The following is a 55,017-nucleotide window of genomic DNA, read 5'->3' as shown; positions in this document are numbered from 1 at the left end:
GACCTTCGGGTTGTACGGGTCGACGCTGCGCCCGGTGAGGACCACCGCGTCGGCGCCGGCGGCGTCGGCCGCACGGATGATGGTGCCGGCGTTGCCCGGATCACGCACCTCTTCGAGGATCGCGACGATCCCCGGCAGGCCGCCACGCGCCTCCTGGGCGGCACCGGCGTCGGGGAAGACGTCCTTCACCGACGTCGGGAACTGCTGGCACACCGCGACGACGCCCTGCGGCGTCACCGTGTCCGCCATCGCGTCGAGGACCTGTTCGGTCACGAACCACGTGTCGACCGGCGCGTCGTCGAGACCGTAGCGCGCGGCCGCGGTCGGGGTCACGTAGAGCTCGCGGAGGAGCTCCGGGCGGTACTCGATCGCCTCGCGCACCGCCTGCGGCCCTTCGAGCAGGAACAGGCCCGTGTCGGCGCGCACGTCCTTCTTCGACAGCGCTGCGACGGCACGGACACGGCCGGCCTTGGGGTTCTCGAGGAGATCGCTCACGGGACAAGTCTAGGAACGACGAAACCCCCGCCGGACCGGCGGGGGTTTCGCGAGCAGAAGAACTGACTACGCAGCCTTCGGGGCCGAGGTGTCGGCCGGGAGCGCCTTCTTGGCGGTCTCGACGAGCGCCGCGAAGGTCTCGGGGTTGTTCACCGCGAGGTCCGCGAGGATGCGACGGTCGACCTCGACGCCGGCAAGGCCGAGGCCCTGGATGAGGCGGTTGTAGGTCAGGCCGTTCGCACGCGACGCGGCGTTGATGCGCTGGATCCAGAGGCGACGGAACTCGCCCTTCTTCGCGTGACGGTCGCGGTACGCGTAGACGAGGGAGTGGGTGACCTGCTCCTTGGCCTTGCGGTACAGACGCGAACGCTGACCGCGGTAGCCCTCGGCGCGCTCGAGGATGACGCGGCGCTTCTTGGCGGCGTTGACCGCTCTCTTTACTCGTGCCATTGATCTATTCCTTTACGTTCTGCGGGGCTCAGTGGCCGAGGAGCTTCTTGACGTTCTTCGCGTCAGCCTTGGCGAGGACCTGGTCCTCGTTGAGGCGGGCCTTGCGCTTGGCGCTCTTGACCTCGAGGTTGTGACGCATACCGGCCTGCTGCTTCATGATCTTGCCGCTGCCGGTGACCTTGAAGCGCTTCTTCGACCCGGAGTGGGTCTTCTGCTTGGGCATGGTGGTGCCTTTCCGTGGGATGGATGGGGAGCCGCGTCGTTGCGGGATCGGTCGGTGGGACCTATTCAGCGGGAGCTTCGGCCTGCGCGGGCTCGGGAGCCACGTCGGTGGTCTCCTCCTTGCCCTTCGCAGCGTGCTCCGACGCACGACGCTCGGCCTTCTGAGCAGCGCGCTTGGCGTTCTGCTCGCCCTTGACGTCGGACTTGTTCTTGAGCGGGGCGATGATCATCGTCATGTTGCGGCCGTCCTGGGTCGGACGCGACTCGACGACACCGAACTCGGCGATCTCCTCGGCGAACTTCTGGAGGAGACGGACACCCTGCTCCGGACGCGACTGCTCGCGGCCACGGAAGAGGATCATCGCCTTCACCTTGTCGCCACCGAGGAGGAAGCCCTCGGCGCGCTTGCGCTTCGTCTCGTAGTCGTGCACGTCGATCTTCAGGCGGAAACGGACTTCCTTGAGGTCCGTGTTCACCTGGTTGCGACGCGCTTCCTTGGCCTTCTGAGCGGCCTCGTACTTGAACTTGCCGTAGTCCATGATCTTCGCCACGGGCGGCTTCGAGTTCGGCGCGACCTCGACCAGATCCAGCTCGGCTTCCTGCGCGAGGCGCAGTGCGACGGCGATGGGGACAACGCCGACCTGCTCGCCCTGGGGGCCGACGAGTCGGACCTCGGGGACGCGGATTCGGTCGTTGGTACGGGGATCGGGAATGCGGAGCTCCTTCAATCAGGTGGTGGCCGTCCGGGGCGTTTGCCCTGGACGACGGCACGAGAGAGGAGATCTGACGCACGGATCGTGACCCGTTCGGCAGCCGCCCGACGCCGACCCCTGCGGGACGGCCGACCGACGCGGACGCCGGTGGAGCGGTGTGGACCCGGTAGCCTGTGGTGCGCGGCCGCGGGTGGGAGAGACTCCTCTTTCGTGACGCTGCGGGAGTGATCGGCATCGTTCGCACGAGTCCGGGCACACTGACAGCATCTGCCGCGGACGAGTCTAGCAGAGGAGCACCGTGACCGACACCCCTTCCCCCGAGCCCGACGAGGCCGCCCGCGACATCTCGGAGGTGCCGGCCGTCGAACTCATCAACACCGTGGCGGTGCACCTCCTCAGCGCGGCCGCCGTCAAGGTGGGTCTCGCGGACGACCCCGAGCAGCAGACGGACCTCGACGAGGCGCGCAAGCTCATCACGGCGCTCGCGGGGCTCGTCACCGCCGCGGCGACGGAGATCGGGGACCACCACGCCCGCCCGCTGCGCGACGGGCTCCGTTCGGTGCAGCTCGCGTTCCGCGAGGCGTCGAGCATCCAGGACGCGCCGGGTGCCGGACCGGGTGAGAAGTACACCGGACCCGTCAACTGACGGGCGTCACCCGATGACGGACGGGAGGCGCGGTGCCGGCTGGCACCGCGCCTCCCGTCCGTCATCCGGTCCGGTCCAGGGCCACAGCCCTCGGCTCGTCGGTCAGGCCGTGCTGCGCGCGACCAGACGCGTGACCGCGGCGAGCGGGATGCCGACCCAGTCGGGACGGTTCCGGGTCTCGTAGACGACCTCGTAGACGGCCTTGTCGAGTTCGAACGCGTCGAGCAGCTCCCGGTGGGCACGCAGGTCCGATCCCGTCCCCTGCTGGTAGCCGTCGAGGAACGCCGACCGGGCCTCCTGCGCCCACTCCCCCGCGTCGACGGGCTCGGCGTCCTGGGCGAGCGAGCCCTGGACGTAGTCGAACGAGCGCAGCATGCCGGCGACGTCCCGGAGCGTGACGTCCGGCAGGGAGCGCTCGGTGAGCGGCCGGAGCGGCTCGCCCTCGAAGTCGAGGAAGACCCAGCCGCGGGGTTCCGGAGCGGCGAGCACCTGCCCGAGGTGCAGGTCCCCGTGGATGCGCTGGAGGTCGGGCCAGTCGGCGTCGGCGGCCCGGGCGTAGACCGCACGGACGGCGTCGACGTGCGGCCCGATCGCCGGGGCCTCGCGTGCCGCGGCGTCGAGCCGGCCGTGCATCGTCGCGATCGCGGCGGCACGGCGGTCGTCGTCGGCGGGCTCGGTCGGCAGGGCCTCGGCGAGGGTGCGGTGCACCTCGGCGAGCGCGAGCCCGAGCCGCTCGGCGTCGGATGCGAAGGGGATGCCCTCGCGGGCGTCGCCGAGCGCCACGCGCCAGGCGTCCTGCAGCCCCGGCAGGAACTCCTGGGCGAAGGCGAGGTGCCCGCTCGCGGTGCCGTCGGAGCGCCCCGGGTCCGGCCAGCTCCCGCGGAGCGCGCCGTACACGCGCGGCACCCGGGCGCTGCCGGCGGCCGAGAGGGCGAGCTGCGTGGTGACGTCCGGGTTGTCGCCGTGGTGCAGTACGCGGAAGACCTTCACGATGACCTCGGCGCCGGTGTCCGTCTCGCAGATCACCGACGTGTTCGACTGTTCGCCGCTGAGCACCCGGGACCGCCGGACGGTGCCGATCGGGACGAGACTCTCGTCGTCAGCGTCGATGCGCGCGGCGAGGGACCGGATCCAGTCCGGATCGGCGGTCGCGTCGTGCACGGTCCCGGTCGCGTCGGGGCTGACCGGCGCCTGGTAGAGGACGGGGCCGGTCGGGGCGTCGTCGAGGACGAGGCGGGTACCGGCGGGCTGCGCGAGGGTGCGGAGCCGCGGGGTGGTGCCCTTCGCCGTGTACCAGCGCTGGTGGGCGATCCAGCCCTCGAGGGTGCGGTCGGTGGGCTCGCCGGGGGCGGGGACGGGTGCCTCGTCGCTCATGGGGCGAACCGTACGCGCCGGGGGCTGAGGGTGGTGCGCTGGGTCGTGGGGCGTGGGGCGCTGGGCGCTGGGGGCGTGGGGCGCTGGGTTCGGGTCGTCCGCTGTCCTCCACAGGGCGTCGTTCCGGGTGGGGCATCCACAGAACGCGGCAGGCCCGGTGACGAGGGCCCCGCGGCGGACGACACTGACGGCATGCAGACCCCGCACCCGGAGCCGCTCGGCCGCACCGACCCCCGTCGCACGTGGCGCATCGCCGACGACCGGCGGCTGCCCGCCCTCGAACCCTTCGCCGACCGCGTCCACCGGCACGGTCCCGTGGTGCTGCGCGAGCACCTGTGGGACACCGACGACCGGGTCCTCGCGGCCGAGGGCGTCGAGCTCCTCCGGTCGGACGCCGGGTGGAGCGTCGACCGCGGTGACGGACCGGTCGAGGTGCCCCCGGACCTCGACGGCGGCGACGACCAGGATGCGGACCACGTTCCGCGCGCCGTGGTCGAGGTCTTCCTGCGCGGCCGCCCGGTCCGGGTCGTCCGGGTGCGGGACACGGCGACGACCCTCGTCGAGCTGCGCGGGCGGGACGGGCGGCTCCGCGCCGAGGTGGCCGACGTCCGTGTGGACGAGGGCGAGCCCGACGCCGCGGTGCTCCGGTCGGCTCGGTGGTGGGCGCTGAGCGACGACGGGCGGGGCGGGACGGCGTCCCGGGCTGCGGAGCGGGCGCTGGCGGACGCGGCGGAACCCGGGGCGGGTGGTGGCGCCCGGGGTGGGGCCGGGCGCGCTGGTGGCGGAGCCGGGCGCCCTGCGCTCCGTGCCGCACCCGAGCGTCGGAAGGGGTCGGCGGCACGCCCACGACGGGGCTCCGCGGCCGCTGCCCTGCGAGCGGTCCTCCGGTCGTTGCGCGCGGACCTCGTCGCGGTCGACCCGAGGGTGCGTGCCGACGAGCACGGGTCGGTGCACGACCTCCGGAAGGTCCTGCGTCGGCTGCGGAGCGTGCTGGCCGCGTACCGCGGTGCCCTCGACCGCGACGCCACCGAACCCCTGCGCGCCGAACTGGCCGAGGTCTCGCGGGTGGCCGGTGTCGCCCGCGACGCCGAGGTCCTGCGCGACCGGTTGCTCCGCACGGCCGGCCGCGCTCCCGAGGGCTTCGTCGACGCCGAGACCCTCGACCGGATCGGTGCGCACGTCGCCGAGTCCCGCGCGGCGGCGGCCGCCGACCTCCGGCACACCCTGCGCTCGGCGACGTGGTTCCGGGCACTGGACCGCCTCGACGACCTCGTCGCCCGGGTGCCGCGGGGACCGCACGCCGACGACGACGCCCAGGCGTTCACCGTCCGCCGGATCGCGCGCGAGTGGAAGCGGGTCGCGAAGGCGATCGACGGCGGCACCGAGACGCTCGACGACCTGCACGAGGTCCGGAAGGCGGCGCGGCGGCTGCGCTACGCCCTGCAGGCCGCCGACGGGGCGACGGACCTCGGGAAGCGGCGCCTCGGGTTGCTGCGGCGGGTCCAGGACGGCCTCGGCGAGGTACTCGACGCGGCGCACGCCACCGCGGCCCACCGGGAGCTGGCGACCCTCGCGGCGAGGAGCGGGGCGGACACGTTCGGCGCCGGGGTCCTCGCCACGACCGAGCACGCCGTCGTCGAGCGCGAGCGGGACCGGGCCGAGCACCTCGTCGCCCACCTGCGGTCGCGCGTGGCGACCGGTCTGCGAGGATGACCGGGTGCCGCACTACCTCGAAGACCTCGCCGCCGGACAGACCTTCACGACCCCGGGCCGGACCATCACCGAGGCGGACGTCGTGTCGTTCGCCTCGTGGACGAACGACAACAACCAGGTCCACACCGACGTCGAGTTCGCCGCCAGGACCCGCTACGGCCAGCGGGTCGTGCACGGGCTGCTCGGCACCTCGCTCTGCCTCGGGCTGATCGCCCGCACCGGGGTGTTCGAGGGCTCGGCCGTCGCGCTGCTCGGCATCGACCAGTGGCGCTTCACGGCGCCGGTGTTCATCGGGGACACCCTGACGTGCGAGGTCGAGATCCTGTCGACGCGGCTGACGAGCTCCGGGACAACGGGCATCGTCGAGCGGACGGTGTCGCTCCGGAACCAGCGGGGCGAGACCGTGCAGCAGGGGCGCATGGACGTCATGGTCCTGACGCGGGACGCCGCGATCGCCTGACAGGCCGGGCAGGCACTCGCCCGGAATCGTTGCCGCGCTCTTTACAACGATGTACCAGCCGCGCCAGCATGGAGGCATGAGCACGCTCGACGGCATCGTCGCCGCACCTGACACCGCTTCCCCGCAGGCCCTCCCGCTCGCCTCCCGGCAGGACGGCACGTACCCCCGGCCGCAGATGCTCCGCCCGCAGTGGGCCGACCTCGACGGCACGTGGTCCTTCCGCAACGACGGCGACGACCCCGCCTGGCGGACCGGCTTCCCCGACGCACGGGACATCGTCGTCCCGTTCCCGCCCGAGTCCGTCGCGTCGGGCATCGACGAGCCGGGCTTCCACCCCGTCGTCTGGTACTCCCGCACCATCGGCCGCGCCGAGCTCGAGGCCGCCGGACACGGCGACGCAGCACCCCGGCTCCTGCTGCACTTCGGCGCGGTGGACCACCGCGCCCGGGTCTGGATCGACGGGCAGTTCATCGGCGAGCACGAGGGCGGCCACACGCCGTTCTCGTTCGACGTGACCGACGTCCTGACCGCCTCCGACGCCGTGCACACCCTCGTCGTCCGCGCCGAGGACGACCCGCACGACCTCACCCAGCCCCGCGGCAAGCAGGACTGGCACGAGGACCCGCACGCCATCTGGTACCGCCGCACCACCGGCATCTGGCAGACCGTCTGGCTCGAGGCAGTGCCGACCACGTCGATCGAGTACCTCCGCTGGACCAACCTCGACCACCAGACGCTCCGCCTGACCGTCCGGCTCGCCGGGGTCCGGACCGGCGGCGAGCGCCTCCGCGTCGACGCCCGCTGGGACGAGCGCGACGAACACCTCGCGACGATCGAGACCATGCTCGGTGCGACGGCGAACGAGTTCGACGTGCTCGTCCCGATCGCCCGGCAGGCGAACGGGCAGGCCGAGGACGAACTGCACTGGTCGCCGGAGGCACCGCGGCTCGTCGACGCCACGGTCACCCTGCTGGGATCAGGTAGCGACCCGACCCCGATCGACGCCGTCGCGTCCTACTTCGGCGTGCGCACCGTCGGCGTCGACGGTGGCGCGTTCCTCCTCAACGGCCGGAGCTACGACGTCCGCAGCGTCCTCAACCAGGGGTACTGGCCGGACTCGCACATCGCAGCCCCCTCCCGCGAGGCGCTCCGCCGCGAGGTCGAGCTCATCAAGGAGCTCGGCTTCAACGCCGCACGCAACCACCAGAAGATCGAGGACCCGCGCTTCCTCTACTGGGCGGACCGGCTCGGCATCCTCGTGTGGGGTGAGGCGCCGGGTGCGTACGCGTTCTCGCCGCGGGCCGTGCAGCGGCTGATGCGCGAGTGGATGGACGCCGTCGAGCGCGACGCCTCGCACCCGTCGATCGTCACGTGGGTCCCGGCGAACGAGAGCTGGGGCGTGCAGCACATCGCGACCGACCCCGCGCAGCAGGCCTACGCGCGGTCGTTGGCCGACGTCACGCGGGCGATCGACCCGACGCGCCCGGTGATCTCGAACGACGGGTGGGAGCACCCGGAATCGGACATCATCACGATCCACGACTACGAGGGCGACGGGCCCCGGCTCGCGGCGACCTACGCAGACGACGCAGCGCGCACGGCACTGTTCCACGGCATGGGCCCGTCCGACCGCTGGGTGCTGGTCGGTGGAGCGGTCGACCGCGGGCAGCCGGTCATGCTCACCGAGTTCGGCGGTGTGAACTACCAGCCCGGCGCCCAGCGCGAGGACGGCTGGGGCTACACGACCGCGGCCGACGGCGACGACTGGATCGCCCGGATCACGGCGCTGTACGACGCGATCCGCGCGAGTTCGTTCCTCGCCGGGTCCTGCTACACGCAGCTCACGGACACGATGCAGGAGACGAACGGCCTGCTGAACGCGGACCGCACCCCGAAGGTGCCGATCGAGCAGATCCGGCGCGCGGTCACCGGTCGCTGACGCGACGCAGGAGCCGGGAGGCACGTCCTCGGTGAGCAGGAATGGTCGGGTCCGACGAACGGACCCGACCATTGCTGCTCACGAGACGCGGAGATCGGTGCGCGACCGACGCGGCGTCTCGGCGCGGATCAGGAGGCGCCGATCAGGAGGCGAGGAACCGCAGGACCGCCTCGTTCCACTCGTCCTTGTGCGATGCCAGCACCCCGTGCGGCCCGCCCTCGATCACGTGGGTCTGCGCGTTCGGGATCGCCGCAGCGGTCCGCTTGCCGGACACCTCGAACGGCACGATGCCGTCGGAGTCGCCGTGGATCACGAGCGTCGGCACGTCGACCTTGGTGAGGTCGTCGCGGAAGTCCGTCGTGGCGAACGCGACGGTGCAGTCGAGCGTGCCCTTCGGCGATGCGAGCTCGGCGATCGCGAGGTCGTACGCGCGCTGGTCGTCCGACACCAGGGGCTTGTTCACGAGCGAGGGCTTGCCCGCTGTGTAGAACAAGTCGACGAACTCGTGCAGGAACGCGGGGCGGTCCCCGGTGATCCCGTTCGAGAACCAGTCGGCGAGGTCCTGGTCGACCCCGCCGTCGGGGTTGTCGTCCGACTTCCAGAGGTACGGCGGCACCGCGCTCGCGAACACGAGCTTCTTCACCCGGCCCGTGCCGTAGGTGGACACGTAGCGCGCGAGCTCACCGCCACCCATCGAGAACCCGATCAGCGTGACCTCGGTCAGCCCGAGCTGGTCGAGCAGGGTGTCGAGGTCGGCGGCGAACGTGTCGTAGTCGTACCCGCCCCACGGCTGCGACGACTGCCCGAAGCCACGACGGTCGTACGCGACGACACGGTGCCCGGCCTCGACGAGGGCCGGGATCTGGCCCTCCCACGAGCGGCCGGACAGGGGCCAGCCGTGGATGAGGACGACCGGGTCGCCCGATCCGAAGTCGTCGTAGTGCAGGTCGATGTCGTGCCCGTTCTCGGCTCCGACGGTGATGAACGGCATGGTGCCTCCGGTGGTTGCGTCTTCCAGGGAACGCCGACCATGCAACGCCGTGGGCCCTCACCGAGGCTGGAACCGTACGCCTTGCGGACACCGGTGACGTGCCGTGGACGTGCGAGGATCGGGCGGTGACGAGCGCCGGGGAGACGAGCCGCGCCTCCAGGCCGGCCCTGGAGGCGCGCCACAGCGGCTGGACCACTCCCCTGCTCCTGTGGCTGGCCTCGCGCGTGGTCAGCACGGTCCTGCTCGCGACGGTCTACCTCGTGGCGACGGCGAACGGCTGGCCGTTCGCGTCGTCCCGACGCGATCCGTCCTTCTTCACGTTCTCGGGGTCGTGGGACGCGTCCTTCTACCGGATCATCGCGGAGCACGGGTACCCGACGACGCTGCCGCTCGATGACTCGGGGCACGTCCTCCCGAACGCCTGGGCGTTCCTGCCGGTGTTCCCGACGCTCGTGCGCGCGGTCATGCCGCTGACGGGCGGGTCGTTCTGGGTCGCGGGCGTGCTCGTCGCCACGCTCGCCGGGGCCGGGGCGTGCGTGCTGCTCTACCGGCTGGTGCTCGCCGTGGGCTGCTCGCACCGTGCGCGGTGGGCGACGGCGCTGTTCGCGTTCGGTCCCACCGCGTTCCTGCTGCAGGTGGCCTACGCCGAGAGCACGTTCCTGCTGCTGCTGTTCGGGGCGCTGCTGGCGCTCGTCCGTCGGCGCTACTGGCTGGTCGCGCCGCTCGGGCTCGTGGCCGCGTTCACGAAGCCGGGCGTGCTGGCGTTGGCCGTGGCGCTCGCGGTGCACCTCGTCGTACGGTGGGTGCAGGAGCGTCGGGCGCTCCCGGTGCGGGACGCCGTGGCGATCGTCGTGTCGGGGCTGGTGGTGGCTGCGGCGGGGCTGGCGTGGCCGGTGATCGCCTCGGCCGTGACGGGTCGTCCGAACGCCTACCTCGACACCGAACTGTCGTGGTGGGTGGGGTTCGTGGGGCGGCAGCACTTCGCGCCGCTCACGCCGTGGTTCACGATGGCGGGGACGTGGCTCGGGCCGCTCGGGATCGTGCTCGTGGTCGCCGTGCTCGCGGGGGCGGTGTGGTTCTGGACGCGGAGGTCGGTCCGGGCCCTCGGGGTGGACGTGTGGGCGTTCACGGCGGCGTACGCGCTGTACCTCGTGGCGGTGTTCCTGCCCCAGCAGTCCCTGCCCCGGTTGCTCATGCCGACGGCGCCGCTGCTCGGGTCGGACGTGTTCGTGCGGACGCGGCGGCGGGCGGTCGTGTGGCTCGTCGTGGGCGTGTGCCTGCAGCCGGTCGCCGTCGTGCTGCTCTGGTTCCTCGGGTACCCCTGACGAGCGGCGCGGCCCGGCGCGGAGCGGCGCGGCCCGGCGCGGCGGGCCGACGTCGAACCACGGAACCGACACCGAACCAGCGCGGGTCGGTGGTTCGGTGTCGCCTTCGTGGTTCGACGCGAACGCGAACGCGGCCCCGCGGCGCGCCGCCGGCGCGCGCCGGCGCTACGCGTCGAACGTGTGGAACCAGGCGGTCCCGCCCGGGTGCTGCACGGTGATCATCTCGTCGAGGTCGCGGTACGGCCCGTCCTGGTTGTGGCTCGCCGACTTGATGCGGACCGTGCCGTCCGGCTCGGTGAACACCTCGGACACGATCGTGGTGTGGTCCGGCGAGTCGTTGTCGTTCCAGTCGTAGAACACGATGTCGCCGACCTTGACCTTGTCGCGTTCGTCGAGGGAGCGGCGGGTGAGCCCGAACTCCGCGGCGTTCGCGGTCAGCCACGGGTCCATCGTCGGGCAGTAGGTCCACGTCGCCGAGTGCTCCGCCCCGGCCGAGCGGTTGTACCAGTCGGAGCGCTGCTGCCAGCCTCGGGCGATCAAGGTCTGCGACACGTAGTTCGCGCAGTCGCCGCCGATGGGGTTCATGGTGCCGTACTCGGCGAGGTTGTAGTCCTTCCAGTGCGCCATCGCGTACTCGAGCTGCCGGTCGACGTCGGTCAGTGCCGCGTAGGCCAGGGTCGAGGTCGCGACCGCCGTCGAGGCGTCCGGGACGGGCGCGGTGGTCGGTGTCGGCGTGGCCGTCGCGGAGTCCTGCGTCGCCCCGGTCTGCCCGTCGTTCGCGGCGCTGCCGTTGCCGTCCGAGGACTGGTTGGCGGACGGTGACGGCTCGATCGCGGTCGTGAACAGCGCGACGTCCGCCGAACCCGCCGTGTACATCGCCTGGTGCGGTGCCGTGAAGGTCACCTTCGTGGCGGTCGCCCGGACGTCCCGCGCGGCGATGCCCCCGACCGTGACGCCCGCGACCGCTGCCAGCCCGGAGCCGCCGACGGTGATCGTCACACCGCCGGCGAGCGGGACCTGCGCAGGGCTGAGCGACTTCGCGACCGGCTTCGCGGTGGGCGTGGACGAACCGCCACCGTTGCTCGTGTCCCCACCGGACCCCTTGCCCGTTCCGCCGTCCCCCGACGAGCACGCGGCGACGGCGAGCCCGATGCCGGTCACGCCGGCGAGGGACAGCAGGGAGCGGCGCGTCAGGGAAGCAGTCATGGTGCTTCCCAGGGTAGGCGACGACACGGCATGATCTCTGGCAGGAACCACCGTCGAGAGGATCAGACCACCCATGCCCGAGAGCCACGACTTCTTCGTCGCAGCCGCCCCCGACCACGTCCGCGCACTCGTCCGCGGCGCACTCGTCCGCGAGGGCTACACCGTCGACGACGGCGACCAGGGAGCCCTCCGCGCCACCCGCGGCAGCATGGGCCTCACGCTGCTCATCGGCGGCATGGCGAACGACCGGACCTTCCACACCCGCCTCGACGTGCAGATCATGGTCACGCCGGACGGTCGGACGGTCGCGCGGCTCCTGCGCGGTGCCGGCAAGTCGGCGCTCAAGGGCGGCGCGCTCGGCATCTCGCGCGGCAACCGCGCCTTCGAGCAGGCCGCCAACGCGATCCACGGCGAGCTCGCCCAGGCCGGGATCCTGACGGAGAGCGTCCCCGGCTGACGCGGGCCCGCCCCGGGAACGACGAAGGCCACCCGATCGGGTGGCCTTCTGTCTCGGAGTGGAGCTAAGGGGATTCGAACCCCTGACCTTCTCATTGCGAACGAGACGCGCTACCAACTGCGCCATAGCCCCGAGAACGCGTCCACACTAGCACCCGCGTCGGCCCGATCCGAAATCGAGCGATCAGACGGCGCGGCGGCGACGCATGATGGCGTCGAGGTCCGCCTGCTCGTACGCGTCCTCGCCGAGGACACCCATGCCGGCCCACTTGCTCGGCGGCGCCGAGGGCGCGGCGGGAGCGGCGGGAGCAGCGGGTTCCGGAGCGGGAGCGGCCTGCGCAACCGGGGCTCCCGGCCCGGCCGGCGCGCGCAGACCCAGCCGTTCGGCGAGCCGCCCCTGGTCGTGGGCGGAGAGCGACGCGACGGCCTCCTCGACGTCCGGGCGCATGGGCGACACCCGCGCGAGCGACGGGTCGGTCTCGGCGGCACGGATCGCGGCCGCCTCGGCCTCGGCTTCCGCCTTGGCCGCGGCGACCCGCTCCTTCAGGCGGGCGGCGAGCTCCGCCGAGGACTCCGGCGTGGCCGCCGGGACCTTCGGGCGTTCGACGTACAGCGGCTTCGGGACGCGGTTCGGCGTCCAGCTGCGGTCACGAGCGGGCTGGGCGGGCTGCTCGGTCGACAGCGGCGGCGCCGGGTCCGTCCACTCGCTCGCGGGCCTGGAGGCGCGGCTCGACTCCGGCACGACCGTCGCGGTCCGGGCCTTCCGCGCCTTCGCCACCTGGTGCAGCTGGGCGAGGACCGCTGCGGACCCACCGGCGGCGACGAGGCCGGCGACACCGACGAGCCAGGCGGCGGGGGCCGCGACGAACACGACGACCGCGACGACGAGGCCGAGCGTGCCGAGCAGGGTCGCCCCCAGTCGGGACCGACGCATGCGCATCGCGGTGAGTGCCGGGACCGCCGAGGCCCGCTCGAGCACGGGTGCCTGCTCGGCCAGTCGACGGGTGATCTCCCGCTGCCGGGCGGCCTCGTGGGCGCGGACGATCGCGGTGCGCTTCGCCTCCTCCGACTTCGCGACCCGCTGGGCCTCGGCGAGGGACTTCGCGTTCATCTCGATGCGGACCTCGTCCGGCAGCTCGGCGGTCTGCGCGAGGATGCGGAGGGTCTGCTGCAGCCGGATCGCGTTCCGCTCGGTGGCGAGGTACTGCCGACGGGCCGCCCAGGACGGCATGAGGTAGACGAGCCAGAGCACGGCCGCGATGAGCAGGACGATGCCGCCGCCCCAGGAGCCGATACCTGCCATGGGGACACGGTAGGGGTGGGCGTTCCCCCGGCCGGTGATTGCCGGACGCGTGTTGCGCGTGTCGCGACGAAATCGCCGGGGTCGAGCCGCGCCTCCCGGGCCGCTCGGACGGACCGGACCCGCGGGTCAGACGCGGGGCGTCGTGTGCAGCGGCATCGCGGCCTCGTCGCGTGCCGCGAGGGGGACCGAACCGACGCCGGGCGGGACCTGGCCGCGGACCCAGCGTTCGAGGACGCCCTCGCGGACCTCTTCCGCGACGAGGGCGAAGCAGAAGTGGTCGCGCCAGTCGCCGTTGATGTGGATGTAGCGGCGGCGGAGCCCCTCGTACCGGAAGCCGAGCTTCTCGACCACCCGCAGCGACGGGGCGTTCTCGGGACGGATGCAGATCTCGATGCGGTGGATGCCGACGACGCGGAAGCAGTGGTCCACCGCCATCGCGACGGCGATCGGCGTGACGTTGTGGCCGGCGGCGTCCTCGACGACCCAGTAGCCGATCGAAGCACTGGCGAGGGAGCCGTACGTGATGCCGGAGACGTTGAGCTGCCCGACGAAGCGGCCGTCGAGCTCCATCGCGAACGGGAGTCCGAGCCCCGCGCGGGCGTTGGCCTGGAGCGCGCGGATGCTGCCACGGATGTCGGTGGAGACGTGACCGGAGGGGTTCGTGGCCTCCCACGTGCGGAGCCACGAGCGGTTGCTCGCGAGGGCGACGTCGAGGTCGCGGGTGTCGCGGAGTCGGAGGGGCCGGATGGTGACCCGCCCGTGGGACAGGGTCGGGATCGTCGTCATCGCGCTGGTTCCTCCGGGAGCGTCGAACGGGCCCGGGGGTGTTCCCCGGACCCGTTCGGCGACGGGTCGTCTATTCGCCCGCGTTGAACTCCTTGAGCCACGACTTGAGGTCGGGGCCGAGGTCTTCGCGGTCCGAGGCGAGCTGGACGATCGCCTTGATGTAGTCGAGTTTGTCACCGGTGTCGTACCGGCGTCCACGGAACACGACGCCGTACACGCCGCCGGTCCACTCCTCGGCGTTCGCCATCTTCATGAGCGCGTCGGTCAGCTGGATCTCGCCGCCCTTGCCCGGCTCCTGCTTCTCGAGGACGTCGAAGACCTCGGGACGGATGACGTAGCGGCCGATGATGGCCAGGTTCGAGGGCGCCTCGCCCTGCGGGGGCTTCTCGACGAGGCCGGTGATCTTCACGACGTCGTCGGTGTCGGTCTCCTCGACCGTGGCGATGCCGTAGAGGTGGGTCTGCGACTCCGGGACCTCGAGCAGGGCGACGACGGTGGCGTTCTTCTCGCCCTGGACCTCGATCATGCGCTTGAGCAGCGGGTCGCGGGCGTCGATGATGTCGTCACCGAGGAGCACGGCGAACGGCTCGCGGCCGACGTGCATCTTGGCGCGGAGCACGGCGTGGCCGAGGCCCAGCGGGTCGCCCTGGCGGACGTAGTGCATGTCGGCGAGGTCCGTGGACTGGTTCACCTTCTGCAGCTTCTCGTGGTCGCCCTTCTTCTTGAGGGTCTCCTCGAGCTCGGACACGTGGTCGAAGTGGTTCTCGAGCGCGTTCTTGTTGCGGCCCGTGATCATCAGCACGTCGGTGAGCCCTGCGCCGACGGCCTCTTCCACCACGTACTGGATGGCCGGCTTGTCGACGACGGGGAGCATCTCCTTCGGCATCGCCTTGGTGGCGGGGAGGAAGCGCGTGCCCAGGCCTGCGGCGGGGATCACGGCCTTCGAAATCTGGAAGCCCATGCCTGGACGGTATCGGATGACCCCTGGAGGGGGCATGTCGTCGCTACGGAGGACACGGCTTCTCGCGCTCGGCGGCGGAAAGCCGCAAGACGTGCCCTCGGTAGACTCCTCGGCATGATCGCCGATCTCGGGAACGAGAAGCGCGCCCTGCGAGCCGAGCTCCGGCAGCGGCGGCGCACCCGGACCACGACCGAACGCGAGACCGACACCGCGGCGCTCACCGCGACCCTGCAGCGCTTCGCCGAGGAGCGCCAGGTCGAGTCGATCGCGCTGTACCTCTCCGCACCCGAGGAACCCGACGTCCGCCCGTTCCTGAACTGGGCGTTCGAGCGCGGCATCCGGGTGCTCCTGCCGATCACCCGCGAGGACGGCCTGCTCGACTGGGCGGTCGGCGACGGCGCCTCCGAGGCCGAGGGGCTGGCCGGCGTGCCTGAGGTCGTCGGCGAGGTGCTCTCCCCCCTCGCGATCAACGACGTCGACGCGATCCTCGCCCCCGCCGCCGCGGTGGGACACGACGGCGTCCGGATGGGCTGGGGACGCGGCTACTACGACAAGACGCTCGGGTCGATGGCGAACCGCCCGCCCGTCTATGCTGTGATCTTCGACGCGGAGTACCTCGACGAGGTCCCGCGCGAGACCCACGACGAACCCGTCGACGGCATCATCACGCCGTCGCGCATCATCACCTTCCGGAGCTAGGGTGCCCACCTACTCGTACCGCTGCACGGAGTGCGGCAACGCCTTCGACATCAAGCAGTCGTTCTCCGACGCCACGCTCACCGAGTGCCCGGCGTGCGGCGGGGTGCTGCGCAAGGTCTTCTCGCCGGTCGGGGTGACGTTCAACGGGGGCGGCTTCTACCGGACCGATTCCCGGGCGGCGCCGAAGGGCTCGTCGGAGTCGTCGGGCTCGTCCGGCTCGTCGGAGTCGTCGTCCTCGACGCCGGCGAAGACCGAGTCGAAGCCCGCAGCCGCGAAGCCCGCTGCCTCGACCACGCCGAAGCCCGCCGGGTCCTGACCGGGGTCCGGACTCCTCGGTAGGTTGATGGGGTCGCCGTCCGGCGGCCGTCCTCGACCCGGAAGGAGTCCCGTGAAGGGCTTCAAGGAGTTCCTGCTCCGCGGCAACGTCATCGACCTGGCCGTCGCAGTCGTCATCGGTGCAGCGTTCACCGCCATCGTGACCGTCATCGTGAACGCGATCATCAACCCGGCGATCGGCGCGGTGTTCAACGCGTCGAGCCTCGACGACGCGCTCAAGGTCGACATCCCGACCGTGGCGGGCGGCAAGCCGGCGACCCTCATGTTCGGCTCGGTGATCGGCGCGGTGATCAACTTCGTCATCGTCGCGGCCGTCGTGTACTTCGCCCTCGTGCTCCCCGTGAACCACCTCAAGAAGGTCGCGTTCGAGCGGGTCAAGAACGACGAGGAGCAGACGCCGCAGGACGTCCCGCCGACCGACGTCGAGGTGCTGCTCGAGATCCGCGACCTGCTCCGCTCGCAGAACGGCGTGGCCGCGAACACCGGTGGCGGTGCACACGTGGCGCCGTCGACCGCTCCCGAGGGTCCCGGTATCGGCGGCACGACGAAGCTCTAGCTGCTCCCGCACAACCGAAACCCGCCCGAACCACGCGATCACGTGGCTCGGGCGGGTTTTGCTTGTGCGAACGGCCGGCGTCAACGCGCGGCCGGCGCCAGCGCGGGGCCGGCGTCAACGCGCGGCCGACACCTCGCGCCGCTTCGCGAACATCGCGATCGCGTACTGGACGCCCGCCAGCACGTGCCCGGCGGTCCCGAGGTAGACGAACACGAGGGCGACGACACGGACCCACGGCGCGTTCTCGTCGACGGTGTGCACGGCGGAGAACAGCAGCACCGGCAGCCCGACGAAGAGCAGCGCCGACCGGATCTTGCCGGTCCACGTGACGTCGAGGTCCGGGTTGCCGTGGAACAGCACGCTCGAGAGCACGACGAGCACCAGGTCGACGAGCACCACGACGGCGACGACCCACCACGGCAGCAAGCCGGTCAGCACGAGCGACAGCACGATCGCGATGATCGCGAGTCGGTCGGCAACGGGGTCGATCGCCTTGCCGAGCTTCGAGCCCTGGTCGAACTTGCGAGCGATGAAGCCGTCCGCCCAGTCGCTCACCCCGATGACGACGAGCGCGACGAGCGCCCAGCCGGGGTGTCCGGCGACGACGAGCCACACGAACACCGGGATCAGCAGCAGCCGGAACAGCGAGATCAGGTTCGGCCAGGTCTGCCAGTCGGGGCGCTCCCGCACGGTGTCAGTCATCGCAGGACAGGCTACCTGCTCACCAGTGCGGCGGGACGTCGCGCCGGAGCTGGTCGTCGTTCTCCCCGTCGCGGTGGCGGGCCGGTTCCGGCGGCGCCACCGGGTCGTAGCCCGGCACCGGCTGGGTGGTGACGCGCCTGCGGGGGCGAGCCGCGCCTCCCGGCTGCGCATGCGCCTCACCGTCGTCGGTCGCCGACGGGACGGGAGGCGCGGCTGACGACGCGTCGTCGGCCCGCGTCCACGTGCCCACCAGCTGGTCCGTCTCGGGCGTCACCGGACCGGCCGGCCGGGAGGCCCGCCGGCTCGGCCGAGGAGTCACCGGCGTGCGGGGATCGGGGGGATCGAGATCTCCTGCGTGGCACCGCGATCGACACCGAGCACCGCGGCGACGGTGTTCGCGACGCGGTCCGGGTCGGAGAAGAGCTGGAACGCGTGCACGCGCACGTAGTGCCACCCGAGTCGGCGGAGCACCTCGGGTCGGAGCCGGAGCGACTCGCGGAGCGACCCCTTCACGAGCGTCGCGTCGGTCTCGATCGTGACGCACACCCCACCGTGCGCGGCGACCAGGCCGAGCTTGCCGCGGTGGCCGAGCGCGACGGGGATGCCGCGCATCTCGAGGCGACGGGCGAGGTCGACGAGCAGCGGATCCGAGTCGTCCGGGACGTACTCGGCCGTGGTGCGCGCACGGACCTCGGCGAGGATCTCGGCGAGGGCGACGGTGCCGTGGCCCATCCGCTCGGCCTCGATGTCGGACGGCTGGAAGCAGGTGACGATGACCATCGAGCGACGTGCCCGGGTCATCGCGACGGCGAGCAGGCGCTCCCCACCGGGCTTGCCGAGCGGACCGAAGTCGCGCAGGACACGGCCGTGCGGGGTGCGGCCGTAGCCGATCGAGAACACGACGCGGTCGCGGCTCTGGGCGACGGACTGCTCGAGCGTCGCGACGATGAACGGCTCGGCCCGGTCGCCGATGACGAACTCGGTGAGGTCCTTGTGCCCCTGGGCCGCGGTGAGCACGGCCTGCTCGACGCGGACGGCGTGCTTCGCCGAGGCGGTGATGACCATGAGCGACTCGGTCGGACGGGTGCGGGCGTGGTCCATGACGAGCCGGACGACGCGGTCCACCTCGGCGTCGACGCTCTCGACCGCCCCCGACTCGGGGTCCGGCACGGCCTTGCCGTCGCTGACGTAGTCGAGCGCGATCGAGCCGTGCCCGAGGAACGAGCCGGCCCAGGGCAGCGACTCGATGCGTCCGCCGTAGAAGCGACGGTTGACGAGCTCGGCGAGGTCCTCGCCGCCGGCGCGGTACGAGCGGGTGAGCGACAGGGTCGGCAGCAGCGTGGAGAGCTTCGCGAGCGCGGAGTCGGCGTGGAAGGCGTCGAGCGTGCCCTCGTCGACCTGCAGCGCGCGGTGCGCCGGGTCGACCGCGATCCGGAACGGCGACGGGGTCTGCGTGACCGGGTCGCCGAACACGACGGTCTGACGGGCACGGCGGACGGCCCCGACGGTCTCGGCGATGGTGACGGCGCCCGCGTCGACGAGGATCACGGTGTCGAAGGGCATCGTGTCGGCGATCTGCGAGACCTCGTACGGCGACGCGAGCCACACCGGTGCGATCGACCGGGACAGGTGCGGCGCGGAGTCCTGCAGCAGACGCGAGGTGATCGCGCCGTCCCGCAGCTGGGTCTTCAGCGCGGTGGCCTCGTCCGGCCAGTCGACGAGTCCGACCTTCCAGTTCTCGGCCAGCTGCCACGCCAGGCCCTGGGAGACCCCGGCCGCGTGCGCGTCGTCGACGAGCCGGAAGTCGGCCTCGACCCGGTCGAGCATGTCGGTGTTCGCGCCGAGCAGGGCCCGGTCGGACTCGAGCATCGTCTCGAGGGCGGACTGCCACCACGCGAGCTCGAGCTCGGCGGGGACGTGGGTGTCCGGCACGTGCCGGTTCGCCAGGTCCGTGATGAGCGGTTCGAGCTGGAGGTCGCGCAGGGTCTGCATGAGCTCGGTCCGCTCCTGCAGGTTGTGCAGGACGTCGGACTCCTCGGCGAGGCGGGCGATCGTCGGGACGAGCTCGTCGATCGGGACGTTCGCCAGCTGGGTCTCGCGGGCGGTGCGACCCAGCGGCTCGTCGAGGCGAGCGAGGTCCTCGACGACGTTCGAGAACAGGACCTGGACGTCCGCGATGCCGGTGGGCACCTCGGGGTTCACGCCGGCGGCGACGTAGCGCTGCCAGAGGACGCGCTGCTGCTGGACGCGGGTCAGCGCCTCGTGCAGGTCGGACACGTGCACACCGGGGCGGACGTACTCGCGGGCGAGCTTCTTCAGCCGGCGCCGGTTCGTGCTCGACATCGGCGCACCCTCGCCGCGCGGGGCGGTGGCGGCCACGAGCTCGGACACCGAGCGGTCGAAGACGACGGGCAGGAAGCGGTCGAGGGTGTCGCGGATCTCGGTGAGCAGGCGCAGGTAGATGCCGAGCTCGTTGATCGTCGTGAACTGCCGCATGTGCGTCGTCGCGACCAGGTCGTGGGCACGGCGGAGCAGGGTCGGCAGGCCGTCGGCGTCGAGGTCCTTCGCGATCCGGTGGGCGCGCTGGGCACCGTCGCTCGAGGAGAACTTCGCGCCGTACCAGGGCGAGTCGTCCGGGCCGTAGCGGAACTCGCCGAGGTTCGCGGCGCTGACCATCGTCTCGGCGACGCGCGAGCGCCCCTCGACCATGCTCGTCACCGAGGTCTTCGACAGGCGTGCGGTCGTCGACGGCGGGACGGGCAGCAGCGACAGGCGCGACAGCTCGACGAGGCAGTCGAGCACCGAGACGCGGAAGTCGGGGTCGACACGCGTCAGCGAGCCGCGGTAGTCCTTGAGAACCTTGCGGAGCCGGACCAGGGCGTCGTCGACCTCGCGCAGGTTCGGACGCGAGGCCTTCTCGTTGCGGGCGATCGCACGGACGACGTCACGACGGAGGGTGCCCGGGGTCACGGCGACGCCGGGGAGCTGCACCTCGGAGAACCGCGCCGCGATGCCGCGCAGGGTCGCACGGCGCGGGCTCACCACGAGGACGCGCTTGTTCGCCGCGACGAGGCCGCCGAGCGCGTTCACGATCGTCTGCGTGCCACCCGTGCCGGGGAGGGTCTTCACCACGATGGAATTGCCGGCCGTGATCTGTGCGATCACGTTCTCCTGCTCGTCGTCGGCGTCGAGCAGGAGCGTGTCGGTCTCCGGGCTCCGCTCGTCCGACGGGGTCTGCTCGACCGGGTGGTACGACTGCTCGACCTGCCACTTGGCGCTCGGGTTGCCGGCGAGGGCGTCGAGCACGGGGTGGGACAGGTCCTCGGTGTCCTCGACCATCCCGGTCGCGACCTCGGCGAAGGTGGACACCACCAGGCGTGCGTGCACCGAGAAGCCCGGGATGTGCGCGGTGAGCCCGCGGAGCCGGTCGATCACCGGGTTCGGCGTGAAGGAGCCGTCCTGCTGCGCGAGCGCCACGAAGGACTGGGCGTCGAGGATGACGCCGAACTGCTCGTGCAGCGCGTCGGCGAGGCCGGGGTTGAGGACGGGCTCGCCGAGCAGGCGGACCTCGAAGTCGCGGCCGTGCCGACGGATCGCGAGCGGGCGCAGCAGCACCGGGCCGCGGAACTGCTCGTCGCCGTGCTGCCAGTCGGCCATGCCGATGCCGAGCTTCACGGCGTCGATGCCGCGCACGGTGGACAGCTCGGTGCCCTTGGCCTCGACGTGACCGGCGGCGATGCGGGCGGCCCGGAGTGCCACCTCGTCACGGATCAGGCTCGACAGCAGCGTCGTCTTGCCGGTGATGAACTGCGCGAGGCCACCCGGGTGCGTCGTCGAGAGCTCGATGCGGGCCCGGGGGTGGTCGGCGAAGTGCGTGAGGGGGCTGGTGCCGCCGACGCCGGTCAGCTGCTTGCGCCAGACGTCCCAGGCGGGCTCGGCGGCGTTGCCGGCCTGGAGGCGCGGATCACCCAGGCTGATCGCCTGCGGACTCGTGAGCTGCAGTTCCGGGCGCAGGGTGCGGTCGGGTTCGTCCGTCACGGCGGTCTCTTCCTGCTGCCCCCGTCGGTCCTGCTCCCCCTGCTGTCCGTCGCGCCCGTCCTGCTGTCCGTCACGCCCGTCCGCGGGCGCGTCGGCGCCCTCGACGGGGACGTCGTCGTTCACGTCGTCCTCGCCGTCGGTCACCCTGTCCGCTCGCCACACATCCGACACTGTAGGCGGAAGCGGGCTGGCACTCTGGCAATGAACCGAGGTTTCGGACTTTCCGGCCCCCGCCGATGCGCGACCGGGCGCGCCGGTGTGGTACCAACGGGGCATGGCCATCGACGACCGCACCGCTCCCCCCACCCCCGCGCAGGAGTCCGCTCCCGCACCGAACCGACGTCGATCGGTCCCCGCCGAGATCTCCCGTTCGTGGCTGCTCGTCTCCGGCACCGCGACCGATCGGTTCGAGAAGTCGCAGCGGTCCCGTGCCGACCAGATCATCCTGGACATCGAGGACGCGGTGGACCCCGCCGCCAAGCCGTCGGCCCGCCAGGGCGTCGCCGCGTGGCTGGCCGGTGGCGGCGAGGCCTGGGTGCGGATCAACGACGTGACGACGGACTTCTGGGCGGACGACGTCGAGGAGCTCCGCGGGCTGCCCGGGCTGCAGGGCGTCATGCTCGCGAAGACCGAGTCCCCGGCGCAGGTCACCGACACGTGGCACCGGCTCGGCGGCCAGACCCCGGTGATCGCCCTGGTCGAGTCGGCCCTGGGCATCGAGGAGTCGGTGTCGATCGCGAAGGCCCAGGGGGCGTTCCGGCTGGCGTTCGGCTCGGGCGACTACCGGCGGGACACCGGGACGAGCGCGGACACGCTCGCGATGGCGTACCCGCGGTCGAAGCTCGTCGTGGCGTCCCGCGTGGGCGACCTGCCCGGCCCGATCGACGGCCCGACGGTGGGGTCGTCGCACCCGATCCTCCGCGAGCAGTCGCAGGTCGCGGTCTCGCTCGGGCTCACCGGCAAGCTGTGCCTCGACACCGAGCAGCTTCCCGTCATCAACGAGGTCATCTCCCCCACGCCGACCGACGTCGCCTGGGCGCAGGACTTCCTCGACGACTTCGAGGCCCGCGGCCGGGTCATCCGCGACGGCTCCGACCTGCCCCGACTCGGTCGCGCGCAGAAGATCCAGCGCCTCGCACAGGCGTTCGGCGTCGAGGCGCGGTAGGACTGCACCCATGACCTGGTCCAACGTGCCCGGCGGTCCGCCGCAGTCCTCACCCTCCGACCCCACCGGTGCCCAGCGGGCCACGTGGGAGCAGGGCGGCTCGACGCTGTTCCCGCCGGGGAAGCTCGCCGACCGGATCTCGACCGTGCTGCTCCTGGCGTTCGGCGCCGTCATGACGGTCGGCACCGCGGTCGTCGGGATCATCGCCGTCATCTCGGCGACGGCCACGTGCGACGCCGCCACCGGCTGCACGCCGGGTGGCTACATCGGTGGGACCGCGATCGCCGTCGGCGGTGCGTTCGTGATCGGCGTCGCCACGATCGTCCTGTCGATCGGCGCGTGGATCCGCCGTCGGACGTCGTGGTGGATCGCCGCGATCGGCTTCGTGCTCGCGATCGTGGTCATCACGTGGGGCGGCGTCGTCTTCGCGGGGGCGGCGGACGGCGGCTCGGCGTCCTCGTCGGTCTCCGCCACCGCCTGACGCCTGCGGCCCGGACCGGGGTAGCGTCCGGGGCATGGTGACGGTCTCGCGGACGACGGTCGCGGTGGTCGGTGGCGGCCCCGCCGGGGTCGTCCTCGGCCTGCTCCTCGCCCGTGCCGGCATCGCGGTCCGGGTCATCGAGAAGCACGACGACTTCAACCGGGACTTCCGCGGTGACACCGTGCACGCCTCGACGATCCGGCTGCTCGACGAGCTCGGGCTCGGGGAGCGGTTCGCCGCCCTGCCGCAGTCACGCCTCGACGACTTCTCCCTGCCGCTGCCGGACGGCTCGCGTGCGCTCCTCGGCGACTTCTCACGCCTGCGCCCGCCGTACGACCACGTGGCGATGGTGCCGCAGTGGGACCTGCTCGACCTGCTCGTCACCGCCGCCCGCGAGGAGCCCTCGTTCGAGATCACGATGGGTCTCGCGGCCACCGACACGATCGAGGAGAACGGCGTCGTGACGGGCGTGCACCTGGCGCCGTACCGCGATCCGGACGGCGGCACCGAGGAACTCCGCGCCGACGTCGTCATCGCCTGCGACGGCCGTGACTCGGTGCTGCGCAGCGCCGCCGGCCTGCACCCGCGGTCGTTCCCGGTGCCGTTCGACACGTGGTGGTTCCGGCTCCCCCGCGAGCCCGGCGACGCGACGACCGCGCTCGTCCCGGCGTTCTCCGGCACCGACGTCCTGCTCAGCTTCCCGCGGCCCGACTACCACCAGGTCGCGTACTTCGCGCCGAAGGGGTCGGACGCGGCCCTCCGCGCCGCCGGGGTCGAGGCCTTCCGGGCCCGGGTCGCGCGGCTCCGACCGGACTTCGCGGGCCGCGTGGACACGATCGCGTCGATGGACGACGTGCACGTGCTCGACGTCCGGATGGACCGGCTCACCCGGTGGTGGCGTCCGGGGCTGCTCTGCATCGGCGACGCGGCGCACGCCATGTCCCCGGCGGGCGGCGTCGGCATCAACCTGGCGGTGCAGGACGCGGTCGCGACGGCTGCGATCCTGGCGCCGGCGCTCGGACGGGGGCTCCGCGGCGCGGACCTCGACCGTGCCCTCGCCGCGGTGCAGCGGCGGCGCACCCCGCCGGCCGTGGTCGTCCAGACCGCCCAGGCGTTCCTGCACCGCGTGGTGTTCGAGCGGGCCTTCGCCGGGGCCCTGCAGGCCGGCCCGCCGCGGCTCCCCGTCCTGCTCGCCCGGTACGTGCCGCCGGTCCGCGGCCTCTACGCGCGCGGGATCGCCTTCGGACCGCTCCCCGAGCACGCCCCCGCCTGGGCACGGCGCTGACCCTGGACACGACCCGTCCCTCCCGGCGCATGCTGGGGACATGAAGCAACGAGTCATCGGAGACGTGTCGGTCAGTGCCATCGGACTCGGCGGGATGCCCATGTCCATCGAGGGGCGTCCGGACGAGCGGCAGTCCATCGCGACGATCCACGCCGCGCTCGAGGCCGGCGTCACGCTCATCGACACCGCCGACGCGTACCACCTGGCCGCCCACGACGAGGTGGGGCACAACGAGTCGCTCATCGCGAAGGCCGTGCGGGAGTTCCACGGCGACACCTCGGACGTCCTCATCGCCACGAAGGGCGGGCACCTCCGGCCCGAGCCCGGCCCGTGGGCGCAGAACGGCCGTCCGGAGTACCTCAAGGAAGCGGCGAAGGCATCCGCGAAGCGCCTCGGCGTGGACGCCGTCGGGCTCTACCAGTTCCACCGTCCGGACCCGGCGGTGCCCTACGCGGACTCGATCGGTGCGCTCGCCGAGCTCCTCGACGAGGGCGTCATCCGGATGGCCGGCATCTCGAACGCCGACCCCGACCAGATCTGGACGGCGAACGAGGTCCTCGACGGCCGACTGGCCTCGGTGCAGAACCAGTTCTCGCCGAAGTTCCGCTCGAGCGAACCGGAACTCGCGCTGTGCGACGAGCTCGGGATCGCGTTCCTGCCGTGGAGCCCCCTCGGCGGCATCGCGAACGCCGCGGAGCTCGGCACCGCGTACGAGGACTTCGCGTACATCGCCCGCGACCGCGGCGTCAGCCCGCAGGTCGTCGCGCTGGCGTGGGAGCTGCAGAAGAGCGACGTCGTCGTCCCCATCCCCGGGGCGTCGCGCCCGCAGTCGATCCTCGACTCGGTGACGGCCGCGACCGTCAAGCTCCGTCCCGAGGACGTGGCCCGACTGGACGCGTCGCAACCGGCGGCCGCGTAGACGACGCGACCCGCGCCTCCTGGACTGCCCTGGAGGCGCGGGTCGCGATCACGCGTCGGCGCGCGTCAGGACTGGCAGACCTCCTGGAAGTCCTTGCCCGTCGTCTCCAGCTTCTGGAGCCCCTCGGTGAAGCCGGAGCTGGACAGCGCCGACGGGTCCTTCGAGGCCGCGAGGTCCTTCGTCATGCCGACGAAGTCCGAGAAGGCGCCCGCGAACGCGTCGGTCTTCGGCTTCACCTCGGTGTTGGTCACCTTGTCGGCGCTGTCCTCGAGCGTGGCGTCGAACTCGTCGAGCTTCGCCATCGCGGCCTGCGGGTCGCTCTGCAGCTCGGTGAGCTGCATCTGCATGCCCTTCGTGGCGTCGGTGACCTCGTTCGTGAACAGCTTGCAGGCCTCGGCCTTGGTCTGGGTCGGCGTCGACTTGGCGGCGGTCGTGGCGTCCGAGCCGGAGTCACCGGCGGAGCAGCCGGCGAGGAGTGCGACGGCGATGGCGGCCGTGGTGAGCGAGACGAGCTTGGTGCGCATGGTGGTGGGTCCCCCCGGAGTCGTGCCCGCGACCCCGGGACGGGGTGCGGATCCGCGTCGAGGCTACATGGGAGATCCACAGGTGGGCCGCGTTCCCGGTGCAGTCGCTCAGTGCCCGCTGCGGAGCGGCGCGGCCGAACGGAAGAGCCCCTCGACGAGTTCGTCGATCCGGGCGTCGGCGATCGCGAGGTCTCGTTCGCCACGTTCCCTCGCAGCGTGACGCCCGTCGGCGTCCAGGACGCTCGTCCACGGGGTCGGGTGGACGTCGAGGCCGACGGACTGGTGGTAGTCGCGGTACTTGAAGGCCGCTTCGGTGGCGGCGGGAGACTTCAGCGAGACGAGGGTCGCGGGCGTCCGCAGCGCGTGCGCGAGGATCACGCCGTGCATGCCGGAGCTCATCACGTGCTCCGCCGCACCGAGCTCGGCGAGCATGTCGGCGGGCGTCAGGGTCGCCGGGAGGAGGCGCACCCCGGTCGAGCAGATCGCGGAGATCGTCCGCCGCTCGATCGCGGTCATGTGGGACGTGAAGTGCGTGACGAGCACTGTGCCGCGACGGCGATCCCGGGGCAGGCCCGGACGGAGCGACCGGACGAGGAGTCCCGGGTCGCCGATCTGGGTGGACTCCGGCAGGCCGAGCGCCGCCCGCGCGAGCGGTCCGCGGATCGCGAGGACGCGGTCGCGGACGGCAGCCGCACGGTCTGCGGGGATGTCCGGCGTGTGCAGGCCGGTCCCCCAGATCTGGCCGACGCCACCGCGCGTGAGGTACGGCACGATCGCGCTGCCGATCGCGACGACGTCCTCACGGCCGAGTGGCGCCCAGCGGACGCGCCGTCCGAGGGCCTCTGTGAGGACGAGCTCCGAGAGCTCGTCCCCGTGGTTCGTGAACGCGCGCCCGCGCCCGAGGGCGAGCCTGGACCACGCGGGGGCGTGGTCACGGAGTTCGTGCGCCAGCGTGCGGAGATCCCGACGGGGAGACCACCAGAAGGCGTTGATCGGTGTCGTCATGTGCTCTCTCTTCCACGCAGGTGTGACATAAGAATATCACATGCTAGAGGTTCCTCGCCCTGCTCGTGACGCGTAGCGTCGGGGCATGCGAGCGATCACCTCCGAGAACGGCACCCTCGACCTGCACGACCTCCCCGACCCGGTCCCCGGAGCCGGCGAGGTCCTCATCGAGGTCGCGGCCGCCGGGGTGAACAACGCCGACCTGCAGCAGGCGGCCGGCAACTACCCGCCGCCTCCCGGGGCGTCGGACGTCCTCGGCCTCGAGGTCTCCGGCACCGTCCGCGCACTCGGCGACGGCGTCGAGGGGTTCGCCGTCGGAGACCGGGTCTGCGCGCTGCTGTCCGGCGGCGGCTACGCGGCACTCGTCGTCGCCCCGGAGACCCAGGTGCTGCCGGTGCCGGAGGGGATCGACCTCGTCGAGGCCGCGGGGCTGCCGGAAGCCGCGTGCACGGTGTACTCGAACGTCGGCATGCTCGCCGGGCTCCGACCCGGACAGACCCTGCTCGTGCACGGCGGCACCGGCGGCATGGGGTCGCACGCGGTGCTCTGGGCGAAGGCGCTCGGAGCGACGGTGATCGCGACGTCCGGGGGCGAGCGGAAGGTGCAGGCCTCCCGGGAGCTCGGCGCGGACCTCGTGGTCGACCACCGCTCGGAGGACTTCGTCGCACGGGCGCTCGAGTTCACCGAGGGCCGTGGCGTGGACGTGGTGCTCGACGTCGTCGGGCCGGACTACCTGGCTCGGAACATCGAGGTCCTCGCGCCGAACGGGCACATCGCCGTGATCGCCTCGGGCAGCGGCCGCACCGGCGAACTCGACCTCGGCGCGATGATGCGGAAGCGGGCGACGATCAGTGCGACGACCCTGCGTGCCCGGCCGCTCGACGAGAAGGCCGCGATCGTCGAGGCCGTCCGGTACAACGTCTTGCCGTTCGTGGCGGACGGTCGGGTGCGCCCGGTCATCGACTCGGTCCTGCCGCTCGCCGAGGCCGCCGAGGCACACCGGCGGGTCCGGGACGGCGAGGTCGTCGGGAAGGTGCTGCTGACGCCCTAGGCGCCCGCGGCCCGCTGGCCCCGGACGAGGTCGAGCACCTGCCCGCACTTCGCCCCGAACGTCGCGCGGAGCAGATCGGCCGCGTCCAGGTCCTCGTCGAACCGCGAGGGCATGTCGATCGCCAGCATGATCGCGAAGATCATGCCGCTGCCGAGGAACCCCTGGACCTGGTCGTCGGCGATCCCGGCCTCGTCGCGCAGGAACCGGTAGATCTCGAGGAACCCGGCCCGGGCCGCGGCACCGATCGCCGGTTCGGCCCCGGAGACGAAGCCCTGCAGCAGGAGCGTGTGCAGTCCGCGCTCGGCGGCGAGGTCGACGAACTGTTCGCCGATGACGTGCGCCGGGGTGTCGTCGGGCCCGAGGTGGGCGAGGGTCTCGCGCCAGGCGTCGAGCAGGATGTCGAGGGTGTCGCGGAACACCTCGAGGAAGAGCGCCTCCTTCGAGCCGAACATCCGCACGACGTACGGCTGGCTGATGCCGGCCGCCGCCGCGATCTGGTCGGTCGTCGTGCCGTTGTAGCCCTGGCTGCCGAAGAGCCCGCGTGCCGCCTCGAGGATCATCGCGCGACGCTGCGCAGCGGGCATGCGGACGGCCGTCGCCGGTGCCGGTGCAGATGCCGGGGAAGTCATGGTTGACAGGTTATCAGTCGATTACTACAGTCGCCCTTCGTAAGTAATCATCCGATTACCAAACGGAACGGATCCCCACCATGGAACGACGCATCCCGGTCTGGCTCGCCATCGCAGCCGCATCCCTCCCGATGTTCATGGCGACGCTCGACAACCTCGTCGTCACCAGCGCGCTGCCCGCCGTGCACGCCGACCTCGGCGCCTCCGTCGAGGAGCTGCAGTGGATCACCAACGCCTACACGCTCGCGTTCGCCGCGCTGATGCTCCTGGCCGTCGGCCTCGGCGACCGGCTCGGCCGCCGGCACCTGTTCGTCGCCGGCATCGCCGTCTTCACCGTCTCCTCCGCGTTCGCCGCCGTGAGCACCGACCCGACCTCGCTCATCGTCTGGCGTGCGATCGAGGGTGCCGGCGCCGCCGCGATCATGCCGCTCTCCCTCACCCTGCTCGTCGGGAGCGTGCCCGACCGGCTCCGCACCGTCGGCATCGGCGTCTGGGGCGGCATCTCCGGCCTCGGCGTCGCCCTCGGCCCGCTCATCGGGGGCGCCGTCGTCGAGGGCTGGAGCTGGGAGGCCATCTTCTGGCTCAACGTCCCGGTCGGCATCGTCGCGATCCCGCTGGCCCTCTTCGCCCTGCCGAACACCCGCGGAGCCCGTGTCCGCGCCGACGTCGTGGGCGTGCTGCTCGCCGGCCTCGGTGTGCTCGGCATCGTCTTCGGGGTCGTCCGCGGCAACGACGCCGGCTGGACGAGCGGCGAGGTGCTCTCCGGCCTGGTCGGCGGCGGTGTCCTGCTGGTCGCGTTCGTGCTCTGGCAGGCCCGCACCACCGCACCGCTCCTGCCCCTCCGGTTCTTCCGCGACCGGAGCTTCGCCCTCGCCAACGTCGTCGCGATGACGTTCTCGTTCGGCGCGTTCGGTTCGGTGTTCATCCTCATCCAGTTCCTGCAGGTCGTGCAGGGTCGGACCCCGCTCGAGGCCGGCGTCTGGACGATGCCCTGGACCCTCGCGCCGATGGTCGTCGCCCCGCTCGCGGGCATCGTGGCACCTCGGGTCGGCACGCGGCTGCTCATCACCGGCGGCATGGTGTTCCTCTCCGCCGGGCTGTTCTGGATCGCCGGGACGATGGCCGCCGACGTCACCTTCACGACGCTGCTGCCCGGCTTCCTGCTCGCGGGCATCGGGATGGGCGCCGTGTTCGGTCCGATCTCGACGGCGGTGCTCGCGCGGATGCCGCAACACGACCACGCGAAGGCCTCCGGCGCGAACTCGACGCTGCGTGAGATCGGCGTCGCGCTCGGGATCGCCGTCCTGACCGCCGTCTTCACCGGGGCCGGCGGCGAGCTCACCCCCACCGGCTACGTCGACGCGGCCCAGCCCGCCGTGCTGGTCGGTGCCGCCGTGGTCGCGGTCAGCGCGGTCGTCGCGGCGTTCCTGCCCGCTGGACGCTCGGCACACGTCCCCGAGACGGTCGCCGACGACGGCCTGGAGGCGCGGCTCGCCCCCGCCGCACCGGCCCCCGTCGCGTAGGTGGCCGCGCTCGCGGCCTGCGGGCCCCGGGCGGGCGCGTCAGGCGTGGACGCGGGCGAGGAACTCGACGAGCGCGGGGTGCTGCGGGGCGTCGAGGACCTCGGCCGGGGCACCCTGCTCGACGACCTCGCCCTGGTGCAGGAACACGATCCGGTCGGCCACGTTCCGCGCGAAGTGCATCTCGTGCGTGGTCATCAGGATCGTCGAGCCCTGCCGCTTCAGCTCGGTCACCAGGTCGAGCACCTCGCCGACGAGCTGCGGGTCGAGGGCACTCGTGACCTCGTCGAGCAGCAGGAGCTCGGGGTCGGACGCGATCGCGCGCACGATCGCCACGCGCTGCTGCTGCCCGCCGGAGAGCCGGTCCGGGTAGGCACCGGCGAAGTCCGCGAGGCCGATCCGCCCGAGGAGCCGCCGCGCGGTCTCCTCTGCCTGCGCCCTGCCGACGCCGTGCACCTGCCGGGAGGCGAGGGTCACGTTGTCGAGCACGCTCATGTGCGGGAACAGGTTGAACTGCTGGAACACGACGCCGATCCGGGCCCGGGTGGCGTCGACGTCGATGCGGGGATCGGCGATGTCCGTGCCCTGCAGCAGGATCTCGCCGTCGTCGATGCCCTCGAGCAGGTTCACCGTCTTGAGGAGCGTCGACTTGCCGGAGCCCGAGGCCCCGATGACGCAGATGACCTCGTGGCGGTGCACCGTCAGGTCGATCCCGCGGAGGACCTCGTGCTCGCCGAACGCCTTGCGCAACCCGCGCAGCTCGAGGACGGCGGCCGACGTGTCGGGGGTGATCCGCGCCTCCTGGCCCGTCATACGGTCCCTCCGATCTGCTCGCGCCGCTGCTGGCGACGCGCGATCGCGTCCGTGACGCGGATCAGCGGCAGGCTGATCACGACGAAGAGCAGTCCGGCGACGAAGTAGGGCGTGAAGTTGTAGGTCTCGGCCTGGGCGATCTGCGCGGAGCGGACCGCGTCCACCGCGCCCAGGATCGACACGAGACCGACGTCCTTCTGCATCGACACGAAGTCGTTCATGAGCGCGGGCGTGACCTTGCGGATCGCCTGCGGCAGCACGACGAGGCGCAGGGTCTTCGCGTGCGACAGCCCGAGCGACCGGGCGGCGAGGCGCTGCGAGGGGTGCACGGCCTCCATGCCGGCGCGGAGCACCTCGGCGATGTACGACGAGTACGTGAGCACGATCGCGATGGTGCCCCAGACCTCGGCGGGGAGGCGCGGGAAGACCCCGAGCCCGGGGATCCCGTAGCCCACCAGGTACAGCACGATGATGAGCGGCAGGCCGCGGAACAGGTCGGTGTAGCCGGTGGCGAGCATCCGCAGGGGGAAGAACACCGGGCTCCGCAGGCCCCGGACGACCGCCAGCAGTGTGCCGAACACCGCGACACCGATGGCGCTGAAGAACAGGATCCGGATGTTCAGCCAGAGGCCCTCGAGGATCGACGGGAACGAGTCGATCGCGGTCTGCGGGTCGAAGAACGACTGCTGGACCGCGGCCCACCCGGGGGTGTTCACGACGCCGAAGTAGACGACGGCGATCACGACGAGCGTCGACGCGACGGACACCACGATCGACCGGCGTCCGCGCTGCCGACGGTAGAGCCGACGCTCCAGCTCGACCTGGCTCGGCGCGGCTGCGGCCACCGGGGTGCCGGCGCCTGCTGGAACGGTCATGCGGCTACTTCAGGACGGGGGTGTCGGTCTCCGAGGAGAGCCACTTGGTCTGCAGGTCCTCGAGCGTGCCGTCCGCCTTGAGGGACTTGATCGCCTTGTCGACCTTGCTCGTCAGTTCGGAGTCCTTCGGCAGCACGAAGCCGAACTGGTCGCCCGTGCCGTCGGACGGGAACTGCGCCGAGACCGTGCCCTTGCCGTCGAGCTGCGCTCCGGACATGTAGAAGGCGGTCGGCAGGTCGGTCACGATCGCGTCGATCTGGCCGGACTTGAGCGCGAGGACGGCGTCGTCGTTCGAGTTGAAGACCTGCGGGGTGACCCCGAGGACGTCCTTCACGCTCTGGATGCTCGTCGACCCGGTCGCGACACCGATCGCGTCCTGCTTCAGCGCCGCGATGGTGGTGTCGTCGGCGGCCTTCGAGGACTGCGTCGTCACGACCGCCTGGGTCGTCGTGTAGTACGCGCTCGACATGTCGACGGCCTTCTTGCGCTTGGCGTCGATGGAGAACTGCTGGACGTTGAGGTCCCAGTCCTTCGGGCCGGGTGCGATGGCGCTGTCGAAGGTGCTCCGCTTCCAGACGACGTCGGACTCGTCGTAGCCCATCTCCTTCGCGACGGCGTAGGCCACGGCGGCTTCGAAGCCCTTGCCGGACTGCGGCTTGTTGTCCTCGACCCAGGGCGAGTACGCGGGCTGCCCGGTCGCGATGGTGAGCTTGCCGTCGGTGACGGTGCCGTCGGCGTTGCCGCTGCCGCCCGCCGAGCAGGACGAGAGCGCGAGTGCGGCGACCGCAGCGGTCGCGACGGCGATGGTGAGACGGAGGGATCGGGTCACGGTCGGGCCTTCGTGCGAGGGGGTGGGGGCAGGACGAAGTGTACTTCGCGCTGGGATACCAACGCGAAACGGATGTCTCGCGACTACTCGGCGAGCGTGAAGTCGTCGAACGAGAACCCAGGGGACACCAGGCAGCTCAGCAGCACCTCGCCGTCGCCCGGCAGGGTCCGCTGCCACACGCCGCCGCGCACGAACGCCTGCGCGTCGTTCACCCGGTCGCGCCCGGCGTCCGGGCCGAGCGTGATCGTCGTACCGGGCTCGGGCTGTTCGCCCTCGCCACCGAGCTGCAGGTCGACGCTGTCCGGCCCGTGCCACATCCAGATCTCGTCGCTCGTGACCCGGTGCCAGGCCGAGGCCTCACCCGGGGGCAGCAGGAAGTGGATCAGGGTCGCGGCAGGCCGGTCGCCCGCCGGCGTCGACACGGTCGCGGGCGAGGTCCAGGTGCGGACGTACCAGCCGCCCTCGGGGTGCGGCTCCATGCCGAGGGCGACGGCGCGCTTCGGCACGTCGAGCCACTCGATCAGGGTTCCGTCGACGGTGCGACGGGCGGCCATGCCCGGGCGGGGTGCGGTCTCGGTCATGATTCCTCCAAGGAACGATCAGGTGGGGCGGGCGGGCCGGTCAGCGCACCGTCGACGGCCCGGACGACACCGCGGACCACGGTCGCGACGGCACGGCCGGCACCGTCCTCGACGAGTTCGGCGAGGGCGTCCGGCACGGTCCGGGCGTCGACGTCGAAGACGGCCAGGTCGGCGCGTGCCCCGACGGCGAGGTGCCCGATCCGGTCCGGCCCGACGGCGAGCCCCATGGCGTGCGCGCCGCCGAGGGTCGCCGCGGCGAGCAGTCGTTCGTGCAGGTCGCGGTGCCCGTAGCCCTGCGACCGGGCGATCCGGTGCAGCGCGGTGACGTCGGCCATCAGGTCGAGGGACGGCGACGACGACAGCGAGTCCGTGCCGATCGCGATCGGGCTGCCCTCGCGCAGGTAGTCGGCGACGGGTGGCGGATCGAGCCCGATGACGGCGTTCGAGCGCGGGCAGAGCGCGACGGCGGTCCCCCGCGCGCGCAGCAGTGCCCGGTCGGCGGCGGTCATGTACACGCCGTGCGCGATGTGGCAGTCGGGGCCGAGCACGCCCAGCCGGTCGACGAACGCGGTCGCGCTCGCACCGAAGCCGAGCGCGCGCATGGCCCGGAACGACGGCACGTTCGCGAGGTGCCAGTCGTTGCCGTGGCCGACGCCGTCGACGCCCTCGAGCCCGGGCACCGGCCCGAGGGCGACGCGCTCGCCCTCGAACGCGGCCTCGCCGAGGTGCAGGTGCAGCCGGAGACCGCGCTGGCGCACGATGTCGGGGAGCTCGAGCAGTGGGGCGACCTCGAGCGAGTACGGCGCGTGCGGGGAGAGCCCGGCGCCCGGGTCCGTCGGGATCCGCTCGAGTTCGGCGAGGACCTGGTCGCGGCCGTGGGACTGCCAGGCCGCGTTCTCCCAGTCCATGACCTCCCAGTAGGCGATGCCACCGAGGCCCGCTTCGGCGAGCACGGTCGACGCCTCGATGTCCGTGACGACGTCGGCGATGCTCGTCACACCGGCGAGGATCGACGACGTCGCGCCGGCTGCCGCCTCGGCGTGCCAGTCGTGCGGCTCGGCGTAGTCCTCGTTGAACGCGCGGGCCCAGTCCTCGAAACCGCTGTACTGCCGCTGCCCGACACTGGCCATGCCGGTGTACTGCAGGTGCGAGTGCGCGTTCACGAGACCGGGGAGGAGGGCACCTCGCCACGGCCGTTCGGTGAAGGGCACGCCCGAGCTGGCGAGCTGGTCGACGACCCACGACCGGTCGCCGACGTGCAGGATGCGACCGTCCTGCACCGCGACGGCGCCGTCGGCGATGGGCGGCGCGGTCATCGGCACGACGATGCGCGCCGAGTGGACGGTGACGGGGTGCCCGGCGGTCACGACGGGTCTCCGAAACGGCGGGTCCGGACGTCGGGCTCACGGTCGGCAGGGTGCTCGGCGAGCGGTCCAGGAGGCGCGGCTGGCGCTCCGAACGCGGCGAGCGCCGCGCGGGCGGTCGCCTCGTCCACCGCGGGGTCGATCGGCACGACGGCACGGTCGAGTTCGTCGCCCCGTTCGAGGAGCATCCGGACGGCGCCGAGCTGCGCGGCGAAGGACAGGTCCATGATCTCGATCGGGTTGCCCTCGGCAGCGGTGATGTTGATGCAGCCGCCGCCGTCGAGCACGATCGGGCCGCCGTCCGCACCGGAGAACACGAGTCGCTCGGCCTTCGGACCCACCGGGACCCGCTCGGCGCCGGCTGCTCGGGCGTCGTCGAGCGCCACCTCGTGGTCGACGCCGCCCGCGACCGCGACGACCGCGCCGTCCGCGCACGACCGCAGCGCGCGGAGGTCGACCGTGTCGGCGACCCCCGTGGCGCTCATCACGAGGTCGGCGTCCTGCACCGCCTCGGCGAGGGGTGCGACGGCGTAGCCGGCGAAGAGCGCCTGCAGGGCGCGGACCGGGTCCGTCTCGGCGACCGTCACCCGCAGACCGAGTGCCGTGAGCACCAGGGCGACCCCCTCGCCGACGTGGCCGAACCCGGCGACGACCGCCGCGCCTCCCGGGACCACGCGGTGCGTACCGGACGGGAGCCGGTCGAGCAGGTCGAGCACCGCGAACACCGTCGACTGCCCGGTGCCGTACCGGTTGTCGAAGAAGGTCTTGGTGCGGGCGTCGTTCACCGCGACGACGGGGATGCCGAGCTCGCCGCGCGCCGCCATGGTGCGGAGCGGGCGGAGGCCGCTCGTCGTCTCCTCTGCCGCGCCGAGCATCGTGGGCACCAGGTCCGGGCGCTCCTGGTGCGCGAGACGGATCACGTGCGAGCCGTCGTCCAGCAGGATGTGCGGCCGGGTGTCGAGCATCGCGAGGGCGAGGGCCCGCTGCTCGGGGAGCGAGGCGGCACTGCTCGCGTACACGGTCAGCCCGGCTGCCCGGAGCGCGTCGGCCACGGCGTCGTCGGTCTCGTCGGCGTGGGCGTAGACGACGACCTCGGCGCCGGCGTCCCGGAGGAGCAGGCTCAGCACGGCGGTCTTCGGCTCGAGGAACATCGCGACGCCGATCCGGGTGCCACGGAGGAGTCCCCCGTCGCGGAGCTCGGCGGCGACCGCTCGCGACACGGGCATCGACCGGCGGGCCCAGCGCAGGCGGGCCTCGGCGGCGGGGTCGTCCTCGGGGTCGCGGCCGGTGGAGACGAGGAAGACGTCGTCCGAGGTCATCGGCACCGCGAGGACACCGGGGTGGGCGATCGTGACCGGGCCGAAGGCGTCCTCGTCGACGGCGGGGAGGTGTCGTCCGGCGTCGACCACGACGAGGGTCGCACCCCGGGGGCGGTCGGCTTCGCGCTCGATGACCGGCGTGGAGTCCTCCGGCGATCCGGCGCACCAGAGCTGGTCGACGGGTTCGTGGGGCAGCGCCTCGCGGGCGCCGAGCCCCGTCAGCAGGGAGCGCAGCGCCGCGGTGTCGCGGGGGTCGCCGCCGACGATGCGGAAGCGGCGCGCGGCGACGAGGAGGTTCGTCGCGCCCGCGAAGCGCCGGACGGCCGCCGAGGCCCAGGCGCGGGTCTCGGGGTCGGCTCCTGGCGGCATGCCCCAATCGTAGGGCGAGCGGGTGGCGTACCCGTGGCCGGCGGGTCGCCGGGGGCCTCGTCAGCGCGGGACGTGCGGCGGGGGCGTGCCGTCCCATCCCCCGCCGGACGGCGACGGCGACGACGACCAGGGTGCCGGCCAGCCGGCGAGCGCGTTCGCGCTCCGGTCGAGCCGCCGGTGCCGGCGCAGCACCGTGACGAGGACCACGACCCCCACGGCCGACACGATCGCGAGCCCGATCACGTACAGGGTCGTCGCGACGCCGGCGATCGACGCCGGGACGACCCCGTTCCGCGCTGCCGAGAACGGCGTCCCCGTCACGACGAACGCCAGCAGGGTCGAGATCGTCGAGTTCGAGTCCCACAGCCCGTGCAGCAGGGAGACCCCCACGTAGGCGACGACCGGGGCCAACGACCACCGGAACCGGTCGCGACCACGGGCGGCGCCGAACAGGACGGCTCCGAGGATCGACGTCCACAGCACGTGCCCGACCGGGGACAGCACCGCACGGACGACCTCGGTCTGCAGCAGGGACACCAGGTCGATGCCCCGCGCGGTGATCGCCGCGTTGAACGCGTACCCCGCCGACTCGAACGCGGCGAACCCGGCACCGACCGTCGCCCCGAGGAGCGCTCCCTGCCGAGCCGTCTTCGGACGGACCCGCCACCCGACGAACAGCAGCAGGACGCCCTTGACGAACTCCTCGACGAACCCGACGACGATGTACACGAGGGCGTCCTGCTGGAGGTTCGCCTCGAGCAGGGACGCCCCGAGGACGCCGAGGATCCCGCCGACGAAGAACGCGACGATGAGCTGCATCGTGCTCACCGTTCCGGTCACCCGCTCGATGACGAACAGCACCACCGTGAAGGGCACGAGGAAGCTGCCGAGCAGGATGATCGTCGGGACCAGGTTCGTGTTCAGCGTCGTGATCGTGACGACGATCGTGACCGCCCAGAGCAGGAACCCGACGAGGAGGGTCTTCCACCACCAGCCGTGACGGTGGTGCGGGTGAGCGGCGCGGACGTCCGTGGACAGGCTCATAGGGCCATGGTGCTCCGCGGCCGCGCCGGGGGTCACGGGAATGCGCGGGGCCCGTCGGACGTACTCTCTGGGCATGAGCGATGCATCCTTCGACAAGGTCACGATGTTCGGCGCGGACTGGTGCCGCGACTGCCGCCGTTCCAAGGCGCTGCTCGACACCCTCGGGGTGGACTACGAGTACGTCGACGTGGAGGCGGACCTGACCGCGGCGGACCGCGCCGAGGAGATCAGCGGGCGGAAGAACATCCCCGTCGTCGTGCTGCCGAACGGGAAGCACTTCGTCGAGCCGTCGGACGCCGAACTGCGCTCGGAGCTCGAGGCCGCCGGCGTCGTCTGACGCTCGGGCGCGCTCGCGCTGCCTCCCCCGCCCGGACATCGGATGAATCGGGCATGATGGCGGCGTGATCATCGACGCTCACCACCACCTCTGGGACCCGGCAGACCGTCCCTACCCCTGGATGGACGACTCGGTCGCCCCGATCCGGCGACGGTTCGACGTGGACGACCTGCGTGCGGCGACCACCGGGACCTCCGTCACGCGGACGATCGCGGTGCAGGCGGTGCACGACCCGGGCGAGACCGCCTGGCTCCTCGCGCAGCCCGCGCCGGTCGCGGGCGTCGTCGGCTGGGTGGACCTGACCGCGCCCGACGTGGCCGAGCGCGTGGCGTCGGCGTCGACCGGTCCGGGCGGCGAGCGGCTCGTCGGCATCCGCCACCAGGCACAGGACGAGCCCGACCCCGGGTGGCTCGCCCGGCCGGAGGTCGTGCGCGGCGTCCGTGCCGTCGCGCGTGCCGGCCTCGTGTTCGACCTGCTCGTGCGCGAGCGGGAGCACGACGCTGCCCTTGCCCTCGTCGACGCGGCGCCCGAGGCGTCGTTCGTCCTCGACCACGCCGGCAAGCCGTCGATCGACACCGGGGACCCCTCGTGGCCGGACCGGATGCGGGACGTCGCCGCCAGGCCCAACGTGGCGTGCAAGGTCTCCGGGCTGCTCACCGAGGCGGGTGCTGACTGGCGGGAGCGCCCCGTCGCCCGGTACGCCCGCGCGGTCGTCGAGCACTTCGGCCCGGAGCGCTCGCTGTTCGGCTCCGACTGGCCGGTGTCGACGCTCGCCGCCGACTACGCCGAGGTCCTGCACACGACGAGCGACGCCCTCGCGGACCTGTCGCCGACCGAGCGCGACGCTGTGCTCCGCGGGACGGCCGAGCGGATCTACCTTGCCGGAGCCTCGACTCAGACATAGGATGTTTCCGCTGCACCGGCGCAGCAGGAGAGCGAGGAACGATGCGGTTCGCACGACTTGGCCCGGCAGGCGACGAGATCCCCGTCGCGATCGACGACGACGGCGAGGTGCTCGACCTCCGGAGCCTCACCGGTGACATCAGCGGTGGCTTCCTGGCGTCCGACCCCGGCCCCGACGCCCTCGTCCGGCACGCCCGCGCCGCCGGCGACCTTCCCGTGATCGACCGGGCCGACGGTCTCCGGCGTGGGTCGCCCGTCGCCCGCCCCGGCAAGGTCGTCTGCATCGGCCTGAACTACCGCGACCACGCCGCCGAGACCGGCGCCGACATCCCCACCGAGCCGATCGTGTTCATGAAGGACCCGATGACGGTGATCGGCCCCGACGACGAGGTGCTCGTCCCCCGCGGCAGCACGAAGACCGACTGGGAGATCGAGCTCGCGATCGTGATCGGCACCACCGCGCGCTACTGCGCGTCCGAGGACGAGGCCGCGACGCACATCGCCGGCTACGCCATCGCCAACGACGTCTCGGAGCGCGCCTTCCAGCTCGAACGCGGCGGGCAGTGGGACAAGGGGAAGTCCTGCGAGACGTTCAACCCGCTCGGCCCGTGGCTCGTCACGCCGTCCGCGCTCGAGGCGGATGGTCTCGACCCGAACGCCCTGTCGCTGCAGCTCCGGGTGAACGGCGAGCTCCGGCAGGACGGCAGCACCCGGGACATGATCTTCCGGCCGGCCGAGATCGTCCGGTACCTGTCGCAGTTCATGGTCCTGTACCCGGGTGACGTGATCAGCACCGGGACACCCGCGGGGGTCGCCCTCGGCAGCGGTGCGCCGTACCTGCAGGCCGGCGACGTCGTCGAACTCACCGCCGAGGGCCTCGGCTCGCAGCGCCAGACGATGGGCGCAGCATGACCGCCGGGACCCACGAGGGCCTGCGGGCCGTCGTCACCGGGGGCGCCTCGGGGATCGGCGCCGCGATCGTCGTCGCGCTCCGTGACCGAGGTGCGACCGTCGCGGTACTCGACCTGCAGCCCGCGGACGACGCCCTGTCGTTCCGCTGCGACGTCGGTGACGACACGTCCGTCCGGGCAGCGGTCGCCGACGCCGTCGAGCAGCTCGGCGGCCTCGACGTCCTGGTCAACAACGCCGGCATCGGCGCACAGGGCACCGTCGAGGACAACCCCGACAACGAGTGGCGCCGCGTGTACGAGGTGAACGTGCTCGGCGCGGTCCGGCTCTCGCGCGCGTGCCTGCCGCACCTCCGCGACTCCGACGCCGCGAGCATCGTGAACACCTGCTCGATCGCCGCCACCGCCGGGCTGCCCCAGCGCGCGCTGTACTCCGCGACGAAGGGCGCGATCGCCGCCCTCACCCGCGCCATGGCTGCCGACCACCTCCGGGAGGGCATCCGCGTCAACGCCGTCAACCCCGGCACCGCGGACACCCCCTGGGTCGCGCGGCTGCTCGAGCGCGCCGACGACCCGGCAGCGGAACGGGCGGCCCTGGAGGCACGCCAACCGCACGGACGCCTCGTCGCCCCCGAGGAGGTGGCCGAGGCCGTCGCCTACCTCACCAGCCCGCTCGCCCGGTCGACGACGGGTGTCGACCTCGCGGTCGACGGCGGGATGCAGGCGCTCCGGCTCCGGCCCGCCTGATGGGCCCTGGAGGCGCGACTATCGTCGTCGTGTCGGCTCGCGTGGGCGAGTGGCCGAGCAGGAGGTGGTGACGTGGCGTCGCTGACGGACGATGCGATCGCACGCATCCAGCAGATGATCGTGAGCGGCGAGCTCCAACCCGGGCAGCGCCTCCCGCCCGAGAAGGAGCTCAGCGAGTCCCTCGGGCTGTCGCGGAACAGCCTCCGCGAAGCGGTGAAGGCCCTCGAACTCATCCGCGTGCTCGACGTCCGGCGCGGCGACGGCACGTACGTGACGTCGCTCGAGCCGACCGTCCTGCTCGAGGCGGTCTCCTTCGTCGTCGACATGCACCACGACCGCTCGCTCGTGGACCTGCTCGAGGTCCGGCGGATCCTCGAGCCCGCGTCCGCCGTCCTCGCGACCGCCCGCGCCTCGGAGCAGCAGATCGACGACCTGCACGCGCTCATGCAGTCCGTCGGCGAGGACACCGGCGTCGAGGACCTCGTCGCCCACGACCTGCAGTTCCACTCGACGATCGCGGGCATCGGCGGCAACCAGTACCTGTCCGGCCTGCTCGACGCCCTGTCGAGCAAGACCGTCCGGGTGCGGGTCTGGCGCGGCCTGACGCAGAACGGCTCCGTGCAGCGCACGCTCGACGAGCACGCGGCGATCGTGGACGCCATCCGTCGTCGCGACCCGCAGCTCGTGCAGGCGCTCGTCGTGGCGCACGTCGAGGGTGTGGAGCGCTGGCTGCGGCGCTCGCTCGACTGAACCCGGCAGTCCTCCCAGGCAGGTGCGAGTTGGGTCGGTTGTCGGCCCTGACTCCGGCAACCATGCCGCGGCAACCGCACCCACGAGGAGGAAACCGTGATCGGTCTCATCATCAGCTTGATCATCATCGGACTCATCGCCGGCGCCCTCGCTCGGCTCATCGTCCCCGGCAAGCAGCACATCTCGATCCCCATGACCATCCTGCTCGGCATCATCGGGTCGTTCGTGGGCGGGTTCCTCGGGTTCCTGATCTTCCAGCACGACCCGATGGACGGCTTCTTCCAGCCCGCAGGCATCATCGGCTCGATCATCGGCGCCGTCATCGTGCTGTTCATCTACACGCGGTTCGCCGGCCGGAGCGCCCGCACCCGCTAGTCGGACGTGGCCGGGCACGACCCGGCGCACAACCGAAGTCACCCCGAACCGCGCATCCGCGTGGTTCGGGGTGACTTTCGTTGTGCGCCGGCGATCGGCGCCGGGGCGCCCGGCCGGCCGCCGCGCGGAGCGGCGCCCGCGTCAGGCGGCGAGCAGGCCCGCCGCGCGCAGGTCGTCCCAGAGCGCCTCGGGCACCGTCGCGGCCGCCCGAGCGACGTTCGAGCGCACCTGCTCCGCCGACTGCGCACCGAGGGCGATCGCCCGGACCGCAGCCGCCCGGCGCGGGAACGCGAGCGCGGCCTCCGGCAGCGTGACGCCGTGCCGTTCGCACACGTCGGCGATCGCGTTCGCCCGTTCGACGAGCGACGCCGGCGCCGCCGCGTAGTCGTACGTCGCCGAGGCGTCCGGCCGGTCCCGGCCGAGCAGCCCCGAGTTGTAGACGCCGACCGCGACCACGGCGACCCCGAGGTCCTCGCACCGTGCGACCAGCGCCGCCGCGGGCTGCTCGAGCAGCGTGTACCGGCCGGCGAGCATGACCACGTCGCACATGCCGGTGGAGACCGCTGCCTCGAGGGCCTCGACGGAGTTCGACCCGACGCCCACCGCACGCACCACTCCCTCGTCCCGGAGCTCGACGAGCGTCGGCAGCGCCTGGGTCAACCCGTCCCGCAGCGCGTACACGTCCGGGTCGTGCAGGTAGGCGATGTCCACGTGGTCGAGCCCGAGCCGCCCGAGGGACTCGTCGAGGGACCGCCGCACGCCCGACGGCGAGGGATCCCACTGCCGGACCAGGTCGTCCGGCACCGCGAACCCGCCGGAGTCCAGGTCGTCCCCGTCGCCCCGCCCGGGCACGAGCAGGCGTCCGACCTTCGTCGACACCAGGTAGTCGGACCGCGGCCGTTCGGCGAGTGCCGCTCCGAGTCGCCGCTCGGACAGCCCGAGTCCGTAGTGCGGCGCGGTGTCGAACCCGCGGACCCCGGCCTCCCACGCGGCGTCGACCGTGGCCCGCGCCTCGTCGTCGGACACCTCGCGCAAGAGGTTGCCGATCCCCGCACCGCCGAACCAGAACGGTCCGCGGTCGAGGTCCGGGGCCGTCACGCGTCCACCTGGTCCGCGAGCGACCACACCCGGGGGATGCCGTCGTCGCCGCCGGAGTAGTCGTCGTCCGCCTCGAGCAACGGGTTCACGACCGCCTGCCACTCGGCGTTCACGGGGTCGTCGGCGAGCGCCTTCCGCATCGCCCGGTAGTCGTCGACCTCGACGAGGTGCACGAGGTCCTGCCCGTCCCGCCAGATCGTCCAGTCCTGCACCCCGGCCGCGCGGAGCCGTGCCGCCAGCGCGGGCGGGACCGAGGCGTGCACGCGTTCGTACGCCGCCTCGCTCCCCGCCCGCAGCCGGGTCCTCGTCAGGATGCGCTGCATCAGTCGCGCAGGAAGAGCTCGACCACGGGCACCGCCACGTCCGGCCGGACGATCGGCAGGGTGAGCGTCAGCGTCCCCGCGGGCTGTCCACCGAGGCCGGTGTTCTGCGCCCGGGTGCCGGGCGCGATCTCGCGGTAGTGGATCTCCGACGCGTCGTTCAGGAGCTGGGCGTACTCGACCCGGCCGGCGAGGTCGGCGAGGTGCACGTGCTCGAACGGCCACGTGAAGAGGTGCAGGTACAGCCGGTTCCCGTTCTGCGTGTAGACGGTGCCCGCCGGCGCCCGGAACGACGACGGTCCGGCGCCGTACACCGACCGCGCGTGCTGGTGCATCCACGTGCCGATCCCGGCGAGCGCCGTCCGTGCGACCCCGTCGAACTCGCCGCGACCGGTCGGCCCGACGTTGAGGAGCATGTTCCCGTTGTTCGAGACCCCGTCGACGAGCATGCGCACGAGCAGGTCGGTGCTCTTGACGTTCAGGTTGTCGCGGTCGTACCCCCACGAGCCGTTGAGGGTCTGGCAGGCCTCCCACGGCACCTGGACGCCGTCGACCTCCATCGGCTTGTCCGGCTGGTACTGCTCCGGCGTGACGATGTCCCCGGGCAGGTCGAGCCGGTCGTTGACGATGATGCCGGGCTGGAGCCGCTTGGTCAGCGCCAACAGCTCCTCGGACCCCCAGTCGTCGCGGCCCTTGCCGCCCCAGATGTCCTCGTGGTCGTTGTCGCGGTACGAGAAGTCGTAGAACAGGTAGTCGATCCGCCCGTAGTCGGACAACAGCTCCGTCACCTGCCCGTGCAGGTAGTCCCGGTAGCGCGCCATGTCCCGGCCCTCGTTCAGCGCGGCGATCGCCTCGTCGCCGTCGTCCCGCCTCGGGTGCACGCCGTCGATCGTGAAGTCCGGGTGGTGCCAGTCGATGAGCGAGTGGTAGAACCCGACCCGCAGTCCCTCGGCGCGGACGGCGTCGACGAACTCGCGCACGATGTCGCGGCCGAACGGGGTGTTGGTGGACTTGTAGTCGGTCAGTGCGCTGTCCCAGAGCGCGAAGCCCTCGTGGTGCTTCGTGGTGAGGACGACGTACTTCATGCCCGCCTCACGTGCTCGTCGCGCCCAGTCGGCGGCGTCGAACAGGTCCGGGTCGAAGTGGTCGAAGTACTTCTGGTAGTCGGCGTCGGTGATCCGCTCGCGGTTCTTCACCCACTCGTGCCGTGCCGGCAGGGCGTAGAGCCCCCAGTGGATGAACATGCCGAACCGGTCGTGGGTGAACCACGCGGGCAGGCCGGAGCGATCGGTCGCGGTCTGCGGCTCTGCAGGTGCGGTGATGGTCATGTGGCCAGTGTTCCTTTCACGAGTACAGCACGTCACCGGCCGCCGAGGCCGCTGGTGACGATGCCCTTGACGAGGTGCTTCTGCAGCAGGACGAGGAGGATCACGGTGGGGAGCATCGAGATCACCGAGGCCGCCATCACGAGGTTCCACTCGGACCCCTGCTGCCCGAAGAACTGCTGCAGGCCGAGCGGGATCGTGCCGTGGGCCTCGACGTCGTTGACCACGACGAGCGGCCAGAGGAACGAGTTCCAGTAGGAGATGAACGAGAACACCGCGAGCACGGCCATCGTCGGCCGGGCGAGCGGCAGCATCACCGAGACGAAGGTCCGGATGGCGCCGGCGCCGTCGACGCGTGCTGCGTCGTCGAGCTCCTGCGGCACGGTGAGGAAGAACTGCCGGATCAGGAACGCGCCGAGCGCCGTGAACGCCCACGGGACGATGAGCGCCTGGAAGGTGTCCACCCACCCGAAGCCCTGCATCATCACGTACATCGGGATGACGAGGACGTCCTGCGGGATCATCAGCGTCACGAGGAAGAGCAGGAACACGGTGTTCCGCCCCCGCCAGCGCAGCCGCGAGAACGCGTACCCGGAGAGCACGGCCACGACGACGTTGATCACGGTGCCGGCGGCCGCCACGAAGATCCCGTTCAGGATGAAGCGGGCGAACGGCAGGTAGGTGAACGCCTGGACGTAGTTGTCCCACTCGAGCGAGCGTCCCCAGAGCGTCGGCGGCGTGGTGAACACCTGGTCCGCCGGCTTGAGGCTCGTCGCCACCATGTAGATGAGCGGCGAGACGAAGAGCAGCGCGACGAGGCAGAGGAGCGCGTAGCCGATCGCGTGCCGGAGCCGTCCGGGCCGGGGTGCCGAGGCGGTCCGGGGCACGGACCGCGGGTTGACCGTGCGGTTCGACGTGGTGAACCCGCTCGTGCGGGGCTTGGTCAGCTCACTCATAGTGCACCCACCGCTTCTGCCCGAGGAACTGGACGGCCGTGATCCCGAGGATGATGACGAACAGCACCCAGGCACCGGCGGAGGCCAGCCCGAGCTGCTGGTTCTGGAAGCCCGTGTTGTAGATGTACTGCACGAGGGTCTCCGTCGCCGTGCCCGGTCCGCCCTTGGTGAGGACGAACGGCTGCACGAACACCTGGAACGAGGTGATCAGCGTCATCATCGTGGCGAAGAACACCGACGGCGAGATGAGCGGGAACTTGATCGCCCAGAACGTCTGCCACGCGTTCGCGCCGTCGAGCTGCGACGCCTCGATCTGGTTCTCGGGCACGGCGTCGAGGGCCGCCGAGAAGATGAGCATGTTGTACCCGAAGCCCTGCCAGACGCTCATGGCGACGATGGCGAGCATCGCCCAGTGCTCGTCGGCGAGGAAGTTCGGCGCGTGCACGCCGACCGTCGACTGCAGGGAGGCGTCGATCGCGCCACCCGGCTGGTAGAGCATCCGCCAGACCACGACGTTCGCGACGATCGGCGTGATGGTCGGGATGAAGAACAGCACGCGGAAGACGTGTCGACCGGCGATCCGCGGCGTCAGCCAGGCGGCGAGCCCGAGCGACACGACGAGGTTGAGCGGCACGTACAGCACGACGAACAGGGCCGTGTTGAGCGTCACCGTCCGGAACACCGGGTCGGCGAAGAGCCTGGCGTAGTTCTCGATGCCGGCGAAGCTGCGCTCGCCGAGCATCGGCCAGTTCATGAAGCTGACGACGAGGGAGGCGATGATCGGGAACGCCGTGAAGACGACCAGCCCGATGGAGTGCGGCGCGGCGAAGGCGGCGCCCCACCACGAGCGCCGACCGACGACGCCGTCGGCGTCACCGCCCTTGGGGCGGGGCGTGGCCGTGCCCGTCGCGACCGCGGTCGCGACGGCGGGGACCGCCGGTGGATCCTGGATGGTGGTCATGCGACGACCTCCTCGTCGTTCGCGGGTGCTTGCTGTCGGGGTGGCGGACTGGAGGCGCGGGGCGGGGTCGACCCGCGCCTCCAGTCCGTCAGTCGGTCGCGTCGGTCACTGCGTGCCGAGCTGGCCGGCGATCGAGGACATCGTGTCCTTGCCGGACGTCTGTCCGTTGACCGCCTGGAGCGCGTACTGCGTGAAGAGCTGGCCCAGCTGGTCGCTCTGCTTGTTGCCCGGGAGCGGCGAGGACTTGGCGAGGGCCGCCTTGAGCGCGGTCTCGGCCCCGTCGATGCCGGCGCTGGAGTACCACGCGTCCTGCGCCGCGGTGCGGGCCGGGAAGGCACGCCCCTGCTCGGCGAGGGACGTCAGGACCTTCTCGCTCGTCATCGTCTGGACGGCCTTGAACGCCTGCTCCGGGTACTTGCACTGCTTCGAGACACCGAAGCCGGAACCGGCGGCGAAGGTCGACGGGCCCGAGGTCCCGGCCGGCAGCGTCGTGACGCCGAGGTCGAACTTCACCTTGGCCTTCTGGCTGATCAGCGACCACGGACCGTCCGTGTACATCGCGACCTTGCCGGCGGCGAAGTCGTTGCCGGGCGTCGAGGTGTCGGACGAGGCCTGCGTCGCGTAGCCCTTCTTCACCAGGCTCGCGAGCCAGTCCAGGCCGTCCGCGAACTTCGTGTCGGTGGCGTCGATCTTGCCGGCCTTCGTGATCACCCGGCCGCCGTTGTAGCCGTAGATCATCGACTCGATGTTGAGGTCGCCCACGGTCGAGCCGAACTCGGTGATGCCCTTCGCCTTGAGCGCCTCGCCGGCCTGCTCGAAGTCGTCGGTGGTCCACCCGGGCTCGGGGTCGGCCACGCCGGCCTGCTTGAAGAGGTCCTTGTTGTAGAACATCAGGATGGGCCCGGTGTCGTACGGCAGACCGTAGAGCTTGCCGTCGACCTTCATGCCGTCGAGCGCCGTGCTGTCGTACGCCGACAGGTCGAGGCCGTCTTTCTTCGCGAGGTCGTCGAGCGACAGGAGCGATGACGTGTAGTTCGCCGCGCGGAGCGACTGCATGCTCACGATGCACTGGGCGCTGCCGGCGCTGAGCTGCGTGCTGAGCTTCGTGAAGTAGTTCTCGAACGGGGCGCCCTGGATCGTCAGGGTGATGCCGTCCTCGCTCTTCACGGTGTCGGCGACCTTCTGCCAGGCGGCCTTGTCCTCCTTCCCGGCGATCCACATGGACCAGGTCATGGCGTCCTTGGACTGGCTGCCGCCGGCACTGCTGCCGGAGGAACAACCAGCGAGGACGAGCGCGGTGGCGGCGGCTGCCGCCAGCCCCGCGACGATTCGGCGTCGGTGCATCGGAGTCTCCACTTCGTCGTGGTGATCAGGGTGGGGGGTTCGGTTCGGGAGGAACGTGGTGCGGGTCAGGGGCGTCGGGCGTCGCGATCGGGGTGCGTCAGGCGACGCGGACGGGGTCGGTGTGCGTCAGGCGACGCGGACGGGGTCGGGGTGCGTCAGGCCACGCGGACGGGGTCGGGGTGCGTCAGGCGACGCGGACGGGGTCGGTGTGCGTCAGGCGACGCGGACGGCGTCCGGGACGCTCGCGTCGACGGCGGCCCAGACCGGGCCGTCGGGGAACGCGTGGTCCTCGAGCGTGGCGGCGTGCATCTCGGTGCCCGCGCCGGGAGCGGTGGGCGGCCAGTAGCGGCCGTCGTGCACGTCGACCGGTGTCACGAAGTGCTCGTGCAGGTGGTCGACGAACTCGATGCAGCGGGTGTCGAGGTCGCCGGTGAGCGCGACGGCGTCGAACATCGAGAGGTGCTGCACCGCCTCGCACAGACCGACCCCGCCGGCGTGCGGGCAGACGCGGACGCCGTACTTGGCGGCGAGGAGCAGGATCGCGAGGTTCTCGTTCACCCCGGCGACCCGCGTGGCGTCGATCTGGAGCACCGACATCGCGTCCGCCTGGATGAGCTGCTTCGCGATCACGCGGTTCGCCATGTGCTCCCCCGTCGCCACCGGGATCGGTGCGATGCGGCGGGCGATCTCGGCGTGTCCGAGGACGTCGTCGGGGCTCGTGGGCTCCTCGACCCACGCGATGTCGAACGGGCGGAGCCGCTCGATCCACGTGACCGCCTCGTCGACGTCCCAGCGCTGGTTGGCGTCGATCGCGATCCGGATGTCCGGACCGACCGTGGCGCGGGCGATCCCGAGCCGTCGGACGTCCTCGTCGATGTCCCCGCCGACCTTGAGCTTGATCTGGGTGAAGCCCTCGTCGACGGCCTCGCGGCAGAGGCGGGCGAGCTTCTCGTCGTCGTAGCCGAGCCAGCCGGGGGTGGTGGTGTACGCCGGGTAGCCCTCGTGCTCGAGGCGGCGTCGGCGCTCGGCACGGAGCGGCACAGCGGCCTCGAACAGTTCCCGTGCGTCGGCCGGGGTGATGGCGTCGGAGAGGTACCGGAAGTCCACCAGGTCGACGAGCTCGTCAGGGCTGAGCTCGGCGAGCAGCGCCCAGAGCGGCTGCCCGGCGCGCTTCGCCCGGAGGTCCCAGAGGGCGTTCACCACGGCGCCGATCGCCATGTGCATCACGCCCTTCTCGGGCCCGAGCCACCGGAGCTGCGAGTCGTGGACGAGCGTGCGCCACGTCCCGCCCATGTCCGAGAGGACCGATTCGGCGTCCGCGCCGACGACGTGCTCGCGGAGGGCGGCGATCGCTGCTTCCTGCACCTCGTTGCCGCGGCCGATCGTGAAGACGAAGGCGGTGCCGACGTGCCCGTCCAGGGCGTCGGTCGCGATCTCGACGTAGGCGGCGGAGTAGTCGGGCGCCGGGTTCATGGCGTCGGATCCGTCGTGGTCCCGGGAGGTCGGGAACCGGACGTCGCGGACGCGCAGACCGGTGATGCGGCTCATCGTGTCTCCTACCCGTTCGGTCTCCGTCGGCCGAACGGACTCATCGAAACATCCTATGTCTCCGCTGTCAAGGTCCAATTTCTGGATGTTTCAGCCACGATGCGCGGTGAGTGATCGGATGACAGCACGCGACGGCAGGCAGACAGACAGGAGGCGCGGTGCGGGTCGGACCCGCACCGTCACTCCGGACACGGCCGCCACACCGCTGGCGTGTCGCGCCGGCACCGGCCGGTGGGGCCCCCTCCTGGACGTGGTCGCGCTGCTCAGACGGCGGCGAGCCGCCCCATCTCCGCGACCACGCCGCGGAGCCGGTCCGCCAGCTCGTCGCGGGACGCGACCGAGAACCGGTGCGCGACCTCGATGACGGCGGCCATGACGAGCGTGACGGCGGTCCGCGCCGACTCGGCGTCGGTGCGTTCGGCGGCGACCTCGACGATCGCCGACCGGGCCTCGGCCATCCACTGCAGCATCGTCGGGACCATCTCGGGCCGCGCCTGCACGAGCGACTTCATCCGGCGGCGGTCCTCGGGCAGGGTCACGGTCTGCGCGACGAGGTCGCAGAGGTCGGACACGAGCGTGCCCGCACCGGCGAGGAAGGTCGCGCGGGCGGGGTCCGGGACGGTGGTCGCGGGGAGGCCGAGGGCGGCATTGCCCTTGGACGGGAAGTAGTTGAAGAACGTGCGGGGCGAGACGCCGGCGGCGGCGCAGATCTCCTCGACCGTGACGCCGGCGAGCCCGCGATCGGTGACGAGCTCGAGCGCGGACCGGTGGATGGCGGCCCGGGTCTGCTGCTTCTTGCGCTCCCGCAGGCCGCTGTCGCCGGGGGCGGGGGCGGGGGCTTCGGTGGTGGTCACGTGGTGGCTCCTCGGACGGACGACGGGGCCTCCCGCGGTGGCGGGAGGCCCCGTGCGGCCTAGCGGTCCGACGCGCCCCGCTGGACGGGGATCGAACCGGTGACGGGAGCGGTCGGCGAGCCCATGGTGTCGGCGGCCTTGACCGCCTGGACCTCGAGGCCGTCAGCCGTGCCCTCGTTGTCCGCCTGCTCCTGCAGGGCCGAGCTCTTGCGGAGCGGCGGCGCCTTGAAGAACCAGCTCAGGACGAAGGCGAGCAGGATGACCGCGAAGCCGACCCAGTAGACCGTGACGGCCGACGAGTTGAACCCGGTCATGAAGGGCCTGGTGAGCGCGGCGTCCGCACCGTTCAGGTAGGACGTGTCGCTCGTCTCGCTGCTCGACGCGCCCTTGTCGCTCGTGCCCTTGTCGATCTGCTTCGACAGCGCCGGGGCGAGGTCGTCCACCCAGTACGTGCGCTGGGCCGAGTCGGACCAGTCGACGACGAGCTTGCCGTCCTGCACGGACGCGTGGGCCTTGTCGGCGGCGGCGGTGAGCGCCTGCTGCTGCACGGCCTCGGGAGCGCCGGCCGTGGCCTGGGTCACCTGCGCGGTGGCCTGGTCGAGCCCGGACTGGACCTGCTGCTTGATCGGGGTGACGATCGGGTTCCAGATCTGGTCCATGACGCCCTGGTTCGCCTTGGCACTGGCGACCGTCGGGTTGAGCGCGGCGTCGAGCGCGCCGGTCAGGTTCTTCTGGTCGGCCGTGGCGTGCAGGATGTTCGCCGGCATGATCGAGAACAGGACGCTCAGGAGCACCGCGGTGCCGAGCGTTCCACCGATCTGGCGGAAGAACGTCGCCGAGCTGGTCGCCACACCCATGTCACGCGGCTGCACGGAGTTCTGCGAGGCGAGGGTGATGCTCTGCATGAGCTGGCCGAGGCCGAGCCCGATGAGGAACATGCCGATCATCAGGAACCAGAGCGGCTTGTCGATGGTCATGAACGTCAGGACGACGTAGCCGAGCGAGACGAGCGCGGTGCCGATCACCGGGAAGATCCGGTACTTGCCGGTGCGGGCGACGATCTGGCCGGAGGCGATCGAGGCGATCATGAGCCCACCGATCATCGGCAGGGTCGCGAAGCCGGACTCGGTCGGGGTGAGACCCGTGACGATCTGCAGGTACAGCGGGATGGTCAGCATGGCGCCGAACATCGCGAAGCCCACGAGGAAGCCGAGGATCGTGGCCATCGAGAAGACGCCCGAGCGGAAGAGCTTCAGCGGGATGATCGCGTCGTCCTTCATGAGCGTCTCGATGACGAGGAAGGCGACCAGGCCGAGGGCACCGATGACGTAGCAGGCGATCGCGGCGGCCGAGCCCCAGCCCCAGGTGCGGCCCTGTTCGGCCACGAGCAGGAGCGGGACGAGGGTCACGATGACCGAGGTCGCGCCCCACCAGTCGATGCGCGGCTTCGCCTTGGCGTCGCCGAACTTCGGCAGGTGCAGGAACGCGATGACCATGAGGAGCGCCGCGATGCCGATCGGGACGTTGATCAGGAAGACCCAGCGCCAGCCGGTGACGCCGAGGATGGTCGACGCGCCGGAGAAGAGCCCGCCGATGAGCGGACCGATGACCGAGGAGATGCCGAAGACGGCCAGGAAGTACCCCTGGTACTTCGCGCGCTCGCGGGGAGCGAGGATGTCACCCATGATCGCGAGCGGCAGGGACATCAGCGCACCGGCACCGATGCCCTGGAAGGCACGGAACGCGGCGAGCATGATCATCGACATCGACATGGTCGAGAGCAGCGAGCCGATGATGAAGACCGCGATGCCGAAGATGTAGAGGGGACGACGGCCGAAGACGTCGGAGAGCTTGCCGTAGATCGGCGTGGTGATCGTCGACGCGATCAGGTACGCCGTGGTGACCCAGGCCTGCTGGTCGAGACCGTGCAGGTCGTCGCCGATGGTGCGGATGGCCGTGCCGACGATCGTCTGGTCGAGCGACGAGAGGAACATGCCGGCCATGAGGCCGTAGATGACGAGGAGGATCTGGCGGTGCGACATGATCGGCTTCCCCGGCTGGCCGGCCGGGGAGCTCGGTCGTCCGCGCGACACCTCGACGGGTGCGGTGGCAGTAGACATGGGGGTCCTTCAGGGGTGCGTGTGGTGGTCGTGGTCGCGAGGGACGCCAGGGCGTCGTGGCGGGCCGGTGACGGCGGGTCAACCTTGCAGACGCTGCAACTTTACACCACGAGCACCTTTGCTACCAACGCAATCTTTCCCATTGTGCATGTTTGTGAACGCCTCCTCAGGTACCGTGGGCCGGATGGGGCGGACGACGTGGAGCGATGTGCCGGCAGTCCTGCGGGAGCGCATCGAGACGGTGCTCGGGGGCGCGGTGGCACAGGCCGAGTCACAGGCGGGTGGGTACTCCCCCGGTGGCGCCGACCGGGTGGTCACCGGGGACGGTCGACGAGCGTTCGTGAAGACGCTCTCGCGGTCGCGGAACCCGGACGGCTTCGGGATGCACGAGCGCGAGGCCGAGGTCATGGGCCACCTGCCCGGTGCCGTGCAGGCGCCTCGGCTGATCGACACCGTGCGCGAGACCGTCGACGGCGACGACTGGATTGCCCTCGTCATCGAGGACGTGGACGGACACCACCCCGGCACGGCGGGCGACGGGTCCGACGTCACCGCAGTGCTCGACGCACTCGACACGCTGCCGACCGCCACCGGGACGCTCGCACAGCTCCCGCGCGTCGCGGACGACCTCGTCGAGGACTTCGGCGCCTGGGACCGGATGGCCGCTTCAGGCTTCCCCGACGTCGTCCCGGCGCACGTGGTCGCCGCTGCCCCTGCGATGGCGCGGGCGGCACGCGACGCCGCGGCGGCCGTCGACGGAGGTTCCCTGGCGCACGTCGACTGCCGCGCCGACAACCTGCTCGTCGACGCGGACGGTGTCGTCTGGGTCATCGACTGGCCGTGGGCGGCCGTCGGCGCGCACTGGCTCGACCCGCTCACCTACCTGCTCGACGTGCTGGTGCGCGGCGAGGACGCCGACGTCGAGCACCACCTCGCCACCCACCGGGTGTTCGCGGGGGTGCCGGCGTCGAGCGTGGACGCGGTCCTCGCCGGGCTCGCCGGGACGTTCTTCGAGAAGGCGTCCCGCCCGGCGATCCCGCACATGCCGACGCTCCGGGACTTCCAACGACGCGAGGGGCTGGCGGCCGCCGAGTGGCTGCTGCGACGGTGGGGAGGACTGCCGCCGGGGGAAGAACCCACGTACCCCGCTGTCCAGGAAGCGTGACCCGGTCGAGCGTACCGTCCCGCACATGACTGACGAGCACGAAGGCCAGCGTCCGGAAGACGACGCTGCGCGGCTCGGACTCGTCGTCGTCGGCGAGGCAGCAGCACTGCACTCGGGCGACGAGGCGGCCCTGGACGCGAGCGAACAGAACATCCGCGACACCATCGACGAGATGATCGACGAACCGTTGACCGAACGGCAGGAGCAGGTGGTCGAACGACTGGCGTCGGCCGGGGGCACGCTCACCGCGGGCCTCAGCGGTGCCCTCGCCGCGCAGACCGGCCGGAGCGTCGACGACGTCCTCGAGGGAGCCGCCCGCAGCGTCGTCTGGCAGCAGCGTCTGGCGGACCAGCGCCGGGACGGACACGACGGCTTCGGTGAGCGCGAGGACGCCGGCGGGCAGCAGCGCGACCGCCGCGACGACGACGGGCGCGACGAGGACTGACCCCCGCCGCGCCCGCACCGGACGACGGTTCGGCTACTCGGCCGCCGCGGACTCCTGCTCACGCACGACGGCGCGGGCTGCGGCCTGCCCCGTCGTGGTGCTCTTGACGATGTCGCTCAGCGTGAAGCCGGCCGTCGTCCCGAGCAGGGCGTCGACTTCGCTGAACTGACTGACCACGCTCTTCGAGAGCGCTCCGGCGCCGTCGGAGGACACGACGGTCAGCTTGTCGATGTTGCCCATCGGGGCCGCGAGCTCGCGGGCGATGCTCGGCAGCGTCTCGATCGCCTTCACCCGGAGGACGGCCTCGGAGTGCTGGGCGAGTGCGTCCGCCTGTGCCTTCGTGGCGTCGGCCTCGGCCTTGCCCTTGGCGCGGATCGCGTCGGCGGCGGCTTCACCCTCGGCGCGGGAGGCGTCGGCCGCGAGCTTGCGCGCCTCGGACTCGGCCTGGGCCTCGGCGGCGATCGCCTCGGCCGAGATGCGTCGGGCCTCTGCCTGGGCACGTGCGGTCTCGACCTGGGCAGCGGCGGCCGCCTCGGCCTCGACGCGGGTCTTGCGCGCCTGCGCCTCGGCCACCGCGGAGACCTCGGACTCGAGCTCGGCACGGCGGAGTTCGGCACGCTTCTGCGCGGTCAGCTGCTCCTGCTCGACGACGCCCTGCGCCGCGCGGGCCTGGGCGAGCGGGCCAGCGGCGGCGGCTTCGGCGGAGGCACGGTCGGCGTCGAGCTGCAGCGCGGCCCGACGGATCGCGAGGGTGTTCTCCGCCTCGGCGATGGCCTGGTCGGCCGTGGCACGGGCTTCACGCGCTTCGCGGTCGGCCTGGGCCTCGGCGTTCTCGGCCTCGAGCCGGACCCGCGCGCGCTCGGCACGTCCGAGGTCGCTGATGTAGTCGTTGCGGTCCGAGATGCCCTTGATCTCGAACGAGTCGACGTCGAGTCCCTGGCTGTGCAGGGCGTCCTTCGCGACGTCGAGCACGGCGACGGTGAGCTGGTCGCGGTTGCGGATGATGGTCGACACGTCGGTCGCACCGATCGAGGCACGGAGGGAACCGGACAGGACCTCGCGCGCGAAGTCGTCGATCTTCTTCTCCTGGCCGAGGAACCGCTGCGCGGCGGCCCGGATCGACGCGTCGGCCTCGCCCACCTTGACGAGCGCCACGGCCTCGACGTCGATGGTCACGCCGCGGGAGTCCTGCGCGTTCACGTTGATGTCGATCGCGCGCGAGCTCAGCGAGATCTTGGCGACGCGCTCGAAGAACGGCCGGACCAGGACACCGGCGCCGAGGACGACCTTGATCCCGGACTCGACCGTCTCGGTGCCGTCGGGGTTCTTCACCTTGCGGGAGCGCTTGCCGGTGATGATGAGCGCTTCGTCGGCGCCGGCGTTGCGGTAGACGAGCTTCGCGTAGATCAGCACGATGACCGCCAGGACGACGACCCCCACGACGATCAGCGGGACGGCTCCGAGCGCGAACAGGACTTCCATGACTCCCCCTCGTGGAACAGGCCGCAGCCTGGATTCCGCATCTGTTGTTCCGTTGGCTCCCATCGTAGGAGAACGCACGGACAGACAGGAGGCGGGGGGGGGGGGGGGCCCCCCCCCCCCCCCCCCGCCCGGGGGGGGGGGGGGGGCGGGGGGCGGGCCCGCGCCGCGGGGGGCCCCCCGCCGGGGGGCCCCCCCCCCCCGCGGGGGGGCCCCCGGGTACCCGGGCGTGTGCGTG

The 55,017-nt window shown here is 71.9% G+C and carries 55 protein-coding genes and 1 tRNA gene (1 of these 56 only partly in view); 23 read left to right on the top strand and 33 right to left on the bottom strand.

Annotated features, from left to right (window positions below; genetic code table 11):
- The 4 genes from ACIPKM_RS15790 to infC all read right to left on the bottom strand — a co-directional run.
- Window positions 1-495, bottom strand: the 5' portion of a protein-coding gene (locus ACIPKM_RS15790) for an RNA methyltransferase (RefSeq protein WP_070417881.1). 351 nt of this gene lie to the left of the window's left edge; only the first 495 of its 846 coding nucleotides appear in the window; it begins with the start codon at window positions 493-495; the stop codon falls past the left edge of the window.
- 66 nt (window positions 496-561) lie between these two features.
- The gene (gene rplT, locus ACIPKM_RS15785; RefSeq protein ID WP_022908516.1) at window positions 562-945 is read right to left on the bottom strand and encodes a 50S ribosomal protein L20; all 384 of its coding nucleotides are present in this window, start codon (window positions 943-945) and stop codon (window positions 562-564) included.
- A 28-nt stretch (window positions 946-973) separates the two neighbouring features.
- Window positions 974-1,168, bottom strand: a complete 195-nt coding sequence (gene rpmI / locus ACIPKM_RS15780) for a 50S ribosomal protein L35 (RefSeq protein WP_022903519.1) — start codon at window positions 1,166-1,168, stop codon at window positions 974-976.
- A 61-nt stretch (window positions 1,169-1,229) separates the two neighbouring features.
- Window positions 1,230-1,895 carry a translation initiation factor IF-3 gene (gene infC / locus ACIPKM_RS15775; RefSeq protein ID WP_402737072.1) on the bottom strand — a complete coding sequence of 222 codons (666 nt, stop codon included), beginning with the start codon at window positions 1,893-1,895 and terminating at the stop codon, window positions 1,230-1,232.
- 283 nt (window positions 1,896-2,178) lie between these two features.
- Here infC and ACIPKM_RS15770 point away from each other — a divergent pair, with 283 nt between their 5' ends.
- Window positions 2,179-2,526 (top strand): DUF1844 domain-containing protein, encoded by a 348-nt coding sequence (locus ACIPKM_RS15770; RefSeq protein ID WP_071295810.1) that lies wholly within the window; start codon window positions 2,179-2,181, stop codon window positions 2,524-2,526.
- A gap of 102 nt (window positions 2,527-2,628) precedes the next feature.
- On the opposite strand, the gene ACIPKM_RS15765 is transcribed toward ACIPKM_RS15770, so the two are convergent.
- A complete protein-coding gene (locus ACIPKM_RS15765; protein WP_402737071.1) occupies window positions 2,629-3,900 on the bottom strand; it encodes a phosphotransferase in 1,272 nt (423 codons plus the stop codon).
- Window positions 3,901-4,092: 192 nt separating this feature from the next.
- On the opposite strand from ACIPKM_RS15765, the gene ACIPKM_RS15760 reads away from it, so the two are divergent.
- The 3 genes from ACIPKM_RS15760 (at window position 4,093) to ACIPKM_RS15750 (ending at window position 8,012) form a co-directional block, all read left to right on the top strand.
- Window positions 4,093-5,613 (top strand): CHAD domain-containing protein, encoded by a 1,521-nt coding sequence (locus ACIPKM_RS15760; RefSeq protein WP_402737070.1) that lies wholly within the window; start codon window positions 4,093-4,095, stop codon window positions 5,611-5,613.
- Window positions 5,614-5,617: 4 nt separating this feature from the next.
- Window positions 5,618-6,073 carry a MaoC/PaaZ C-terminal domain-containing protein gene (locus ACIPKM_RS15755; RefSeq protein ID WP_070417876.1) on the top strand — a complete coding sequence of 152 codons (456 nt, stop codon included), beginning with the start codon at window positions 5,618-5,620 and terminating at the stop codon, window positions 6,071-6,073.
- Between the two features lie 76 nt (window positions 6,074-6,149).
- On the top strand, window positions 6,150-8,012 hold the full coding sequence (locus ACIPKM_RS15750; protein ID WP_402737069.1) for a glycoside hydrolase family 2 protein: 1,863 nt from the start codon (window positions 6,150-6,152) through the stop codon (window positions 8,010-8,012).
- Window positions 8,013-8,154: 142 nt separating this feature from the next.
- Here the strand turns inward: ACIPKM_RS15750 and ACIPKM_RS15745 are convergent, their stop codons facing one another.
- Window positions 8,155-9,003, bottom strand: a complete 849-nt coding sequence (locus ACIPKM_RS15745; RefSeq protein ID WP_402737068.1) for an alpha/beta fold hydrolase — start codon at window positions 9,001-9,003, stop codon at window positions 8,155-8,157.
- Window positions 9,004-9,128: 125 nt separating this feature from the next.
- Between ACIPKM_RS15745 and ACIPKM_RS15740 the strand changes: the two genes are divergently transcribed.
- Complete coding sequence (locus tag ACIPKM_RS15740) at window positions 9,129-10,328, top strand: hypothetical protein (protein ID WP_402737067.1); 1,200 nt, start codon at window positions 9,129-9,131, stop codon at window positions 10,326-10,328.
- 165 nt (window positions 10,329-10,493) lie between these two features.
- Here the strand turns inward: ACIPKM_RS15740 and ACIPKM_RS15735 are convergent, their stop codons facing one another.
- Complete coding sequence (locus tag ACIPKM_RS15735; protein ID WP_261646791.1) at window positions 10,494-11,534, bottom strand: amidase domain-containing protein; 1,041 nt, start codon at window positions 11,532-11,534, stop codon at window positions 10,494-10,496.
- 73 nt (window positions 11,535-11,607) lie between these two features.
- Between ACIPKM_RS15735 and ACIPKM_RS15730 the strand changes: the two genes are divergently transcribed.
- Window positions 11,608-11,991, top strand: a complete 384-nt coding sequence (locus ACIPKM_RS15730; protein WP_071295815.1) for a hypothetical protein — start codon at window positions 11,608-11,610, stop codon at window positions 11,989-11,991.
- Window positions 11,992-12,050: 59 nt separating this feature from the next.
- Here the strand turns inward: ACIPKM_RS15730 and ACIPKM_RS15725 are convergent.
- From ACIPKM_RS15725 to galU, 4 genes are all read right to left on the bottom strand, one after another.
- Window positions 12,051-12,123, bottom strand: a tRNA-Ala gene (locus ACIPKM_RS15725).
- A 51-nt stretch (window positions 12,124-12,174) separates the two neighbouring features.
- Window positions 12,175-13,293 (bottom strand): hypothetical protein, encoded by a 1,119-nt coding sequence (locus ACIPKM_RS15720; RefSeq protein ID WP_261646790.1) that lies wholly within the window; start codon window positions 13,291-13,293, stop codon window positions 12,175-12,177.
- 126 nt (window positions 13,294-13,419) lie between these two features.
- Complete coding sequence (locus ACIPKM_RS15715) at window positions 13,420-14,079, bottom strand: GNAT family N-acetyltransferase (RefSeq protein WP_261646789.1); 660 nt, start codon at window positions 14,077-14,079, stop codon at window positions 13,420-13,422.
- A gap of 70 nt (window positions 14,080-14,149) precedes the next feature.
- Window positions 14,150-15,040, bottom strand: a complete 891-nt coding sequence (galU, locus tag ACIPKM_RS15710) for a UTP--glucose-1-phosphate uridylyltransferase GalU (protein WP_022907539.1) — start codon at window positions 15,038-15,040, stop codon at window positions 14,150-14,152.
- A gap of 114 nt (window positions 15,041-15,154) precedes the next feature.
- Here galU and ACIPKM_RS15705 point away from each other — a divergent pair, with 114 nt between their 5' ends.
- From ACIPKM_RS15705 to mscL, 3 genes are all read left to right on the top strand, one after another.
- Window positions 15,155-15,739: a 5-formyltetrahydrofolate cyclo-ligase gene (locus ACIPKM_RS15705; RefSeq protein WP_070417869.1), complete on the top strand. Its 585-nt coding sequence runs from the start codon at window positions 15,155-15,157 to the stop codon at window positions 15,737-15,739.
- Window position 15,740: 1 nt separating this feature from the next.
- Window positions 15,741-16,055 carry an FmdB family zinc ribbon protein gene (locus tag ACIPKM_RS15700; RefSeq protein ID WP_261646788.1) on the top strand — a complete coding sequence of 105 codons (315 nt, stop codon included), beginning with the start codon at window positions 15,741-15,743 and terminating at the stop codon, window positions 16,053-16,055.
- A gap of 72 nt (window positions 16,056-16,127) precedes the next feature.
- On the top strand, window positions 16,128-16,631 hold the full coding sequence (gene mscL, locus ACIPKM_RS15695) for a large conductance mechanosensitive channel protein MscL (RefSeq protein WP_261646787.1): 504 nt from the start codon (window positions 16,128-16,130) through the stop codon (window positions 16,629-16,631).
- Between the two features lie 114 nt (window positions 16,632-16,745).
- Here mscL and ACIPKM_RS15690 read toward each other — a convergent pair whose 3' ends face one another.
- Together ACIPKM_RS15690 and ACIPKM_RS15685 are read right to left on the bottom strand one after the other, a co-directional pair.
- Entirely contained in the window at window positions 16,746-17,333 is a 588-nt protein-coding gene (locus tag ACIPKM_RS15690; RefSeq protein ID WP_070417866.1) for a CDP-alcohol phosphatidyltransferase family protein, read from the bottom strand.
- A gap of 315 nt (window positions 17,334-17,648) precedes the next feature.
- Window positions 17,649-21,515, bottom strand: coding sequence for an ATP-binding protein (locus ACIPKM_RS15685; RefSeq protein ID WP_071295819.1), 3,867 nt, complete (start codon window positions 21,513-21,515; stop codon window positions 17,649-17,651).
- A gap of 130 nt (window positions 21,516-21,645) precedes the next feature.
- Between ACIPKM_RS15685 and ACIPKM_RS15680 the strand changes: the two genes are divergently transcribed.
- Genes ACIPKM_RS15680 through ACIPKM_RS15665 form a run of 4 tightly spaced genes read left to right on the top strand, consistent with a single transcriptional unit; the run spans window position 21,646 to window position 25,221 of the window.
- Window positions 21,646-22,536, top strand: coding sequence for a CoA ester lyase (locus ACIPKM_RS15680; protein WP_336697189.1), 891 nt, complete (start codon window positions 21,646-21,648; stop codon window positions 22,534-22,536).
- 10 nt (window positions 22,537-22,546) lie between these two features.
- On the top strand, window positions 22,547-23,017 hold the full coding sequence (locus ACIPKM_RS15675) for a DUF6264 family protein (protein WP_402737066.1): 471 nt from the start codon (window positions 22,547-22,549) through the stop codon (window positions 23,015-23,017).
- Window positions 23,018-23,051: 34 nt separating this feature from the next.
- A complete protein-coding gene (locus ACIPKM_RS15670; protein ID WP_071295821.1) occupies window positions 23,052-24,302 on the top strand; it encodes an FAD-dependent oxidoreductase in 1,251 nt (416 codons plus the stop codon).
- Between the two features lie 40 nt (window positions 24,303-24,342).
- Window positions 24,343-25,221 carry an aldo/keto reductase gene (locus ACIPKM_RS15665; protein WP_071295822.1) on the top strand — a complete coding sequence of 293 codons (879 nt, stop codon included), beginning with the start codon at window positions 24,343-24,345 and terminating at the stop codon, window positions 25,219-25,221.
- Window positions 25,222-25,286: 65 nt separating this feature from the next.
- Here ACIPKM_RS15665 and ACIPKM_RS15660 read toward each other — a convergent pair whose 3' ends face one another.
- Together ACIPKM_RS15660 and ACIPKM_RS15655 are read right to left on the bottom strand one after the other, a co-directional pair.
- Entirely contained in the window at window positions 25,287-25,745 is a 459-nt protein-coding gene (locus ACIPKM_RS15660; RefSeq protein WP_071295823.1) for a hypothetical protein, read from the bottom strand.
- Between the two features lie 108 nt (window positions 25,746-25,853).
- The gene (locus tag ACIPKM_RS15655) at window positions 25,854-26,750 is read right to left on the bottom strand and encodes a polysaccharide pyruvyl transferase family protein (protein WP_071295824.1); all 897 of its coding nucleotides are present in this window, start codon (window positions 26,748-26,750) and stop codon (window positions 25,854-25,856) included.
- Between the two features lie 85 nt (window positions 26,751-26,835).
- Here ACIPKM_RS15655 and ACIPKM_RS15650 point away from each other — a divergent pair, with 85 nt between their 5' ends.
- Complete coding sequence (locus tag ACIPKM_RS15650) at window positions 26,836-27,801, top strand: NAD(P)H-quinone oxidoreductase (RefSeq protein WP_402737065.1); 966 nt, start codon at window positions 26,836-26,838, stop codon at window positions 27,799-27,801.
- On the opposite strand, the gene ACIPKM_RS15645 is transcribed toward ACIPKM_RS15650, so the two are convergent.
- Window positions 27,798-28,430 carry a TetR/AcrR family transcriptional regulator gene (locus tag ACIPKM_RS15645; RefSeq protein WP_402737064.1) on the bottom strand — a complete coding sequence of 211 codons (633 nt, stop codon included), beginning with the start codon at window positions 28,428-28,430 and terminating at the stop codon, window positions 27,798-27,800. The two genes, ACIPKM_RS15650 and ACIPKM_RS15645, sit on opposite strands and share 4 nt — an antisense overlap.
- A gap of 80 nt (window positions 28,431-28,510) precedes the next feature.
- On the opposite strand from ACIPKM_RS15645, the gene ACIPKM_RS15640 reads away from it, so the two are divergent.
- Window positions 28,511-29,953: a DHA2 family efflux MFS transporter permease subunit gene (locus tag ACIPKM_RS15640; RefSeq protein WP_402737063.1), complete on the top strand. Its 1,443-nt coding sequence runs from the start codon at window positions 28,511-28,513 to the stop codon at window positions 29,951-29,953.
- Window positions 29,954-29,992: 39 nt separating this feature from the next.
- Here the strand turns inward: ACIPKM_RS15640 and ACIPKM_RS15635 are convergent, their stop codons facing one another.
- From ACIPKM_RS15635 to ACIPKM_RS15605, 7 genes are all read right to left on the bottom strand, one after another.
- Entirely contained in the window at window positions 29,993-30,763 is a 771-nt protein-coding gene (locus ACIPKM_RS15635; RefSeq protein ID WP_070417857.1) for an amino acid ABC transporter ATP-binding protein, read from the bottom strand.
- Window positions 30,760-31,638 (bottom strand): amino acid ABC transporter permease, encoded by an 879-nt coding sequence (locus tag ACIPKM_RS15630; RefSeq protein WP_070417856.1) that lies wholly within the window; start codon window positions 31,636-31,638, stop codon window positions 30,760-30,762. Before ACIPKM_RS15630 ends, ACIPKM_RS15635 begins: the two co-directional genes overlap by 4 nt.
- A gap of 4 nt (window positions 31,639-31,642) precedes the next feature.
- Window positions 31,643-32,467, bottom strand: a complete 825-nt coding sequence (locus ACIPKM_RS15625; protein ID WP_261646776.1) for an ABC transporter substrate-binding protein — start codon at window positions 32,465-32,467, stop codon at window positions 31,643-31,645.
- An 83-nt stretch (window positions 32,468-32,550) separates the two neighbouring features.
- On the bottom strand, window positions 32,551-33,048 hold the full coding sequence (locus ACIPKM_RS15620; RefSeq protein ID WP_402737062.1) for a cupin domain-containing protein: 498 nt from the start codon (window positions 33,046-33,048) through the stop codon (window positions 32,551-32,553).
- The gene (locus ACIPKM_RS15615) at window positions 33,045-34,415 is read right to left on the bottom strand and encodes an amidohydrolase family protein (protein WP_402737061.1); all 1,371 of its coding nucleotides are present in this window, start codon (window positions 34,413-34,415) and stop codon (window positions 33,045-33,047) included. The genes ACIPKM_RS15620 and ACIPKM_RS15615 overlap by 4 nt, the downstream gene beginning before the upstream one ends.
- Window positions 34,412-36,100 carry an adenosylhomocysteinase gene (locus tag ACIPKM_RS15610; protein ID WP_402737060.1) on the bottom strand — a complete coding sequence of 563 codons (1,689 nt, stop codon included), beginning with the start codon at window positions 36,098-36,100 and terminating at the stop codon, window positions 34,412-34,414. Before ACIPKM_RS15610 ends, ACIPKM_RS15615 begins: the two co-directional genes overlap by 4 nt.
- A gap of 60 nt (window positions 36,101-36,160) precedes the next feature.
- Window positions 36,161-37,144, bottom strand: a complete 984-nt coding sequence (locus ACIPKM_RS15605; RefSeq protein ID WP_402737059.1) for a PrsW family intramembrane metalloprotease — start codon at window positions 37,142-37,144, stop codon at window positions 36,161-36,163.
- Window positions 37,145-37,217: 73 nt separating this feature from the next.
- Here ACIPKM_RS15605 and ACIPKM_RS15600 point away from each other — a divergent pair, with 73 nt between their 5' ends.
- The 6 genes from ACIPKM_RS15600 to ACIPKM_RS15575 all read left to right on the top strand — a co-directional run bounded on the left by ACIPKM_RS15600 (window position 37,218) and on the right by ACIPKM_RS15575 (window position 41,164).
- Entirely contained in the window at window positions 37,218-37,481 is a 264-nt protein-coding gene (locus ACIPKM_RS15600) for a glutaredoxin family protein (protein ID WP_071295832.1), read from the top strand.
- A gap of 64 nt (window positions 37,482-37,545) precedes the next feature.
- Window positions 37,546-38,385: an amidohydrolase family protein gene (locus ACIPKM_RS15595; RefSeq protein WP_402737058.1), complete on the top strand. Its 840-nt coding sequence runs from the start codon at window positions 37,546-37,548 to the stop codon at window positions 38,383-38,385.
- Between the two features lie 41 nt (window positions 38,386-38,426).
- Window positions 38,427-39,296 (top strand): fumarylacetoacetate hydrolase family protein, encoded by an 870-nt coding sequence (locus tag ACIPKM_RS15590; protein WP_092385063.1) that lies wholly within the window; start codon window positions 38,427-38,429, stop codon window positions 39,294-39,296.
- On the top strand, window positions 39,293-40,039 hold the full coding sequence (locus ACIPKM_RS15585) for an SDR family NAD(P)-dependent oxidoreductase (RefSeq protein ID WP_402737057.1): 747 nt from the start codon (window positions 39,293-39,295) through the stop codon (window positions 40,037-40,039). The genes ACIPKM_RS15590 and ACIPKM_RS15585 overlap by 4 nt, the downstream gene beginning before the upstream one ends.
- Before the next feature lie 114 nt (window positions 40,040-40,153).
- Window positions 40,154-40,789, top strand: a complete 636-nt coding sequence (locus tag ACIPKM_RS15580) for a FadR/GntR family transcriptional regulator (RefSeq protein WP_070419373.1) — start codon at window positions 40,154-40,156, stop codon at window positions 40,787-40,789.
- 96 nt (window positions 40,790-40,885) lie between these two features.
- Complete coding sequence (locus ACIPKM_RS15575; protein ID WP_071295836.1) at window positions 40,886-41,164, top strand: GlsB/YeaQ/YmgE family stress response membrane protein; 279 nt, start codon at window positions 40,886-40,888, stop codon at window positions 41,162-41,164.
- A gap of 141 nt (window positions 41,165-41,305) precedes the next feature.
- Here the strand turns inward: ACIPKM_RS15575 and ACIPKM_RS15570 are convergent, their stop codons facing one another.
- The 9 genes from ACIPKM_RS15570 to ACIPKM_RS15530 all read right to left on the bottom strand — a co-directional run bounded on the left by ACIPKM_RS15570 (window position 41,306) and on the right by ACIPKM_RS15530 (window position 51,690).
- On the bottom strand, window positions 41,306-42,262 hold the full coding sequence (locus ACIPKM_RS15570; RefSeq protein ID WP_402737056.1) for an aldo/keto reductase: 957 nt from the start codon (window positions 42,260-42,262) through the stop codon (window positions 41,306-41,308).
- Complete coding sequence (locus tag ACIPKM_RS15565; protein ID WP_402737055.1) at window positions 42,259-42,585, bottom strand: L-rhamnose mutarotase; 327 nt, start codon at window positions 42,583-42,585, stop codon at window positions 42,259-42,261. The genes ACIPKM_RS15570 and ACIPKM_RS15565 overlap by 4 nt, the downstream gene beginning before the upstream one ends.
- Complete coding sequence (locus tag ACIPKM_RS15560) at window positions 42,585-43,910, bottom strand: alpha-L-fucosidase (RefSeq protein ID WP_402737054.1); 1,326 nt, start codon at window positions 43,908-43,910, stop codon at window positions 42,585-42,587. The genes ACIPKM_RS15565 and ACIPKM_RS15560 overlap by 1 nt, the downstream gene beginning before the upstream one ends.
- Window positions 43,911-43,942: 32 nt before the next feature.
- On the bottom strand, window positions 43,943-44,863 hold the full coding sequence (locus ACIPKM_RS15555) for a carbohydrate ABC transporter permease (RefSeq protein WP_070417845.1): 921 nt from the start codon (window positions 44,861-44,863) through the stop codon (window positions 43,943-43,945).
- Window positions 44,856-45,824, bottom strand: a complete 969-nt coding sequence (locus tag ACIPKM_RS15550; RefSeq protein WP_070417844.1) for a carbohydrate ABC transporter permease — start codon at window positions 45,822-45,824, stop codon at window positions 44,856-44,858. The genes ACIPKM_RS15555 and ACIPKM_RS15550 overlap by 8 nt, the downstream gene beginning before the upstream one ends.
- Before the next feature lie 105 nt (window positions 45,825-45,929).
- Window positions 45,930-47,168 carry a sugar ABC transporter substrate-binding protein gene (locus ACIPKM_RS15545; protein WP_261647418.1) on the bottom strand — a complete coding sequence of 413 codons (1,239 nt, stop codon included), beginning with the start codon at window positions 47,166-47,168 and terminating at the stop codon, window positions 45,930-45,932.
- Window positions 47,169-47,381: 213 nt separating this feature from the next.
- Window positions 47,382-48,716, bottom strand: coding sequence for an enolase C-terminal domain-like protein (locus ACIPKM_RS15540; protein WP_402737053.1), 1,335 nt, complete (start codon window positions 48,714-48,716; stop codon window positions 47,382-47,384).
- Window positions 48,717-48,979: 263 nt separating this feature from the next.
- Complete coding sequence (locus ACIPKM_RS15535; RefSeq protein ID WP_261647416.1) at window positions 48,980-49,570, bottom strand: TetR/AcrR family transcriptional regulator; 591 nt, start codon at window positions 49,568-49,570, stop codon at window positions 48,980-48,982.
- A 59-nt stretch (window positions 49,571-49,629) separates the two neighbouring features.
- On the bottom strand, window positions 49,630-51,690 hold the full coding sequence (locus ACIPKM_RS15530; RefSeq protein WP_261647415.1) for an MDR family MFS transporter: 2,061 nt from the start codon (window positions 51,688-51,690) through the stop codon (window positions 49,630-49,632).
- A gap of 184 nt (window positions 51,691-51,874) precedes the next feature.
- On the opposite strand from ACIPKM_RS15530, the gene ACIPKM_RS15525 reads away from it, so the two are divergent.
- Both ACIPKM_RS15525 and ACIPKM_RS15520 read left to right on the top strand, forming a co-directional pair.
- Window positions 51,875-52,855 (top strand): hypothetical protein, encoded by a 981-nt coding sequence (locus tag ACIPKM_RS15525; RefSeq protein WP_402737052.1) that lies wholly within the window; start codon window positions 51,875-51,877, stop codon window positions 52,853-52,855.
- A gap of 25 nt (window positions 52,856-52,880) precedes the next feature.
- Window positions 52,881-53,300, top strand: a complete 420-nt coding sequence (locus ACIPKM_RS15520) for a hypothetical protein (RefSeq protein ID WP_071295846.1) — start codon at window positions 52,881-52,883, stop codon at window positions 53,298-53,300.
- Between the two features lie 33 nt (window positions 53,301-53,333).
- Here ACIPKM_RS15520 and ACIPKM_RS15515 read toward each other — a convergent pair whose 3' ends face one another.
- A complete protein-coding gene (locus tag ACIPKM_RS15515) occupies window positions 53,334-54,782 on the bottom strand; it encodes an SPFH domain-containing protein (protein WP_402737051.1) in 1,449 nt (482 codons plus the stop codon).
- Window positions 54,783-55,017 lie beyond the last annotated feature (235 nt).

The sequence above is a fragment of the Curtobacterium sp. NPDC086286 genome, assembly GCF_044746255.1.
Classification (GTDB): Bacteria; Actinomycetota; Actinomycetes; order Actinomycetales; family Microbacteriaceae; genus Curtobacterium.
Note: the sequence above shows the minus strand (reverse complement) of the source record. Positions and strands in the feature narration are given on the sequence as shown.

Excerpts from the sequence above, each read along its gene's own strand:
- rplT (WP_022908516.1), bottom strand. The coding sequence starts at position 945 with ATGGCACGAGTAAAGAGAGCGGTCAACGCCGCCAAGAAGCGCCGCGTC.
- rpmI (WP_022903519.1), bottom strand. The coding sequence starts at position 1,168 with ATGCCCAAGCAGAAGACCCACTCCGGGTCGAAGAAGCGCTTCAAGGTC.
- ACIPKM_RS15765 (WP_402737071.1), bottom strand. The coding sequence starts at position 3,900 with ATGAGCGACGAGGCACCCGTCCCCGCCCCCGGCGAGCCCACCGACCGC.
- ACIPKM_RS15760 (WP_402737070.1), top strand. The coding sequence starts at position 4,093 with ATGCAGACCCCGCACCCGGAGCCGCTCGGCCGCACCGACCCCCGTCGC.
- ACIPKM_RS15750 (WP_402737069.1), top strand. The coding sequence starts at position 6,150 with ATGAGCACGCTCGACGGCATCGTCGCCGCACCTGACACCGCTTCCCCG.
- ACIPKM_RS15745 (WP_402737068.1), bottom strand. The coding sequence starts at position 9,003 with ATGCCGTTCATCACCGTCGGAGCCGAGAACGGGCACGACATCGACCTG.
- ACIPKM_RS15735 (WP_261646791.1), bottom strand. The coding sequence starts at position 11,534 with ATGACTGCTTCCCTGACGCGCCGCTCCCTGCTGTCCCTCGCCGGCGTG.
- ACIPKM_RS15730 (WP_071295815.1), top strand. The coding sequence starts at position 11,608 with ATGCCCGAGAGCCACGACTTCTTCGTCGCAGCCGCCCCCGACCACGTC.
- ACIPKM_RS15720 (WP_261646790.1), bottom strand. The coding sequence starts at position 13,293 with ATGGCAGGTATCGGCTCCTGGGGCGGCGGCATCGTCCTGCTCATCGCG.
- ACIPKM_RS15715 (WP_261646789.1), bottom strand. The coding sequence starts at position 14,079 with ATGACGACGATCCCGACCCTGTCCCACGGGCGGGTCACCATCCGGCCC.
- galU (WP_022907539.1), bottom strand. The coding sequence starts at position 15,040 with ATGGGCTTCCAGATTTCGAAGGCCGTGATCCCCGCCGCAGGCCTGGGC.
- ACIPKM_RS15705 (WP_070417869.1), top strand. The coding sequence starts at position 15,155 with ATGATCGCCGATCTCGGGAACGAGAAGCGCGCCCTGCGAGCCGAGCTC.
- ACIPKM_RS15690 (WP_070417866.1), bottom strand. The coding sequence starts at position 17,333 with ATGACTGACACCGTGCGGGAGCGCCCCGACTGGCAGACCTGGCCGAAC.
- ACIPKM_RS15680 (WP_336697189.1), top strand. The coding sequence starts at position 21,646 with ATGGCCATCGACGACCGCACCGCTCCCCCCACCCCCGCGCAGGAGTCC.
- ACIPKM_RS15675 (WP_402737066.1), top strand. The coding sequence starts at position 22,547 with ATGACCTGGTCCAACGTGCCCGGCGGTCCGCCGCAGTCCTCACCCTCC.
- ACIPKM_RS15670 (WP_071295821.1), top strand. The coding sequence starts at position 23,052 with ATGGTGACGGTCTCGCGGACGACGGTCGCGGTGGTCGGTGGCGGCCCC.
- ACIPKM_RS15665 (WP_071295822.1), top strand. The coding sequence starts at position 24,343 with ATGAAGCAACGAGTCATCGGAGACGTGTCGGTCAGTGCCATCGGACTC.
- ACIPKM_RS15660 (WP_071295823.1), bottom strand. The coding sequence starts at position 25,745 with ATGCGCACCAAGCTCGTCTCGCTCACCACGGCCGCCATCGCCGTCGCA.
- ACIPKM_RS15655 (WP_071295824.1), bottom strand. The coding sequence starts at position 26,750 with ATGACGACACCGATCAACGCCTTCTGGTGGTCTCCCCGTCGGGATCTC.
- ACIPKM_RS15650 (WP_402737065.1), top strand. The coding sequence starts at position 26,836 with ATGCGAGCGATCACCTCCGAGAACGGCACCCTCGACCTGCACGACCTC.
- ACIPKM_RS15645 (WP_402737064.1), bottom strand. The coding sequence starts at position 28,430 with ATGACTTCCCCGGCATCTGCACCGGCACCGGCGACGGCCGTCCGCATG.
- ACIPKM_RS15640 (WP_402737063.1), top strand. The coding sequence starts at position 28,511 with ATGGAACGACGCATCCCGGTCTGGCTCGCCATCGCAGCCGCATCCCTC.
- ACIPKM_RS15635 (WP_070417857.1), bottom strand. The coding sequence starts at position 30,763 with ATGACGGGCCAGGAGGCGCGGATCACCCCCGACACGTCGGCCGCCGTC.
- ACIPKM_RS15630 (WP_070417856.1), bottom strand. The coding sequence starts at position 31,638 with ATGACCGTTCCAGCAGGCGCCGGCACCCCGGTGGCCGCAGCCGCGCCG.
- ACIPKM_RS15620 (WP_402737062.1), bottom strand. The coding sequence starts at position 33,048 with ATGACCGAGACCGCACCCCGCCCGGGCATGGCCGCCCGTCGCACCGTC.
- ACIPKM_RS15610 (WP_402737060.1), bottom strand. The coding sequence starts at position 36,100 with ATGCCGCCAGGAGCCGACCCCGAGACCCGCGCCTGGGCCTCGGCGGCC.
- ACIPKM_RS15605 (WP_402737059.1), bottom strand. The coding sequence starts at position 37,144 with ATGAGCCTGTCCACGGACGTCCGCGCCGCTCACCCGCACCACCGTCAC.
- ACIPKM_RS15600 (WP_071295832.1), top strand. The coding sequence starts at position 37,218 with ATGAGCGATGCATCCTTCGACAAGGTCACGATGTTCGGCGCGGACTGG.
- ACIPKM_RS15590 (WP_092385063.1), top strand. The coding sequence starts at position 38,427 with ATGCGGTTCGCACGACTTGGCCCGGCAGGCGACGAGATCCCCGTCGCG.
- ACIPKM_RS15585 (WP_402737057.1), top strand. The coding sequence starts at position 39,293 with ATGACCGCCGGGACCCACGAGGGCCTGCGGGCCGTCGTCACCGGGGGC.
- ACIPKM_RS15580 (WP_070419373.1), top strand. The coding sequence starts at position 40,154 with ATGATCGTGAGCGGCGAGCTCCAACCCGGGCAGCGCCTCCCGCCCGAG.
- ACIPKM_RS15565 (WP_402737055.1), bottom strand. The coding sequence starts at position 42,585 with ATGCAGCGCATCCTGACGAGGACCCGGCTGCGGGCGGGGAGCGAGGCG.
- ACIPKM_RS15560 (WP_402737054.1), bottom strand. The coding sequence starts at position 43,910 with ATGACCATCACCGCACCTGCAGAGCCGCAGACCGCGACCGATCGCTCC.
- ACIPKM_RS15555 (WP_070417845.1), bottom strand. The coding sequence starts at position 44,863 with ATGAGTGAGCTGACCAAGCCCCGCACGAGCGGGTTCACCACGTCGAAC.
- ACIPKM_RS15550 (WP_070417844.1), bottom strand. The coding sequence starts at position 45,824 with ATGACCACCATCCAGGATCCACCGGCGGTCCCCGCCGTCGCGACCGCG.
- ACIPKM_RS15545 (WP_261647418.1), bottom strand. The coding sequence starts at position 47,168 with ATGCACCGACGCCGAATCGTCGCGGGGCTGGCGGCAGCCGCCGCCACC.
- ACIPKM_RS15540 (WP_402737053.1), bottom strand. The coding sequence starts at position 48,716 with ATGAGCCGCATCACCGGTCTGCGCGTCCGCGACGTCCGGTTCCCGACC.
- ACIPKM_RS15530 (WP_261647415.1), bottom strand. The coding sequence starts at position 51,690 with ATGTCTACTGCCACCGCACCCGTCGAGGTGTCGCGCGGACGACCGAGC.
- ACIPKM_RS15525 (WP_402737052.1), top strand. The coding sequence starts at position 51,875 with ATGGGGCGGACGACGTGGAGCGATGTGCCGGCAGTCCTGCGGGAGCGC.
- ACIPKM_RS15520 (WP_071295846.1), top strand. The coding sequence starts at position 52,881 with ATGACTGACGAGCACGAAGGCCAGCGTCCGGAAGACGACGCTGCGCGG.
- ACIPKM_RS15515 (WP_402737051.1), bottom strand. The coding sequence starts at position 54,782 with ATGGAAGTCCTGTTCGCGCTCGGAGCCGTCCCGCTGATCGTCGTGGGG.